The organism is Kitasatospora sp. NPDC096204 (assembly GCF_044763205.1).
GTDB lineage: Bacteria > Actinomycetota > Actinomycetes > Streptomycetales > Streptomycetaceae > Kitasatospora.
Genome location: NZ_JBIWFT010000008.1, coordinates 165,305 through 220,580, shown reverse-complemented (window position 1 = coordinate 220,580; position 55,276 = coordinate 165,305). Strand labels below are relative to the sequence as shown.

The window sequence follows — 55,276 nt, the reverse complement described above, 5'->3', positions numbered from 1 at the left end:
CCTCCCGGCCGGCTCCGGCTTCGAGTTCCAGGAACACGTCGTCGGCGGCGCCGTCCCCAAGCACTTCATCCCCTCCGTCGAGAAGGGCGTCCGCGCCCAGCTCGCCAAGGGCGTCACCACCGGCTACCCGCTCGTCGACGTCCGGATCACCCTCACCGACGGCAAGGCCCACTCCGTCGACTCCTCCGACGCGTCCTTCCAGAACGCCGCCGCCCTCGCCCTGCGCGACGCCGCCGAGCACGCCGTCATCCGCCTGCTCGAACCCGTCGCCGCCGTCAGCGTCCTGCTGCCCGACGACTACCTCGGCGCCGTCCTCGGCGACCTCTCCGCCCGCCGCGGCCGCGTCCTCGGCACCGAGACCGGCGGCACCGGACTCACCCTGCTGCGCGCCGAGGTCCCCGAACTCGAACTCGTCCGCTACCCGATCGACCTGCGCTCGCTCACCCACGGCACCGCCGAGTTCTCCCGCGCCTACCTGCGCCACGAACCCATGCCCGCCGCCCTGGCCGAGCGCTACACCGACTGACGGCCGCCCCGCGGTCCGACGGACCTACGGCCGGGCGGGCTTGCGGACCGGCAGCGCGCACGCCGCCGTACCCCCCGGCATCCGGTGCCGGTTGCGCGCCACCCAGCGGTACGCCAGGCCCGCCAGCGGCCGCACCGGCGCCGCCGTCAACACGGCGCCCAGATACGCCCACGCCCCGCCGGAGCGCATCAGCAGCCGCGCAACCGCCTGCGCGCCCCCGTACACCCGGCCGGTCGGCGTCACCCAGAGCACCTCGCGCTCCGCCCGCTCGGCCGACACCTCGCCCCGGCCGCCCGCGAGCCCGTCCAGCCCCGCCAGGTCCGCGAACTGGAACGGCACCGCCTCCCAGCCCCCCGAGGCCAGCGTCTGCCGCAGGTACCGCTCCGCCCAGCGCACGCAGGACGAACAGAACGAACAGTCCCCGTCGAAGACCAGCACCGGATCCTTCACGGCCGTTCCCCTTCCCTTGCTCCACCGTCCATCCTGCCCCACCGCCACCAGGGGCACCCCGGCGGGTATCGACCCGCCCGAAGCTGGGCATCATGCCCCTCAGGCCTCCGGTGACGGCACTTCAGACGATCATCCGCGCGGGGGTGCCACGGCACGGTAACCTGCCGCTGACAAGGGGAGGAGGGGACGCCACCGTGACCACACTCGACATGACCCCGGGTGCGCAGATACCCCGGACCGACGCCGGCCCGCAGACAGCCATCACCCAGGGACTCTCCTCGACCGCCTACCGCGACGGCGAGATCGGCGCCTTCGTCGGCGCCGTCACCGACGCCAAGGAGAAGAAGGGCCGCTTCGCGCTCTTCCGCCCCAACCTCGGCGAGGCCTTCAGCAAGGCGCTGATCTCCCGCGCCCTGGGCGGCGGCCGCAAACCCCTCGTCCCGGCCTTCGGAGTCGACACCCGCCAGGTCGTCGAACACTGCCTGGCCGCCGAGGAACTGCGCAACACCCGCGACCGGCAGCTCAGCACCGTCTCCGTCGTCACCGGTGTGCTCTTCCTCCCCGGCACCCTGATCTGGCTCGGCGCCTTCCAGCTCCGCGCCTGGCTCAAGCGGGACAACCCGAAGAACGCGGCCGTCTACGGCGGCATCGTGCTCGCCGCGACCGCCGCCCTCGCCGTCCTGCTCCTGCTGCGCCCGCCGGCCGCCGGCTACCTCGGCATCTACCTGCGCGTCACCATGCTCGCGCCGGTCATCGGCTGGTACCTCGCCCGCCGGATCGTCGAGCGCTCCGCCAAGGACCTGCGCTCCCGCTGGCAGGCGCTGGTCGAGGGCAGCGTGGTGGCCGCCTCCGTCGCCAAGGCCGTCCCCCGCGACGACCTCGACAAGAAGGCCACCGACCTGCGCGACAAGCTCGGCCGCCTGGACGCCGAGCAGGAGACCAACATCCACCACTACGCCGGGCCCAAGGGCATCCTCGGTGCCGGCCGCCGCTGGGGCGAGTGGCGCCTCGCCGACACCCTCCACCCCGCCGACGGCCACGCCGACTTCCGCGCCTTCCACCCCTGGGACCTGATCCGCCGGATCTCCTCCCACCTCAAGGGCCTGGGCGTCAGCCACGTCGCCAACAGCGGGATGCCCAACGTCGCCATCAAGCAGTGGGTGGTCTTCGACATCGGCGAGGGCGCCGACGAGATCAGCCGCCCCGGCAACGCCGACATGGACGGCGACCGGATGCGCGACTTCGCCGTGCAGAGCGTCGCCGACAAGCAGACCTTCTCCGGCGGCCCCCGGCACTACCTCGCCACCCAGTTCATCACCCACGACGGCAAGCTGGTCCTCACCTTCACCGTCACCGTCACCCTGCTCGCCAACGTCCTCAACATCACGGTGTCCGGCTACGCGCTCGGCCCGGTCAAGGGCGTCTTCTTCGACAAGCCCAAGGACAAGGAGAAGTCGGTCGCCAAGACCGTGAAGTTCTGGGAGGAGCGCACCGTCAAGCTCCCCCTGATCGACAACGACGAGGTCGTCCGCCAGGCCGTCCGCGCCCCCTTCTACCGGATGCCCGGCCTGCTCGGCTGGCTCGGCGGCGGGCTCGGGCTGCCCGAGCCCTTCGGGCTGCGGCACATCTGGGCCGGCCGGGCCTGGGAGAACCGCTCCATGGTCGACAACGCCCAGAACGCCTCCGTCCCGGTGCTCGCCGCCGTCCACGCGGCCACGCTGGAGTTCCTGGAGGAGCACGACCTGGACGCCGACCGCTTCTTCAAGAACCGCACCTCGATCATCAAGTCCGAGGCGCAGAGCCCCCGCCCGTACGACGTGGACACCTTCAACGCCGGCTGACCCCCGGGAGCACACGAGAGGGCCCCACCGAGCATCCCGGTGGGGCCCTCTCGCACGCGCTGCCCGGGCTCAGCCCTGCGGCCAGACCTCGGCCAGCATCTTCCGGGTGTCCGCCAGCAGCTGCGGCAGCACCTTGGTGTGGCCGACCACCGGCATGAAGTTGGTGTCCCCGCCCCAGCGCGGCACCACGTGCTGGTGCAGGTGCGCCGCGATCCCGGCCCCGGCCGCCGCGCCCTGGTTCATCCCGATGTTGAACCCGTGCGCCCCGGAGGCCGCCCGCAGCGCCGTCATCGCCTTCTTGGTGAAGTCCGCCAGCTCGGCCGTCTCGGCCTCGTCCAGGTCGGTGTAGTCGGCCACGTGGCGGTACGGGACCACCATCAGGTGCCCGCCGTTGTACGGGTACAGGTTCAGCACCGCGAACACGGCGCTCCCCCGGGCGATGATCAGACCGTCCTCGTCGCTCAGGGACGGGATCGAGCAGAACGGACAACCGTCGTCCGGAGCCGGGCCGGTGGGCTTGTTCTCACCCTGGATGTAGGCCATCCGATGGGGGGTCCACAGGCGGCGGAAGCCGTCCGGCTCACCGACGCCCCGCTGCAGTTCCGGCTCAGTCGTCATGCTGATCAGCATATTCGCCCGACGGTGCTTGCAAAGCCGCGCGGGGCAGACTCTTCGAGAGCCTGCCCCGCGCGATACCCGCCAGGGCGGGGCCTACCTCACACCTGGATGCGACGCTCCACCGCGTCCACGATCTCAGCGATCGCCTCGTCGACCGGGACGCCGTTCTTCTGCTCGCCGTTGCGGTAGCGGAAGGACACCGCGCCCGCCTCGACGTCGTCGTTGCCGGCGATCAGCATGAACGGCACCTTGCTGCGCTGGGCGTTGCGGATCTTCTTCTGCATCCGGTCGTCCGAGGTGTCCACCTCGACCCGGATCCCGTGCTTCTTGAGCTTCGCCGCGACCTCCAGCAGGTACGGCACGTGCTCGTCGGTGATCGGGATGCCGGTGACGGTGACCGGGGCCAGCCACGGCGGCATGGCGCCGGCGTAGTGCTCCAGCAGCACTGCGAAGAACCGCTCGATGCTGCCGAACAGCGCGCGGTGGATCATGACCGGACGCTGACGCGAGCCGTCCGCAGCGGTGTACTCGAGATCGAAACGCTCGGGCAGGTTGAAGTCGAGCTGAATCGTCGACATCTGCCAGGTCCGACCGATGGCGTCGCGCGCCTGCACCGAGATCTTCGGGCCGTAGAAGGCCGCGCCGCCCGGGTCCGGCACCAGCGGCAGGCCCTGCTTCTCAGCCACGCTCGCCAGGACGCGGGTGGCCTCCTCCCAGGTCTCGTCGCTGCCGACGAACTTCTCCGGGTCCTTGGTCGACAGCTCCAGGTAGAAGTCGGTCAGACCGTAGTCGCGAAGCAGGTTGAGCACGAAGGTCAGCGTGGAGTCGAGCTCCTCCGCCATCTGCTCGCGGGTGCAGTAGATGTGCGCGTCGTCCTGCGTGAAGCCGCGGGCACGGGTCAGGCCGTGCACCACGCCGGACTTCTCGTAGCGGTACACCGTCCCGAACTCGAAGAGGCGCAGCGGCAGTTCACGGTACGAGCGGCCGCGCGCGTCGAAGATCAGGTTGTGCATCGGGCAGTTCATCGGCTTGAGGTAGTAGTCCACGCCCTCGTCGAGCTGCATGGGCGGGTACATACCGTCCGCGTACCAGTCGAGGTGGCCGCTCTTCTCGAAGAGCTTCCCCTTGGTGGCGTGCGGGGTGTAGACGAACTCGTAGCCCTCTTCCTCGTGCCGCTTGCGCGAGTAGTCCTCCATCGCGCGGCGGATGATGCCGCCCTTGGGGTGGAAGACGGCGAGGCCGGAGCCGATCTCCTCGGGGATGGAGAAGAGGTCGAGCTCGTTGCCGAGCTTGCGGTGGTCGCGCTTCTCGGCCTCGACGAGGAAGTCGAGGTGGGCCTTGAGCTCGTCCTTGGTCGGCCAGGCGGTGCCGTAGATGCGCTGGAGCTGCTTGTTCTTCTCGCTGCCGCGCCAGTAGGCGGAGGCGTTGCGCATCAGCTTGAACGCCGGGATGTGCCGGGTGCTGGGCAGGTGCGGGCCGCGGCAGAGGTCGCCCCAGCACTGCTCGCCGCTCTTGGCGTCCAGGTTGTCGTAGATGGTGAGCTCGCCGGCGCCGACCTCGACGTCGGCGCCCTCACCGGCGGTGGCAGCAGAGCCCTTGAGGCCGATCAGCTCGAGCTTGTACGGCTCGGCGGCCAGCTCCTCGCGGGCGGACTCGTCGGTGACCACGCGGCGGGAGAACTTCTGCCCGCGCTTGATGATCTCCTGCATCTTCTTCTCGATGGCCTTGAGGTCATCGGGATGGAAGGGCTTCTCGACGTCGAAGTCGTAGTAGAAACCGTCCTTGACCGGCGGGCCGATGCCCAGCTTGGCCTCGGGGTAGAGCTGCTGCACGGCCTGGGCCATGACGTGCGCGGTGGAGTGGCGCAGGATGTCGAGGCCGTCCTTGCTGTCGATCGCGACCGGCTCGACCTCCTCGCCGTCCTGGAGGACGTACGCGAGGTCCTTGAGCCGGCCGCCGACGCGGGCGGCGATGATCGAGCGGTCGTCGGCGAAGAGCTCGGCGGCCGTGGTGCCCGTCGTCACCACGCGCTCTTCCCGATCGGGTTCGCGGCTGATGATTACCCGGACGTCCGTCACCGGTCTCTCCTGACGTGCTGGATTTCAGAGGACGCAACACTGCGCTGCGCGTGACGATGGTACCGAGAGCGCCGCCCCTGCCGTCCACCTACGCCCCTTCTCCCCCTCCCTCCGCCGTCTCCCCGAGCGCTTTCAGCAGCCGCTCGCGGTCCCCTTCCTCCCAGCCGCGGAGTTCCAGCCCGTGCGGGCGGGTCAGCCGGCGGAAGCCGCCGTGCCGGTCCAGCCGGCCGGAGACCCTCAGGGGCAGGCCCGCGAGGTGGGCCTCGGCGGCGAGCCGGTAGTCGGGGTCGGGCAGGCGGAGCTTGAGCTCGCGGACGTCGGCGCCGGCCAGCACCCGCAGCCGTACCGAGCCGGGGCCCGTGGGGTCGGCGCGCTTGAGCCGGGTGACGACGCCGAGCACGGTGACGGCGACGGCGGGTTCGATCCGTTCCAGCAGGTCGGCGGCCTCCGTCAGGGCGGGCAGGTCGCCGGGTGAGAAGTCGAGGTCGATCCGGCGGTCCCCGAAACCGCCCGGCGCTCCGGCGGCGGGTGACCAGGAGACGCTGAGCCGGGCGGCCGTCGCGTCGCGCACCAGCTCCTCGACGGACTGGACGAGCTCCCGGCTGACCCCGGACCGGACGGCGTTCCCGAAGGCCTCGGGCCCGCCGCTGACCCGGCGGTAGTCGACGGCGTCGCGCAGCGCCTCCAGGGCGCGGACCAGGGTGGTGACGGCGGCGCGGCCCTCGGGGGCGGGGGTGTGGGCGGTGAGGGCGGCGCCCTGTTCGACCAGCAGGACGCGGTCCAGGAAGTCCCCGGCGGGGCCGTCCAGCCGGGCGCCGAAGTAGCCGGCCCTGGTGCGGGCGGCCTTGGCGCCGGCGGCGAGCATGCCGCGGGCCGCCCGCCGGAGCCGCTCGGCCTCGCCCCAGGCGGTGGTCCCGTCGGGGCCGGGCGGTTCGCGGTGCCAGCGCAGTTCGTCGCCGGGGACGGCGAGGGCGAGCAGGATCGAGCGGGCGGAGGGGGTGCGGGAGCGGGAGAGCGCGGTGACGGCGTCGGTGAGGAGTTCGACGGCGTCGTCGAAGCCGTCCCCGGCCGGGACGAGCAGGCTGGTTCCTGGCTCGCCGTCGGGCGGGGTCCAGCGTCCGTAGCGGGCGGCCGGTCCGCCGCGGCGGACCCAGCCGTGCCGGGCGAGCAGGGTGGCCAGCACCTTCGGGTCGACGGTGGCCGGGTCGGGCAGGGGCCTGGCCGGCTCGCCCGGTCCGTACGGCGGTGTCATGGGTCCGCTTCCTCCCTGCCGGGGCCGGGCCGTCACGGGCTGCCGCCCGCGCCGACCCGGGCCATGATGTCGCAGAGCGCGCGGTCGTCGAAGACCCGCTCGGTGGGCAACCGGACGTTGGTGCGCCGCTTCCCGGTGACGGGGTGGCCGGCCAGGTTGACCCAGTAGCAGCAGTGCCGCAGCTCCAGGGCGTCCGGGCGGGCCCGCAGCCAGTGGTCGACCCGGCGCGGCAGCAGCATCACGACCAGGATCCGCGGCACCGCGACCCGGGGCCGGGCGAGCTTGCGCAGGTGGTCGTTGTCCAGGGTGAAGCTGAAGAACGGCCCGGCCGGGTCGGGTGCGACCTGCTGGGTGGCCTTGAGCTGGATCTTGACGGTGACCTCGTCGTCCACCTCGTGCTCGCGGGAGCCGTGGCTGACGTGCCAGTCGATGCCGTTGTCAGGGAAGGGCTGGGAGAGCGAGCAGCCGGCCGCGGCGGCCACCGCGTGCAGGTAGCCGACCTGCAGGGTCTCCATGCAGGCGGTGACGGCGAGGTTCCCCCGCAGTACCGCCGTCGTCGTCGCCGTCTCCTCGGGCTGCGGCTGGGTCAGTGCCATCACCCCGTGGCCTCCCCCGGTTCCGGGCCCGTCCCGATCCGGACGGGCAGTCGATTCGAACGGGACGGTCATGGGCAGGATCCCCGGCCGGGCTTGGGCCAAACGGGTTGAAGGGGCGTCAGGACCGGGTATCAACCGGGCGCAACGCTCGTCTGAGGGGCAGTCATGCAGCAGCACTGGTACACCGGCCCGCTCGCCTCCTTCGACACCGAGACGACCGGCGTGGACGTGGAGAACGACCGCATCGTCTCGGCCGCCCTGGTCGTCCAGCTCGCGCCCGGCGCACCGGCGCGGACCACGACCTGGCTCGCCGATCCGGGGGTTCCGATCCCGGACGGCGCCCGCGCGGTGCACGGGATCACCGACGAGCAGGTGCGCGCCCACGGCCGGCCGGCCGGCACGGTGGTGGCGGAGGTCACCCGCGCGCTGGCGGCCGAGGCGCGGGCCGGGCGCCCGGTGGTGGTGATGAACGCGCCCTACGACCTGACGCTGCTGGACCGGGAGCTGCGCCGCCATCACGGGGTGACGCTGGCCGGCGGGCCGGCGGCGGGCCTGGTGGTGCTGGATCCCCGGGTGCTGGACAAGCACGTGGACCGCTACCGCAAGGGCCGCCGGACACTGACCGACCTCTGCGCCCACTACGGCGTGGAGCTGGCCGGGGCGCACGACGCGGCGGCGGACGCGACGGCGGCGCTGGCGCTGACCCGGCGGATAGGCGCCCGCTACCCGGCGGCGCTGGGCGCGCTGTCGGCGGCGGAGCTGCACCTGCGGCAGGCGATCTGGCACGCGGCGCAGGCGCGCGGGCTGCAGCACTGGTTCGACCGCTCGGGGACGCCGGAGCGGGTGGACCTGTCCTGGCCGCTGCGGCCGGCCCGGTGCGGCTGTGGGCGCCGGCTGGAGCCGGAGCACGGCTGCGAGGCGGCGGCGTAGCGGGCGGCCCCGGGATCCCGGGGCCCGAACGCGCCGCAGGCCCTGACCGGTTTCCTGGTCAGGGCCTGCGTGCTGTCCGGTGGGCGATACTGGGATCGAACCAGTGACCCCTTCGGTGTGAACGAAGTGCTCTCCCGCTGAGCTAATCGCCCGGGCAACGAGAAGAACTGTAGCACCATTCGGGGCCGGTCGTACAACTCGCCCTTCCGGGTAGCACCGACACCGCCGCAGAACTCGCGCTCCGCACGGAAGCTGACTGTGCCTCAGCCGATTACCGACGGCTCTTCAGGCGGATTCCGGAAATACACGTGAGGCCCAGCCGATAATCGGCTGGGCCTCACGTATCACAATGCATTCCGGTGGGCGATACTGGGATCGAACCAGTGACCCCTTCGGTGTGAACGAAGTGCTCTCCCGCTGAGCTAATCGCCCGGGTGCAGGGAAAACATTACCGCATCCCGGAGGGTGCTCAGACCACCCTCCGGGCCCGGGCCCCCGCGTCCGGGCAGGTCAGCTCTCGTCGAGCCGCCAGGGGACGGCCAGGCCGTAGCGGGCGAAGTACCAGCCGCCCACCCCGACGAGGGCGGCCAGTCCGATCGCGGTGAGTGTCAGGTTGCGGCGGCGCACCCGGGGGTCCATGGCCCGCTGGGCGGCCTCGGCGACCTTGCGGCGGGTCCAGCGAAGGGCCAGCTGGGCCCAGCCGAACTCGGTGGCCCAGATCCCCATGCCGAGGAAGATCACCAGCCAGCCGGGGCCGGGCAGCGGCAGCATGACCAGCCCGAGCACCACCACCGCGAGGCCGGCCAGGAAGATCGCCACCTGCCAGATCCGGTGCAGTGCCGGCGAGCGGCGGACGAAGGCCGGAGCCCTCGAACCGACCGCCCGTCCACCGTCCACGGCTGCGTCAACAGTCTCGGCCGCTTCACCCGTTCCCGTGTTCCCGCCGGTCTTGTCGTTTCGCACAGTCATGCCAGGAAACTAACCAAGAAGCGCCCGGGTATTGCCCGGCCCGGCCGCTGCGGAGCGATTCCGCAATGCGCCGTAAGGGGTACGACTCGCGCCCGAATCGGGACAGAGGGGTTTACATCGGTCTTGGAGGTGGGATGGTCCGTTCGCCGACGTGCGATTCCCCGAGCGCACACTGAGCGAAAGGCCATGGCGCTTATGAACACCACGGTCAGCTGCGAGCTGCACCTGCGCCTCATCGTGTCCAGCGAGTCCTCACTGCCCGTCCCAGCGGGCCTGCGCTATGACACTGCCGACCCCTACGCCGTGCACGCCACGTTCCACACGGGCGCCGACGAGACCGTGGAGTGGGTGTTCGCCCGAGATCTCCTCGCGGAGGGGCTGCACCGACCCACCGGTACCGGCGACGTCCGGGTGTGGCCGTCGCGCAGCCACGGGCAAGGGGTGGTCTGCATCGCCCTGAGCTCTCCGGAAGGAGAAGCCCTGCTGGAGGCCCCGGCCCGGGCGCTTGAGTCGTTCCTCAAGCGGACGGACGCCGCGGTGCCCCCCGGCACCGAACACCGTCACTTCGACCTCGACCGGGAGCTGTCCCACATCCTCGCCGAAAGCTGACTCCGTCCGGAGGCGGTCACGCCCCGCTGTCGGCGGGGCCGCAGCCCCTGCCGTCATCGCAGCCGTCCTACTCGGGGGCACGGCAGCGGACTCAGCCGCGCACGACGCGGCCTCGGGGCCGGTGAAACGGTTCTGCTCCTACCGGAGCGGTCCCCAGCACCGCAGACGCCCGGCGCCGAGGCCGGTCATCCTCACGGGTGGCCGGCCTCGGCGCCGGGCGTCGACGTGTTCCGGCGACCGCGCCCACCGGGGTCCACACACCCCGACCCGGGGCTCGCCGCCCCGGACCACGCCCGGTTTCGTACGCCTTGACGTACTGCGTACACGCATTCGAAAGAAGGCGCCGCCCCACCGGCACGGGGCCCGGTATGGTCTGGGGTAACCGCGGACGCGGGGTATCGGAGTCCCCCTGCGCGAGGAGCCCCAACGTGCTGATCACCCATGACACCGAGTGCGCGCTGAGCATCCTCGTGGAGCTGCTCAACACCGCGCCCGAGGTGTGCGGCGCCGAGCGGCTGCCGGACGTCGCCGCGCTGGACGCCTTCGTGGTCCGCCAGGAGATCAGCGAGATCGACTCACTGACCGAGGACGACCTGCGGCGGGTGCACGAGCTGCGGACCCGGCTGCGCGAGGTGTTCGCGACGGAGTCCACCGCGGAGGCCGCCGAGCTGGTCAACTCGATCGTCGCGGCCGCCGGCACGACGCCCCGGCTGACCGACCACGACGGCCACGACTGGCACATCCACTACTTCGCGCCGCACGCCGCGCTCGGCGACCACCTGGCGGCCGAGCTGGGCATGGCGCTGGCCTTCATCCTGGTGGCGGGCGAGCGGGAGCGGCTGCGCCGCTGCGAGGCGCCGGACTGCGCGCGGGTCTTCGTGGACCTCTCCCGGAACCGCTCGCGGCGCTACTGCGACAGCCGCACCTGCGGCAACCGGCTGCACGTCGCCGCCTACCGGGCGCGCCAGCGGTCGGCGGAGGCCGTCCCCTCCGCCTGACCCGCCGGCCCCGCCGCTCAGATCCCGCGCTTGCGGAGGATCTCCTCGATGTCGGCGAAGTCGCCGAGGCCGTCGTCCCGCTTGCCGGCGGCCGGCTTCTTCGGGGCCCCGGGCGGCGTCGGCGCCACCGCCTGGCGCTCGGGCGCCGGGCGGGCCGCAGCCGGGCGCTCCGGGGTGCCCTCCACCGCCGCCGCACCGCCCCGGCGGCCCACCCAGCGGGTGACGACCAGCAGGAGCGCGGAGACGCCGAGCAGCGCGATGCCCGTCCACACCCGGGGGTCGAAGACCAGCTTGGCCGCCCAGTCGGCGAACTCCCCGGCGATCGTGCTCGCCAGCGGGAACAGGCCGGTCAGGTAGAGCCCGGCGGGCAGCAGGGCCACCGCGAACCAGCGGGTCGCCGACAGGAAGCGCCGCCGGTAGGCCCGCAGTCCCGCGAAGGCCACCCCGCCCGCGGTGAGGACGAGACTGATCGCCGCGCTCAGCACGGAAGCGCTCCTTCGTGTCCGGTCGTCCTGGTCATCGGTGCCTTCCTCTCGGTCCGCCTCCGGGCGCACCTCCGGCCGGAGCGGGCGCCCACTAGTGGAACACTGGGGCAATGATCGATGGTTCCCTCCCCCGCCTCGAGTTCTGGTGCGACCTCCAGTGCCCGGACTGCCACACCGCGCTGGACGACGTACGGGCGCTGCGCGCGCAGTACGGCGACGCGCTGCCCGTGGAGGTGCGGCACTTCCCGCTGGAGAAGCACAAGCACGCCTACGCCGCCGCGGAGGCGGCCGAGGAGGCGTTCGCGCAGGGGCTGGGCTGGCCGTTCGTGGAGGCGCTGCTGGCCCGCACCGCGGAGCTGGACGCGCGCGGGCAGCAGGTGCTGCTGGACGTGGCCCGGGAGGTCGGGGCGGACGTCGAGGAGGTGGACACGGCGCTGGTCGACGGCCGGCACATGCTGACCGTCGACGCCGACCAGGCCGAGGGCAAGGCGATCGGGGTCACCGGCACGCCGACGTACGTGATCGGCGGGAAGCGCCTCGACGGCGGCAAGAGCCAGGACGGGCTGCGCGGGCGGATCGTGGCCGTCATCGAGGCGGCGAAGGAGTCCTGACGGCACGTCAGGTCACAGCGGCTTGCCGTAGAGGCGCTCGGTGACCTCGTATCCGAGCGAGTCGTAGAGCCGGACGGCGACCTCGTTGCGGGTGAAGACGTTGAGGCCGAGGTCGTGCACCCCGGCGGCCAGGCACTCGCGTTCGGCGAGCAGCATCAGTGTGCGTCCGTGTCCCCGGCCCCGGTGGTCCGGGGACACCTCGACGCCCATCACCCAGGCGAGCGGTTCGCCGTCCGGCAGGTCGCGCAGCCGCAACTGCACCCAGACCGAGCCGTACGGGCCCCCGCCGTCGGCGCCGTACAGCCTGCGCAGGACGACGCCCGGGGTGTCGACGCCCTGCGGGACGGGGTTCGGCGGGTCGTCGCCGCCGGTCCTGGCGCGGGCCTGCTCCTCGGTGAGACCGGACCCGACGAGCGACCGGCGGTAGCCCTCCGCGGAGCGGGCGAGCCAGTCGTCGAGGTCGGCCGGGTCGAAGGGGCGCGCGCTCACCCCGGCGGGCAGCGCGGGGGCGGCGGCCAGCCGCTTGGACATGCTCAGGGCCCGCTCGGTGTAGCCGAGGGCGACGGCGAGCCCGCGCGCCGTCGTGGCCGCCTCGGGGACGCCGACGTCGACCCGGGTGCAGCCCCAGTTGCGCAGCACCTCCTCGGCGGCCAGGGCGCCGAACGTGCCCCGGCCCCGGCCGCGCCCCTCAATGATCTCCAACTCGGATATCCGGCCCCAGAGTTGACTTCCCTGCGGATCGGCGGTGGTGCGCAGCGCGCCGACCGGGTGGCCGTTGGAGAGGATCAGCCAGCGTCTGGTGCGGCCGCCGGCCGCGGTGGGTGTCTCCGGGCCCTCGGGGCGCAGCGTGGTGGTCATGTGGTGGACCTTCCCCCTGCACGGAGGGTTATCCACCCGGTCGGCGCGCGCTCCGCGGGTCGGGGGTCACGGGTCGAGGTCGTCGCCGCTGCGCTCTGTGAAGACGGCCATGGCCTTGGCGGTGACGGGGCCGGTGCCGGGCAGTTCGCGGTCGTCGACGCGGGTGACGGCCTGGACGTCGCGGGTGGTGGAGGTCAGGAAGACCTCCTCGGCGTCCCGGAGAGCGCTGAGCGGGAGGTCGGCCTCCTCGGCGCCGCACCAGTCGATGACGAGCTGCCGGGTGATGCCGGCCAGGCAGCCGGAGGCGAGGGTGGGGGTGAGCAGGCGGCCGTCGAGGACCACGAAGACGTTGGAGCCGGTGCCCTCGCAGAGCAGGCCGGCGGTGTTGGCGAACAGGGCCTCGGAGGCGCCGGCGCGGTGGGCGGCGGCCAGGGCGACGACGTTCTCGGCGTACGAGGTGGTCTTGAGGCCGGCGACGGCGCTGTGCTCGTTGCGGCGCCAGGGGACGACGGTGACGGCGGTCTCGTCGGGGCGGCGGGTGATCGGGCTGAGGGCGACGACCAGGGTGGGGCCGGTGGTGCCGCGCTCGGAGCTGAGCGGGCCGTTGCCGCCGGTGTAGGTGATGCGCAGCCGGCCGAGCGGTGCGGGGTTGGCGGCGAGGACCCGGGTGCAGGCCTCGCGGACCAGGTCGTGGTCGGGGTCGGCCAGGCCGAGGCCGCGGGCGGAGCGGGTGAGCCGGTCCAGGTGGCGGGTGACCGCGAAGACCCGGCCGTCGACCGTCTTCATGGTCTCGAAGACGCCGTCGCCGGTGGTGAGGCCGTGGTCGAGGACGGAGACGGCCGCGTCGGCGGAGTCGACGAGCGTGCCGTTGACCCAGCTCGTGGTGCGGTTGTGCATCGGGCTGCTCCTAGGCGGTGGGGGCTCAGGCCCCGGTCGGCTCGGATCCGCGGCCGGACTCGGCTCCGGGTTCGGCCGCGGGCTCGGCTCCGGGTTCGTTGCCCGACGCTATCGCGACCAGGCGGGCGGCCTTCAGCTCGGTTTCGGCCCATTCGCGCTCGGGGTCGGAGCCCCAGGTGATGCCGGCGCCGGTGCCGAAGCGCAGGACGGGTGCGCCCGGGTCCGTCCGGTCGATCCAGAAGGTGCGGATGCCGACGGCGAGTTCGGCCTCGCCGCGGTCCGCGTCGACCCAGCCGACGGCGCCGCAGTAGGGGCCGCGCGGGGCGGTCTCCAGGGCTTCGATGATCCGCAGGGCGCTGGACTTGGGGGCTCCGGTGACGGAGCCGGGCGGGAAGGTGGCGGCGAGGAGCTCGGGCCAGCCGGCGCCTTCGCGCAGGGCGCCCTCGACGGTGGAGACCAGGTGGACCAGGCCGGGGTGCTTCTCGACGGCGCAGAGGTCGGGGACGGTGACGCTGCCGGTCTCGCAGACCCGGCCGAGGTCGTTGCGGACCAGGTCGACGATCATCACGTTCTCGGCGTGGTCCTTGTCGAGGAGGTCGTCCTCGGTGCGGCCGGTGCCCTTGATCGGGCCGGAGGAGACGGTGCGGCCGGTGCGGCGCAGGTAGAGCTCGGGCGAGGCGGTGGCGATCTCGACGCCGTGACCGGGCAGGCGGATGGTGCCGGCGTAGGGGGCGGGGTTGCCGTGGGCGAGGAGGCCGGTGAGGGCGTCGACGTCGCTGCGGTCCGGGTCGGGCAGCGGTGCGGACAGCACCCGGCAGAGGTTGGCCTGGTAGACCTCGCCGGCGGCTATGTGCTCGCGGATGCGGCGCACGCCCGCGGTGTAGGCGGCGCGGTCGAGGGAGCTGTGCCAGCTGCCCGCCTGCGGTCCGCGCCAGCCCGCGCCGGAGGGCGGGGCGGGGGCGGGGCGGACCTCGTCGAAGCGGGCGCAGGTGAGCCGGCCCTCGAAGTCGTGGACCACGGCCCAGTGGCCGGCGGAGTCGAGGGCGGCCGGGTCCGAGGTGACGTCGCGCAGTCCGGTGGCCAGGCGGCCTCCGAAGCGGGCGAGCGGGGTGCGGGGGTCGGGGTGGCCGGACACGGTTCTCCTGCGCGGTGGTGCTGGGCGGCGGTGCCTGAAGTGTAGGTCGGGGGCGCGGGCCCGGACCGGCTCGCGCCCCCGCTCACGAGCACCCGCGTGCGTCAGCCGGGTGTGCGCCGGGTGACCTGCGGGTGATCGTCCGGGAGCGCCGCAGGTGGCGGCCGGTGGGCCGCCGGGAGGGCTGACGCGACGGCACTCGCCGACCATCCCCTCGGCATGCTGCGGGAACGGATTTTTAGCTGGCCCGGGAATCCGCTAGAGTTCAACACGTCGCCAGGGAGCGCAGCCGAAGAAAAGCGGTGAAGGCCCTGGGAGACAGGCGGACGTGGCTCAGTTGGTAGAGCATCACCTTGCCAAGGTGAGGGTCGCGAGTTCGAATCTCGTCGTCCGCTCGGTGGAGAACAGTGTAAGATCGTTCTTCATGTGTTGCCTGGTGGAGTGGCCGAGAGGCGAGGCAACGGCCTGCAAAGCCGTGTACACGGGTTCAAATCCCGTCTCCACCTCCAAGAGGTTCCCCCGGTCCGACCGGGAGGCCTCCCCGCGCGATTAGCTCAGCGGGAGAGCACTACCTTGACACGGTAGGGGTCACTGGTTCAATCCCAGTATCGCGCACGTCGGACCCATCGGGGTCTGCTGCAGGACCGCCGCACCAGGCGCGATTAGCTCAGCGGGAGAGCACTACCTTGACACGGTAGGGGTCACTGGTTCAATCCCAGTATCGCGCACAGTAACGGGCCCTTCAGGGTCTGCTGCAACACCGCCACATCAGGCGCGATTAGCTCAGCGGGAGAGCACTACCTTGACACGGTAGGGGTCACTGGTTCAATCCCAGTATCGCGCACGTCGGGCCCATCGGGGTCTGCTGCAACACCGCCGCACCAGGCGCGATTAGCTCAGCGGGAGAGCACTACCTTGACACGGTAGGGGTCACTGGTTCAATCCCAGTATCGCGCACAGTAACGGCCGGGGCCGCGATCCGTGAGGGTCGCGGCCCCGGCCGTTTGTCGTCCTGTTCTGCTGCTCTGCCGTGCCCTGCCGTGTGCCGGCGGGCGTCATGGATAAAGAGAAGAGCCGCGTGCGGACGCCCTCACCGACGTCCGCACGCGGCATCTCCGCCTGCCGGGGCGCTCTGCGCGCCACTCCTCGCCCGTCCGCGTGTCATCGCGGCCGCGGCCTCCCCGGCGGCACCGCTCCCCGTCCCCAGGGGAATCGGTGCCCGTCTTCGACCGGCCTCGGGGCCGGTGTCCTTCTTCCTGCTCAGCGGGCGATCAGATCGGCGACGGCCTGGGCCTGGCTCGCCATCTGCTCCCACCCGCCGAAGAGCAGCACCAGGAGCACGGCGCACGGCAGGGCCATGGCCAGCGCCACGGCGGGGTGCCGCGTGGGCTGCTCGGCGGACCGGGACTGGACGAAGGCCGGCCGGCGGCGGTGGGGGGTTCCCGTGAGCTGCGGTGGCATGTCCTTGCTCCTGATCCGGTCGAGTTGGCGCGGTGGACGGCTTACCTCGGGGGACGAGCTCCCCGTCCACCGCTGAGTACAACGCTATTGGTCGGGGGGTCCTCCGGGCGTCATGCCGTCGTACTGTTCCTCGGACGTCCGGGAGGATGACGATCAGACTCGGGGCCTACTACCGCAGGGGGACGGAAGGCTCATCCGACCCCCGAGGGAACCCTGAGGGGGAACCCCGAGAGGCGCTTCGACACCCCTGCGACCTGCAGGTCAGCGCAAGATCGGACAATCGCACGGTGCCTTCAGGTGTTGCGTATCAGCACACCGCAGCGGGCAGTCCGTAAGCTGTGCCAGACAGGAACTGACGATGGCCCAACCGACGGGGCCTCACCCACCGGCTGACGGGGAACGAAACATGGCGATGATGCGGCTGAGGCGTGAGGACCCCCGCATCGTCGGGCCGTACCGCCTGCACCGGCGACTGGGCGCCGGCGGCATGGGCGTGGTCTACCTCGGGTCCGACCGCCGCGGGCAGCGCGTCGCCCTCAAGCTGATCCGCGCCGAGCTCGCCGAGGACCAGGAGTTCCGCACCCGCTTCGCCCGCGAGATCGCCGCCGCCTCCCGGATCCGGGGCGGCTGCACCGCGCGCGTGGTCGGCTCGGACATCGAGACCGAACGCCCCTGGCTGGCCACCGCGTACGTGCCGGGGCCCTCGCTCTACAAGCGGGTCGGCGACGAAGGCCCGCTGAACTGGCCCGAGGCCGCCCGGATCGGGGCCGCACTGGCCGACGGACTGGTCAAGGTGCACGAGGCCGGCGTGGTCCACCGGGACCTCAAGCCGTCCAACATCCTGCTCTCGCCCCGGGGCCCGCGGATCATCGACTTCGGCATCGCCTGGTCGCGCGGCGCCAGCACGCTCACCCACGTCGGCACCGCGGTCGGCTCCCCCGGCTTCCTCGCACCCGAGCAGGTGCGCGGGGCCGCCGTCACGCCCGCCACCGACGTGTTCGCCTTCGGCGCCACCCTCGCGTACGCCCTCACCGGGGACACCCCGTTCGGCTCCGGGGCGTCCTCCGAAGTGATGCTGTACCGGGTCGTCCACGAGGAGCCCGACCTCTCGGCCGTACCGCCGCAACTGGCGCCGCTGATCCGCGCCTGCCTGGCCAAGGAGCCCGCCGAGCGGCCCGGGGCCGCCGCGCTGCACGAACGGCTCAGCGAGCTGGCGGCGCGCGGGGCGGCGGGCGGCAGCACCCGCGCGCCGCGGCCCGGACGGGGCGCGGCCGCACAGGCTCCGGCTCCGGCTCCGGCTCCGGCCCGGCAGGAGAACGGCCGTCAGGGAGTACCGGCCCCCGGGCGCTCTCCCGAGCCGCCCGCCGCGGCACGGGCCAGGGCGGCGGCGGGCCGCCCCGGCGCACAGGCGGCCGGAGCCGCCGGGCGCCGCCCGCCACAGGGATCGGCCGCACCCGCCCCCCGGCCCGAGCCGACACCGGTGACCCGCCCGCTGCGGGAGCGTCCGGACCGTCCGCAGACCCCGCCGCCGGCCCGCCCCGGCCCCGGGCCCGGCCCCCGCGACCGGGCGCGCCTCCGGGACCGCCAGCACACCCCCGCCCCCGGCGCACGGCCCGGCACCGCCCGGCAGCGGCTGCTCCGGCAGCGGCTGGTCGTCTTCGTCACGGTGACCATCGGGGTGGCGCTGGCCATCGCCGCGGCGCAGGGGTGCGAGAACCGGGACAACCGGAGCGTGCGGCCGCCGACCGGGGTGGTGGCGACCACGGGCTCCGGCGGCGAGCAGGCGGTGCCGGGGACCTCGGCGGACGTCGCACCGCAGGCCGCGACCGCGCCGCTCCCGGCGGCGGCGCGCGCAGGTGCCGACACCGGTCTGACGCCCCCGCAGGCACCGGTTCCGGCGGTCGACTGGCCCAACCGCAGCTACCCCGACGGAGCCGGCGGGCCGGCCGTCGCGCTGCAGAACGGGCACTCCGTCGGGGCCGGGCCGCAGGTCGCGCTGAGCGCGGTGCTACCGGCCCGGTACAAGGGCCTGCCGGCCGCGGTGGTCGTCCTGCGGCGGGCGGAGGGCTCCACCTCGGTCGACCTCGTCCAGCTCTACACCTTCACCGGGGACACCCCCGTCGCCGTCACCTCCCGCACCTCGGTGGCGGACCCGCAGGCGGCGGCCACCTGGCGGCTCGACGGCAGCACGGTCGTCCGCGAGGAGCGCGCGGCCGCCACCGGCACCGTCACCTCCACCCGCTACGCCGTCCGCCCCGACGGCACCCTCGACGAATCCTGGCCCGGCGCCACCACCCCTCCTCCCGCGGCCGCCCCGGCCCCACCCACCTCCCCCATCGGCTGACACCCGCGCCACGAGAAGCCGCGCCAGCCGACGTCCGGCGGAGCGACGAGGCGCGGAGGGCAGAGCGCGCCGGAAGTCGACCAGGCCGACTTCTGGAGCGGGCCGCCCCGAGCACCACCACGGCCAGGCGCCCCAGTACGTGGCCCCGGCAAGACCGCGCGCCCGAGAAGTCGGCCCGCTCGACTTCTCACGTAGCGGGGGCTCCTACCGGGGGCGCGAGCACTACGCGGCGGGAGAGCCCTGTGGAGGCGGGCGCCGGGCGGTATGGGGAGAACGCATGCACGGAAAGTCGGGCCCGCCGACTTCCGGCGCGGGGCCGTGCCGAGGGGCGCAGCGGCGGGCACCGGGTACGTGGCCCGCGCGAGAAGTCGGCCGGCTCGACTTCTGGTGCAGCGGAAGGCTCCTGCCCGGGGGCGTGAGCAGCACGCGGCGGGTGGGAAGAGGAAGACGCGCGCATGAGAAGTCGGGCGGGCCGACTTCTCATGCGGGGGCGGGGTCAGGGGGTGGGGGTGGTGACGGCGTAGAAGGCCACGGCTGCGGCGGCGCCGACGTTGAGGGAGTCGATGCCGTGGGCCATGGGGATGCGGACGGGATGGTCAGCTGCGGCGATGGCGCGGGGGGTGAGGCCGTCGCCCTCGGCGCCGAGCATGAGGGCGGCCTTGGGGAGGCCGTGCGGGGTGAGGGTGTGGAGGTCGACGGCGGTGTCGGCGGGGGTGAGGGCGAGCAGGGTGAAGCCGGCCTCGCGGACGGTGTCGAGGGCGGCGGGCCAGGGGTCCAGGCGGGCGTACGGGACCGCGAAGACGGCGCCCATGGAGACCTTGACGGCGCGCCGGTAGAGCGGGTCGGCGCAGTCGGGCGAGAGCAGGACGGCGTCCATGCCGAGGGCGGCGGCGCTGCGGAAGATGGCTCCGAGGTTGGTGTGGTCGACCAGGCCCTCCAGCACGGCGACCCGGCGGGCCCCGGCAAGTACCTCGGCGGCGTCGGGGAGGGGCTTGCGCTCCATCGAGGCGAGGGCGCCCCGGTGCACGTGGTAGCCGGTGACGGCTTCGGCGAGGGCGGGCTCGACCACGTGGACGGGGGCGTCGGCCTCGGCGATGACGTCGCCCATCACCTCCAGCCACTTGGGGGTGAGCAGCATCGACCGCATCCGGTAGCCGGCGGCGAGGGCGCGGCGGATGACCTTCTCCCCCTCGGCGATGAAGAGGCCCTCGGCGGGTTCACGGCGGCGGCGCAGCTCGACGTCGGTGAGGCCGGTGTAGTCGGCGAGGCGGGGGTCGGCGGGGTCGGTGATGGTGCGGGGTTCGGACACCCTGCGATCTTGCCAAGCCCGGGCGGGGAAGGCCAAACGGCCGAGGGAGCGGGGTGGTCCCCGGCTGGCCGTAGTGCAAATATGACCGTATGGCCCGAAATCCGGGCCGATCCTGGGCTCCGTCGGCCTCTGGTGCCACTGACTCCGCCGGCTCCCCCGGTGGGCGCCCACACGGTCGGCCACAGCTGGCACGCGCGAAGCCGCGGTGGCCGGTGTGGCGCCGGTCGGTGGCGGGACAGGTGTTCGCGCTCCAGGTCATGGTCGTGCTGCTGCTGGTGGCGGCGGCCGTGGTGGCGCTGGTGGTGCAGTCGCGCAACGACGCCGATCACGAGGCGCGCAACCGTTCGGTGGCGGTGGCCCAGACCTTCGCCAACTCCCCGGGCATCGTCGACGCGTTGCGCTCCCCGAACCCGACGGCCCTCCTGCAACCGAGCGCGGAGGCCGCGCGGGTCGCCTCGGGGGTGGACTTCATCGTTGTGCTGAACGAGCAGGGCATCCGCTACACCCACCCGAACCCGGCCCGGATCGGCCAGAAGTTCATCGGCGTCTACGAGCCCGCGCTGCACGGGCAGGTGGTGACCCAGCACCTCACGGGCACCATCGGCCAGCTGGTGCAGGCGGTGGTCCCGGTGTACGCGCCGGACGGCTCGGTGGTCGGGGCGGTCTCGGCGGGCGTCACGCTGAGGAACGTCAGCACCGCCAGCGAGCGGCAGCTGCCGGTGGTGCTGGGCGCGGCGGCGGCCGCGGTGGGGCTGGCCACGCTCGGAACGGCGCTGATCAGCCGGCGGCTGCGGCGCCAGACGCACGGGCTGGGCCCGGTCGAGATGACCCGGATGTACGAGCACCACGCGGCGGTGCTGCACGCCGTGCGCGAGGGCGTGATGATCGTCGGCGGGGACGGTCGGCTGCTGCTCTGCAACGACGAGGCGCGCCGGCTGCTGGACCTGCCGCCGGACGCCGAGGGCCGCCCGGTGGGCGGGCTGGGCCTGGAGCAGGCGCCGCTGGAGCTGCTGACCGCCGGACGCCCGGTGACCGACCAGGTGGTGCTGTCCGGGGAGCGGCTGCTGGCGGTGAACGTCCGGCTGATCGACCAGCCCGGCGGCCCGCCCGGCTGCGTCGCCACGCTGCGCGACTCCACCGAGCTGGCGGCACTGTCCGGCCGGGCCGAGCGCGCCCAGCGGCGGCTGCGGCTGCTGTACGACGCCGGGGTCACGGTGGGCAGCACGCTGGACGTGACGCGGACGGCGGAGGAGCTGGCGCAGGTCACGGTGCCGCGGTTCGCGGACTTCGTCACGGTGGACCTGGCGGACCAGGTGCTGACCGGCGAGGAGCCGCCGCCGGGCCCCTCGCTGGGGCGGATGCGCCGGGTCTCGGTGGCGGCGGTGGACGAGGACGCGCCGTTCTACCCGGTCGGCACGGTGCTGGACGTGGTGCCCTCGACCCCGCTGGCGGTGGCGCTGCACAGCGGGGAGCCGGCCGTCGAGCCGCATCTGACGGACGCCGGCCGGTGGCGGGAGCAGGACCCGGAGGGGTCGGCGCAGGCGCTGGCGTACGGGGTGCACTCGCTGGTGCGGGTGCCGCTGCGGGCGCGCGGGGTGCTGCTGGGGGTGGCCCGGTTCTGGCGGGCGCAGCGGACGGAGCCGTTCGAGGCGGAGGACCTGGCGCTGGCCGAGGAGCTGGTGGCGCACGCGGCGGTGTGCATCGACAACGCCCGCCGCTACACCCGGGAGCACACCATGGCGGTGACGCTCCAGCACAGCCTGCTGCCGCGCACCCTGCCGGAGCAGTCGGCGCTGGAGGTGGCGCACCGCTACCTGCCGGCCCAGGCCGGGGTGGGCGGCGACTGGTTCGACGTGATCCCGCTGCCGGGCGCGCGGGTGGCGCTGGTGGTCGGGGACGTGGTGGGGCACGGGCTGCACGCGGCGGCGACGATGGGCCGGCTGCGCACGGCGATCCACAACTTCTCGACCCTGGACCTGCCGCCGGACGAGCTGTTGGGGCACCTGGACGAGCTGGTGAACCGGATCGACCAGGACGAGGCGGCGGGCGGCGAGCGTGCGGAACTGGCCGGGGCGACCTGCCTGTACGCGATCTACGATCCGGTGTCGCGGCGCTGCACACTGGCCAGTGCCGGGCACCCGCCGCCGGCCGTGGTGGACCCGCAGGGCCGGGTGGTGTTCCCGGAGCTGCCGACCGGGCCGCCGCTGGGCCTGGCGGTGCTGCCGTTCGAGACCGCCGAGCTGGAGCTGGCCGAGGGCAGTCGGCTGGTGCTGTACACGGACGGGCTGGTGGAGGACCGGGAGCGGGACATCGACGAGGGGCTGGAGCTGCTGCGGGCGGCGCTGTCCGGGAGGCCGCGCTCCCCGGACCAGACCTGCGCGGACGTGCTGGCGGCGCTGCTGCCGGCGCACCAGCAGGACGACATCGCGCTGCTGGTGGCCCGGACCAGGGTGCTGGCGCCGGACCACGTGGCGCAGTGGGAGGTGCCCTCCGACCCGGCCGCGGTGGGCGGGGTCCGGGCCGCGGTGGCCGAGCGGCTGACGGCGTGGGGGCTGGAGGAGGCGGCGTTCGTCACCGAGCTGATCCTGAGCGAGCTGGTGACCAACGCGATCCGGTACGGCTCCGGGCCGATCCGGGTGCGGCTGCTGCGGGACCGTTCGCTGATCTGCGAGGTGTCGGACGGCAGCAGCACCTCGCCGCACCTGCGGTACGCGGCGACCGAGGACGAGGGCGGGCGCGGGCTGTTCCTGGTCGCGCAGTTCGCGGACCGCTGGGGGACGCGCTACACGGCGACCGGGAAGGTCATCTGGACGGAGCAGCCGCTGGAGTAGGAAGTCGGCCGGGCCGACTTCCCGCTCCGGGGAGGACCGCTCCCGTACGGCCCTACGGCTGGAAGGCCGCGGCCAGCACGTTGACGACGTCGCCGACGACGATGACCGCCGGGGGCTTGACGCCCTCGGCCTCGACCACCGCGGCGACGGTGCCCAGGGTGGCGTCCACCCGGCGCTGGGCGGCGGTGGTGCCCTCCTGGACGACGGCGACCGGGGTGTCCGCCGGACGGCCGTACTCGACCAGCCGGGCGGCGATCGCACCGATCTTGTCCACGGCCATCAGCAGCACCAGGGTGCCGCTCATCTTCGCGGCGGCCTCCCAGTTGGTGAGCGAGCGCTCGTCGTCCGGGCCGACGTGGCCGGAGATCACGGTGAACTCGTGGGTCATGCCGCGGTGGGTGACCGGGACGCCGGCCGCCGCGGGGACGCTGATCGAGCTGGAGATCCCGGGCACCACGGTGACCGGCAGCCCGGCCTCCACGCAGGCCAGCAGCTCCTCGCCGCCGCGGCCGAAGACGTACGGGTCGCCGCCCTTGAGCCGGACCACGAACTTGCCCGTCTTGGCGTGCTCGACCAGGGTGCGGTTGATCGCCTCCTGGGCCATGAACCGGCCGTACGGGATCTTGGAGGCGTCGATCACCTCGACGTGCTCGGGCAGTTCGGCGAGCAGTTCGCGCGGGGCGAGGCGGTCGGCGACGACCACGTCGGCGTCGGCGAGCAGCCGGCGGCCGCGCACGGTGATCAGGTCCGGGTCGCCGGGGCCGCCGCCGACCAGGGCCACGCCGGCGCCGTGCGAGCGGTACTGGCGGGCGGCCAGCGAGCCGTCCCGCAGGCCGTCCACGATGGCGTCGCGCAGGGCGGCGGAGTGGCGCGGGTCGCCGGTGAGGACGGCGACGGTGGCGCCCGCGTCGCGGCCGCTGGCCGGGGTCCAGGCGGTGGCCGCGGCGGCGTCGTCGCTGCGGGAGCAGAACACCCGCTCGCGCTCGGCCTCGGCGCTGACCGCCGCGTTGACGGCCGGGTCGTCGGTGGCGACCAGGGCGTACCAGGTGTCGGCCAGGTCGCCGTCCCGGTACGGGCGGGCGTGCCAGGTGAGCTCGCCGGCGTCGGCCATGGCCTGGACGGCCGGGGTGGTGGCGGGCGATATCAGGTGGAGGTCGGCGCCGGTGGCGATCAGGGCGGGCAGCCGCCGCTGGGCGACCTGGCCTCCCCCGACCACGACGACGCGGCGGCCGGCCAGCAGCAGGCCCACCGGGTAGGGGGTGCGGCCCTCGGTGCTCGGGTGCGGGGTGGGCGCGGTCATCGGCGGTGCTCCTGATCGGGGATGAGGGTGTGGGGACGGTACGGCACGTCACCGCTCCGCGGTCCGGCGCGCCCTCGGGCCGGTCCGCGGAGCGGTGACGGGGTGCCTCAGGCCTTCTCGGTGACCCCGGCGGAGTCGAAGGTGGCTACATCGTGCATCGCCCGGGCGGCGCTCTGCACCAGCGGCAGGGCCAGCAGGGCACCGGTGCCCTCGCCGAGCCGCAGGTCCAGGTCGATCAGCGGGCGCAGGCCGAGCTTCGCCAGCGCGGCCTGGTGGCCCGGCTCGGCGGAGCGGTGGCCGGCGATGCACGCGGCCAGCACCTCGGGGGCGATGGCCTTGGCGGCCAGCGCGGCCGAACCGGCGATGACGCCGTCCAGGATCACCGGGGTGCGCAGCGAGGCGGCGCCCAGCAGGAAGCCGGCCAGGGCGGCGTGCTCCAGGCCGCCGACGGCGGCGAGGACGCCGACCGGGTCACTCGGGTCGGGCTGGTGCAGGGCCAGCGCGGCGCGGACGACCTCGATCTTGCGGGCGTGGGTCTCGTCGTCGATGCCGGTGCCGCGGCCGGTGACCTCGGCCGGGTCGAGGCCGGTGAACACCGAGATCAGGGCGGCCGAGGCGGTGGTGTTGGCGATCCCCATGTCGCCGGTGATCAGCGCCTTGTTGCCCGCCGCGACCAGGTCGCGGGCGGTCTCGATGCCGACCTCGATGGCCTTGAGGGCCTCCTCGCGGGTCATCGCCGGGCCCTGGGTCATGTCGGCGGTGCCGGGGCGGACCTTGCGCGGCAGCAGACCGGTGGCGCGGCCCTGCTGGACGGCCTCCGGCAGTTCGGCGGCGACGCCGACGTCGACCACGCAGACCTCGGTGCCGATCTGCTTGGCGAAGGAGTTGATCACCGCTCCCCCGGCCAGGAAGTTGGCGACCATCTGGGCGGTCACCTCCTGCGGCCAGGGGCTGACGCCCTGGGCGTGCACGCCGTGGTCGGCCGCGAAGACCGCCACGCAGGCGGGCTCCGGGATCGGCGGCGGGCACTTGCGGGACAGCCCGCACAGCTGGGCGGAGATGATCTCCAGCATGCCGAGCGAACCGGCTGGCTTGGTCATCCGCTTCTGCCGGTCCCAGGCCTCGCCGAGCGCCTTGGCGTCCAGCGGGCGGATGCCGCGCAGGGTCTCGGCGAGCAGGCTCTGCGGCTCCTCGCCGGGCAGCGCGCGGTTGCCGTACTGCTCCTCGTGGACGACCCAGGACAGCGGGCGCTTCTTGGCCCAGCCCTGCTGCTCCAGCTCGGGCTCGTCCGGGAACTCGTCGACGAAGCCGACGCACAGGTAGGCGACGACCTCCAGGTGCTCGGGCAGGCCGAGCTCGCGGACCAGCTCCTCGTCGTCGAAGAAGCTCACCCAGCCGACGCCCAGGCCCTCGGCGCGGGCGGCCAGCCAGAGGTTCTCGACGGCCAGGGCGGCCGAGTACGGGGCCATCTGCGGCTGGGTGTGCCGGCCCAGGGTGTGCCGGCCGCCACGGGTACGGTCGGCGGTCACCACGATGTTGACCGGGGTGTCGAGGATGGCCTCGATCTTGATTTCCTTGAACTGCTTGGCCCGGCCCTTGGGCAGCGAGTCCGCGTACGCCTCGCGCTGGCGCTCGGCCAGGGCGTGCATCCGCCTGCGGGTCTTCGCCGAGCGGATCACCACGAAGTCCCAGGGCTGCGAGTAGCCGACGCTGGGCGCGGTGTGGGCGGCCTCCAGGACGCGGATCAGCACCTCGTGCGGGATCGGGTCCGGGCGGAAGCCGTTGCGCACGTCGCGGCGCTCGCGGATCACCTGGTGGACGGCCTCGCGGCCGGCCTCGTCGTAGCCGGGGGCGGCCGGGCCGCGCGGCTCGGCGGGCTCCTCGGGCTGCTGCTCGGACTGCTCCTGCGCCTCCTCGGCGGCGGGCTGCTCCGCGACGGCTTCGGCGGCCTGGGGGGCCTCGGCGGCGTCGGTGGTCTCAGCGGCCTCGGCGGCCTCGGCGGCGGGCTGCTCGGCCTGCGGCTGCTCGACGGGCTCCGCCGTCGCCTCGGCGGCCTGCTCGCCGACGGGCTCGGCCTCGGCGGGCTGCTCCTGGACGGGCTCCGCGACGGCGGCGGGCTCGGCCTCGGCCGGGGCCTGGGCGGGCTCGGCGGCCTGCTCCGCGGGGGTCTCGGCCTGGGGAGCGGCGGCCTGCTGCTCGGCGACGCCCTCGGCGGGTGCGGCCTCCTCGGCGGGCGCGGCGGCCTCGGCGGCGGGCTCCTCAGCGGCCTCGGCGGGCTGCGCCGGCTCCGCCTCGGGGGCGGCCTCGGCCGGTGCCTCGGCGGCCGGCTCGGCAGCGGTGGCAGCGGTGGCAGTGGTGGCGTCGGCCTCCACGGGCGCCTCCACGGCCTGCTCCGCGACCGGCTCGGCCGGGACCTCGGCCTGCTGCTGCGGCTGCTCGGCCTCGGTGACGGCGGCCTCGGCGACGGGCTCGGCGACGGGCTCGGTGACGGCCTGGCCGGAGGACATCTCGCCGGTGCCCGCGGCGGTCTGCGCGACCGGCTCGGCGGCGGCCTCCGGCGCGGCCTCGGCGGCGGGGGCCTGCTCGGCGGCCTCGACGACCTCGGCGGCTTCCACCGCCGGGGCGGGCTCGGTACCCGCCACGACCTCGTCGGTCTGGACGCTCTGGGCGCTCTGGCCCTCGACGGCCTCCGCGGCCTGCGGGGCCTCGGCAACCACTATGGGCGCGGACTCCTGCGGAGCCGCCTCCTGGACGACCGGAGCCTGCTGGACCGCCTCGACCTTGGGCAGGCCGTGCGGGGTGGGCGCGGCGAGGAAGGCGGAGATCCGGCGCGGCTGACCGGCCGGGGCCGCGGCCTCGGGCTGCTCGGCGGGCACGGCGGCGCCCTCGGCGGCAGCGCCCTCGACGGCGACGGTCTCGACGGCGACGGTCTCGGCGACGGGCACCTCAGCCGCACCGGCCGCCGGCTGGGCCTGCTCGGCCACGACGGCCTGCGGCGCGACCGCGACCGCGACCGCGACGGCCTCCGCGGCGGCCTCGACGACGGTCTCGGCGGCCTGGGCCGCCGTCACGTCCTGCGCGGGCTGGGCCGGGGCGGCCTGGACGGCCTCCGGCAGCTCGACGACCTCGATCACCTCGATCGCCCCGACCGTCTCGACGGCCAGCACGGTCTCGACCGGCGGCGCGGCCAGCGGCACCTGCTGGGCGCCGTGGGCCTGCTGGAGGTCCGGCGTCTGCGGCGCCTGCTGCCCGTCGACGACGGGGATCCCCTGGGCCGCCGGAGCGGCCGGCGCCACCGGGACGGCCTGCGGCGCGGCGGCCTCGGCCATCGGCGGTCGGCCGACCACCGGGATGCCGTGCGCGGGCGTGCCGCCCTGCGAGGGGCCGCGGTCGGCCAGCGAGCGGACCGGCACCTGGCCGGTCATCAGCGACGGGTCCGGGATCGGCGGACCGGCGTGCAGCGGCCGGCGCGGCTGCTGAGCCTGCGTCATCGGCTGCTGCGGCTGGACCTGGACGGGCTGCTGCTGGACGGCGTGCTCGGCACCGAGCACCGGCGGGTCCACCGGCGGCCAGGACGGCTCGACCGGGGTGCCGTCCTGCTGCGGCGCGAGCGGCATCTGATCGGCCGGGACGGCCGCGGCCGGCTCGCCCCAGGAGCCCTGCGGGCCCGGCATCAGCAGCACGTCGTCATCGTCGTCCAGGCCGTCGGGCTGGTCGAGGAAGTGGAAGGCCGGGCGCGGGGCGCCCTGGTCGACGGCCCAGCCCTCGCCGGGGTGGCCGGGCTGGGGAACGCCGTAGCCGTGCTGGCCCTGCGGCGGGATGACACCCGTGCCCGGGGGCATCGCACCGGGGACGCCGCCGACCGGGGCCGCCGGGTTGGGGATCACTCCGCCGTCCGTCGCGACGCCGTGGAGGGGTGCAACGCCCGCGACGCCCTCCGGTCCGCCGAGCTGGTGCTCGGGCAGTCCCTCGCCCGGGACGTGGCCGCCATCGGTCATTGTCAAAGCTCCTTCCAGGCCGCTGCCGCGCCCTCGGCGACACGATCACCGATCGCAGCGCCCATCCGCACGGGCCGAACCAGCACCGGCCCGCCCCTAACCACACGCGGCCGCCGCGCCGTGGCGCTGCGGCCCAAGTCCATCCGGCGCGCTGCGGCACCCCGGCCCGGCGCACCGCCCGTACGGGGCGGCACATCGTCTGAAACAACGACAACCCGGAGCAACCGGCACGACCGCACCGGACCCTACGGCATTCTCCAGGTCCGGCACGAGGCCCGTCGAATTGCCCACACTCCGAGCGGAATCGGATTGCACCACGTCAAAAAGGTGACAAACCGACCGAATCGGGTGGGTCGCCGACCGATGCAGCCGCCCAGGACGTCACACTACCGGCACCGCGCGGTCACCTCTCGAATCGGTGTCCGGATGCGACCTGGATCACCGTCGACGGCACCGGACGGCACCGGCGCGCGCCCACGGCCTTCACACGATCTGCTCACCCCAGAGCACCAGCGCGCCGGTCGTGCCCGCGCCCAGTGCCAGCCCGTCGCCCTCGTCCACCGGCCGCAGCGGGGTCGCCTGGAGCAGCGCGCCGTCCGCCCGGTAGCCCGCCCCGGCGATCGCCCGGCGGACCTCCTCCGCCTCGGCGAGGGTCCGGGGCAGTGCGACGAACCGCTCGGGCCGGCGGGCCAGCACCGCGCGCACCACGTCCAGGCCGCCGGTCTCCACCACCGCGGCGTCCGGCTCAGGCAGGCCGCCCAGCACCTCGGGCCCGCTCCCGTACACCGCCTCCACCTCGACGCCGTAGCGGCGGGCGTTGACGGTCAGCCGGGCGCAGGCCGAGCGGGAGCCCTCGACCGCGACCACCGCGGCGCCGAACCGGGCCGCCTCCACGGCGAGGGCGCCGCTGCCGGCGCCGACCGACCAGACCAGGTCCCCTGGACGTGCACCCAGACGGGCCAGCACCAGGGCGCGCACATGAGCGGGGAGTGCCTCGGGCGCGCCCGGCTCGCCTTCCGTGCGCCCGGCGCCCGTGTAGGCGTCACCGGGCAGCGCCCAGCCGCGTTCCACGCCGGGGTAGCCGACCGGGCGCCCGGCGAGCCAGCCGGCCGCCTCGTCCACCGCGGCGGCCTGGGCGCCGCCGCCGATCACCAGCACCACGTTGGGGTCGCGCCACACGTGGTCGGCGATCCGGTCGGAGGTGAGGACGGTGACGTCCTCGTCGGGGGTGCCGAGGGCCTCGCAGACCACGAAGGTCCGGTGCACCCCGCGCAGCATCAGGGCGAGTTCGGCGGGCCCGGCGCCCGGCGCGGTGAGCACCGCGACCTTGGGGTGGGCCCGGCAGATGTTGGCGGCGCGGCGCAGCCGTCCGCCGTGCGCGCTGACCACCTGGGCGTCCTCCCAGGGCATGCCGGCCCGGGCGAACGCGGCGGCCACCGAGGAGACGGCGGGCAGCACCTCCAGTTCGAGGCCGTACTCGGGGCGGCGCAGGGTGCGCACCACCCCGAAGAAGCCCGGGTCGCCCTCGGCGACCACGACGGCGGCGCCACGGTGCTCGGCGATCCTGCGGGCGGCCTGCCGGACGTTGCCGAGGATGATCCGCTCGGCGGACTCCGGCACCGGGAGCGCGTTCAGTTGGTAGGGGGCGCCCGCCACCAGGGTCGCCGCGGCCAGGGCCGCGCCGGCGGCCTCGGTCAGCGGTGTGCCGTCCCACCCGATGACCGTGATCCGGTCAGCCATCTGCGGCCGTTCTCCCTCGCCTCGGTGCGCCACTCGATCCGCTGTCGTGCGGTGCCGGTCCAGAGGCTACCGGGTGTGGTACCTCGGAGCCCGACATCTCGCACACATGTCCGCGCCGGGTGAACGGGGGCGAGGCGATCAGTCGCGCAGCACGTAACGGTGGTCGCCGTGCCAGCCGGCGCGGTGCGCTTCGGGCGACTCCAGGTCCTCCGGGAGCAGGCTCCACAGGATGAGGTCGCTGCGGCTCTCTCCCCCGGCCTGGCGGCCGGGAGGTGCCCCCACCTCGCCGGACTCCCCGCGGACTATCCAGGCGCTGCGCAGCACGCCCTCGCTGATCCCGCCGACCTTCTGGGCGACCTGCTGGGCGGCGGTGTTCCCGGCGGCGGTGCGCAGCTCCAGGCGCAGGAAGCCGCGGTCCTCGAACAGCCACTGGGCGACGCCGAGGACGGCCTCCGGGGCGTAGCCCTCGCCGCGCGCCCAGACGGCGGTGACATAGGAGATCTCGGTGCTGCGCAGCCGCCAGTCGGTGTTGCGCAGTTCGACCAGGCCGACCAGGCGCTGGGTCAGATGCTCGGTGACGGCGAAGACGATGCCGCGTCCGGTGGCCCGGTGGGCGGGGGCGAGGGTGCGGGCGAGCTCGGCCGCGTACTCCTCGGTGAAGGGGTGGGGCAGGTCCGTCCAGGCGCGGACGAGGTCGTCGGCCATCATCGCGGCCAGGCCGGGGGCGTCGTCCTCCGCCAGGGGCCGAAGCAGCAGCCGTTCGGTGCTGATGGCGGTCTCGGGGAAGCTCGCTGCCATGCCGTCTCTCCTCGCCGGGTCGTGAACACAACACCGTACGCCTCCGTCGTGCCCCGGATGCCACGCGGTGCGCCGCCCGCACGACGGTACGTCAGAACGCGGCCGGCCGGAGTGCCCCTGCCGCATACTGCCCGACCGGGCCCCCGCCGTGGTGCGGCGGGGGCCCGGTCGGGATCGGGGCGTCAGGCGGGGTTCGGCTCAGGAGGCCGGGATGACCGAGCCCTGGAAGGTGTCGGCGATGTACTTCTTGACCTCGTCGGAGTGCAGCAGCTCTTCCAGCTTCTTCACCCGCGGGTCGTTCTCCTTGCCCTTCTTGACGACCAGGATGTTGGCGTACGGGTTGTTCTCGGCCTTCTCCAGCACCAGGGCGTCGGTGGTCGGCTTCAGGCCGGCCTGGATCGCGAAGTTGCTGTTGATGACGGCGGCGTCCAGGTCGGAGTAGGAGCGGGGCAGCTGGGCGGCCTCCAGCTCCTTCCACTTGAGGTTCTTCGGGTTGCCCGTGACGTCGGCCGGGGTGGCGGCGGTGCCGGCGCCGTCCTTGAGGGTGATGAGCTTGTTGTCGGCGAGCAGCTTGAGCGCGCGGCCCTCGTTGGTGGCGTCGTTCGGCAGGCCCACGGTGGCGCCGTCCGGCAGGTCGGCGAGCGACTTGACCTTCTTGGAGTAGGCGCCGAGCGGCTCCAGGTGCACGTTCTCGACCGAGACGAGGTCGGTGCCGTTCTTCTTGTTGAAGTCCTCCAGGTACGGCAGGTGCTGGAAGTAGTTGGCGTCGGCCGAACCGTCCTGCACCGCCGTGTTGGGGGTCACGTAGTCGGTGACCTCCTTGATGTCGAGCTTGAGGCCCGCCTTCTCCGCGAGGTTGTCCTTGACGAACTTCAGGATCTGCCCGTGCGGGGTGGGGGTCGCCGCGACCTTGAGCGGCGCGTTCGGGTCCGAGGAGGAGGACCCGGAGCTGCCGCAGGCGGCGAGCGAGAGGGCGACGCCGGCGGTGGCGAGGATGCTGGTGAACTTCAGGGCGTTGCGCACGAAAAGTGCCTTTCTGCGTGGAACGGGGAGCCGCGTCCGGGTCGGACGGGGGGAAGGTCTAGGGGGCGACGAGGTCCTCGTCGGCGGGGGCGGCGGGGCGGTTGCGCAGCAGTCGGGTGCGTCCGCCGCCGTGGCCGCGGTTGCCCAGCCGGCGCACGGCGTAGTCGCCGGCCAGCTGGATCACGGTGACGATGACCGCGATCTCCGCCACGATGATCCACATGAAGGTGGTCTCGAACCGCAGGTAGCCGTACCGGTAGGCCAGGTCGCCGAGGCCGCCGCCGCCGACGGTGCCGGCCATCGCGGAGTAGCCGATCAGCGCGATGACCGTGGTGGTGACGGAGGCGACGATGCCGGGGAGGGCCTCGGGGACCAGCACCTTGCGGACCAGGGTCCAGGTGCCGCCGCCCATCGCGTGGACGGCCTCGACCAGGCCGCGGTCGACCTCACGGACGGAGGTCTCGACCAGCCGGGCGAAGAACGGGATCGCGCCGACGGTCAGCGGCACGGTGGCCGCCTGCCAGCCGAGCGAGTTGCCGGTCACCCAGCGGGTGAAGGAGATCAGCGCGATCATCAGGATGATGAACGGCATCGAGCGCGTGAGGTTCACGACCGCGCCGAGCACCTTGTTCACCGGCTGGTTCTGGAGCACCCCGCCCTTGGAGGTGAGCACCAGCAGGATGCCGAGGGGCAGTCCGAGGAGGACGGTGCAGACGGTCGACACGCCGACCATCTGGAAGGTCTCCACGGTGGCGGGCCACATCAGCTCCCGCATCTGGTCCCAGGTCATGCCACCGCTCCGTTCGTCACACCGACGCCGTCCGAGTCGAGGACGGCCACCTGCAGGCCCTGCTCGCGCAGGTAGCCGATCGGCACCACGTTGTCCTGGTGGCTGCCGGGCAGCTCGACCCGCATCCGGCCGACCGTCCGGCCGGCGATGGTCTCCACCGCGGCGCCGAGGATGTTGATGTCGATCTGGTAGGTGCGGGCGAGCTGGGAGACGAACGGCTGGGCCGAGCTGTCGCCCTGGAAGGTGATCTCCACCACGGTGGAGGCGGGGCGGCCGATGCCGAACTCGCCGAGCGGGAACAGCTCGCGGGCCAGCTCCGAACCGGGCTGGGCCAGCAGGTCGGTGAGTTCGCCGGACTCGACCACCCGGCCGCCGCGCATCAGGGCGGCGGAGTCGCAGACGGACTTGATGACGTCCATCTCGTGGGTGATCAGCAGGACGGTGAGGCCCAGCTGCTGGTTGAGGTCGCGCAGCAGCTTGAGGATCGAACGGGTGGTCTCCGGGTCGAGCGCCGAGGTGGCCTCGTCGGAGAGCAGCACCTTGGGGTCGCCGGCCAGTGCCCGGGCGATGCCGACGCGCTGCTTCTGGCCGCCGGAGAGCTGGTGGGGGTAGCTGCGGGCCTTGTCGCCGAGGCCGACCAGGTCGAGCAGTTCGGCGGCCTTGCGGCGGCGCTCGGTGCGGTCCAGTCCGACGATCTCCAGCGGGAGTTCGACGTTCTGCTGCACGGTCCGCGAGGAGAGCAGGTTGAAGTGCTGGAAGACCATGCCGATCCGGCGGCGGGCCTCGCGCAGCTCCTTGCCGGCCCGGTTCTCGCCGCCGGACAGCGCGGTGAGCTCGAGCCCGTCCACGGTGACCGTGCCGGAGGTCGGGCGCTCCAGCATGTTCACGCAGCGGATGAGGGTGGACTTGCCGGCACCGCTGGTGCCGACGACTCCGTAGACCTCGCCCGGGCGGACGTGCAGGTCGACGCCGGCGAGGGCGCTCACCTCGCGGCCTCGGGAACGGTAGACCTTCGTCAGGTCCGTGGTGGTGATCACAGCGGCTTTCCGTGGGTCGGGGGCGGGCGGCGTGGATCGACCGTCCGACCGGTGTGCGGTCGACGGCGTCACGGCGCTGCGCCGGAGGGATCCGGACTCGACTCCCTCGATCGTGGCCGTGGCCGGGCCGGGCCGCGCGACGGCGCTGCCCTGACGGGTCACCCGGCCCGCGGGTGGGCGGGCACGGCCAAGGGAGGGGTCCGGGAGGAACGGCGCGCTCGCACGGGCGGGAGCGGCGCCGGGGTCTCGCTTCGGGGCGCGAGGGGGAGGCACCCTCAACGGGTGCCGGGGGCGGTGGCCCTCAGCAGTGACACATTCGACGACACATGGCACGCTCACCTGCCGGCAGGGTGCCGGTGGGGGTCCAGTTCGTCGTCGCAGTCATGTGAGCCAGTAAAACAGATGGGTCGAATTCCGCCCAATCTTTTGGCCGAGCTGTCCGCAATGCGGACATGCGACGCCGCTACCTGCGGAAACACGACTCGGCGCCGCCACCGGTGGTCCGGATGGTGGCGGCGCCGGGAGGCGTACGCGGGGCGACGGGCTCAGGCCGTCGCGGCGAGCGCGGTCGCGGTCGCGGTCGCGGCGGGCTTCTCCAGATGGACGAAGCTCAGCCGGCTGTTGACCTGCTCGACCTCGGTCTGCCGGTACCCCTGTCGAGCGTACAGCCGCAGGTTGCCGAGGCTGCGGTGGCCGGTGAACAGCCGGTAGGCGCTCACCGGGCCATCCTGGGCCATGCGGCGCTCCAGCGCGTCCAGCAGGCGACCGCCGAGGCCGTGGCGCTGCATCCGCGGGTGGACGACCAGGCACCCTATCCGGGCGACACCGTCGGCGCCGACCCGGCCGCGGACGGTGCCGACCACCTCGTCGCCCAGCCGGGCCACCAGGACGTGCTGCTCGGACAGCTCGGCGCGCAGGCTCTCCAGGCTCTGCGTCAGGGGCTCGATCGCCCAGTCGCCGTACAGCTCGGCCTCGGGCTGGTAGCCGAGGTACTGGAGCTTGAGGATCTGCTCCGCGTCCTCGGCCTCAGCAGCCGAGATGATCACGCTCATGCCCATGTGGAGGGGCCTCCCCAGTCGTCGTGCCCGGCGCGCAGAGGGTGACGCGCTCACGCTCAGTATCCGAGCGATCGCGCCACCGTCAAGAGCTGCGTTCGCCAGCGCTCTACCCGGGTGTCAGCTCCGCTCAACCTTCGCGGGGGCGGACGTGAGAAGGGTCACCAGCCGGGCCGCGCGCGGCGCGCCGGGCCGTACGGTCCCGCGCTCAGGGGTACCGCTCCGCGTGGAGCAGCATCCGCAGGCAGGCCAGGCAGCGGGAACGGGTGGGGCCGATCGACCCGCGCGGCATGTCGAGCCGCTCGGAGAGCTCACGGTAGGTGGGCGGCGGGTCCTCGGCGAGCGCGGCGATCAGCTGCGGGCAGCGGCCGGGCAGGGCGGCGACGGTCTCGCGGACCACGCGGCGCCGGTGTTCGGCGAGGTAGACGTCCTCGGCGGAGGGGACGGGTGGAAGGGCGGTGCACACACCGTGCATGACGGTCCCGGACGGGGCCGGTTACGCCCGGGCCGAGGCGCGGACGCGGGAGGGGCGCGCCGGTCGGACCGCCGCGCCCCTCCCCCGTCGCGCCGGGGATCAGCCCCGGGTCGGGGCTCAGCCCCGCGACCACTCCTGCTGCCGCGCCAGGTCCGCCTTCACCTCGGCGAGCTGGACCGCGACCGCCGAGGGGGCGGTTCCGCCGCGCCCGTTGCGGGCGGCGATGGCTCCGTGGACGTTGAGCACCGAGCGCACCTCGGGCGTCAGGTGCCCGGAGATCGCGGCGAACTGCCCGTCCGTCAGGTCGGACAGCTCGATGCCCTCGGCCTCGCAGACCTTGACGCAGGCGCCGGCCACCTCGTGCGCGACCCGGAACGGCACGCCCTGCTTGACCAGCCACTCGGCGATGTCGGTGGCGAGCGAGAAGCCGGCCGGGGCCAGCTCCTCCAGCCGCTCCCGGTGCACGGTGAGGGTGGCCATCATCCCGGTGAACGCGGGCAGCAGCACCTCCAGCGTGTCGCAGGAGTCGAAGACCGGCTCCTTGTCCTCCTGGAGATCCCGGTTGTAGGCGAGCGGCAGCGCCTTGAGGGTGGCCAGCAGGCCGGTCAGGTTGCCGATCAGCCGGCCGGACTTGCCGCGGGCGAGCTCGGCGATGTCCGGGTTCTTCTTCTGCGGCATGATCGAGGAGCCGGTGGAGAAGGCGTCGTGCAGCGTGATGAAGCCGAACTCCTTGGTGTTCCAGATGATCACCTCCTCCGCGATCCGGGAGAGGTTGACGCCGATCATCGCGGTCACGAAGGCGAACTCGGCGACGAAGTCGCGCGAGGCGGTGCCGTCGATGGAGTTGCCGACCGAGCCGCCCTCGAAGCCGAGGTCGGCGGCGACGGCCTGCGGGTCGAGGCCGAGCGAGGAGCCGGCCAGCGCGCCGGAGCCGTACGGCGAGACGGCGGTGCGGGCGTCCCACTGGCGCAGCCGCTCGGCGTCCCGGCCGAGGGCCTGCACGTGCGCGAGGACGTGGTGGGCGAAGAGCACCGGCTGGGCGTGCTGGAGGTGGGTACGGCCCGGCATCGCGGTGTCGGGGTGCGCCTCGGCGAGGCCGACCAGGGCCTGCTGGAGGTCGAGCAGCAGGCCGCCGATGGTCTTCGCGTGGTCCCGCAGGTACATCCGGAACAGGGTGGCGATCTGGTCGTTGCGCGAGCGTCCGGCCCGCAGCTTGCCGCCGAGGTCGGGGCCGAGGCGCTCCAGCAGGCCGCGCTCCAGGGCGGTGTGCACGTCCTCGTCGGCGACGGTGCCGGTGAAGGTGCCCGCCTCGACGTCGGCGAGCAGCCGGTCCAGGCCGGCCAGCATGCCGGCCAGTTCCTCGTCGGAGAGCAGGCCCGCCTTGTGCAGGACCCGGGCGTGGGCCTTGGAGCCGGCGATGTCGTACGGCGCGAGGCGCCAGTCGAAGTGGACCGAGGCCGAAAGCCTGGCCAGCGCCTCGGACGGGCCGTCGGCGAAGCGCGCGCCCCAGAGGCGGACGTCGGAGGACTGCTCGGCGGTCATCGCGTGGCTCCTTCATGGATGTGCAGTGGATGGCATAAGTATGCACGACACCGTATGAAAAACAAACCCCGGCCGGACGGTCTCCGTCGGGCCGGGGTTCTTCGGGTCGGAACGCTACTGCGCCTTCGCCTGGGCGAGTTGCATGAGGTGGTCGGCGAGCGCCTGGCCGCCGGCCGGGTCCCGGCTGATCAGCAGCACGGTGTCGTCGCCGGCGATGGTGCCGATGATCTCGAACACCTCGGCCTGGTCGATCGCCGAGGCCAGGAACTGGGCGGCGCCCGGCGGGGTGCGCAGCACCACCAGGTTGCCGGAGGCCGTCGCGGAGACCATGAGCTCGCCGGCCAGCCGGGCCATCCGGCCCTCGCTGGCCGACTCCCCCATCGGCGCGCGCGGCGTGCGGTCGCCGCCCTCCGCCGGGACGGCGTAGATCAGCGCGCCGTCCCGGTTGCGGATCTTGACCGCGCCCAGCTCGTCCAGGTCCCGGGAGAGGGTGGCCTGGGTGACCACGAGTCCGTCGTCGGCGAGCAGCTTGGCGAGCTGGCTCTGCGAACGCACGGGCTGGCGGGTGAGCAGGTCCACGATCCGCCGGTGGCGCGCGGTGCGGGTCTGCGGGACCTGCGGCGTCGGGCCGGTGGCGGACGGGCCGGAGTGGGAAGCGGTCATGTGAATATTCTCCCGGACGACGGTCAACTCGCATCGGCCGGGGCGCCCTCGCGCACCGTCCGGAGGATGCCCGGCAGCGCGGCCAGGAAGGCGTCCGCCTCCTGCTCGGTCAGCACCAGCGGCGGGGCCAGCCGGACGGCGTCCGGGACGGCCGCGTTGACCAGGAAGCCCGCCTCCTGGGCGACGGCCTGGACCTTGGCCGAGACCGGCTCGGTGAGCACGATGCCGAGCAGCAGGCCCGCCCCGCGCACGTGCGAGACCAGCGGGTCGCCGAGCGCCTCGACGCCGTCGCGCAGCCGCTCGCCGAGCTTGCGGACGTGCTCCAGCAGGCCCTCGGACTCGATGGTGTCCAGCACCGCGAGCCCGGCCGCGGCGGCCACCGGGTTTCCGCCGAAAGTGGTGCCGTGCTGACCCGGGGTGAGCAGCTCGGCGGCCGGCCCGAAGGCGAGCACCGCGCCCATCGGCAGGCCGCCGCCGAGCGCCTTGGCCAGGGTGACGACGTCCGGCTCCACGCCCTCGTACGCCTGGTGGGCGAACCAGTGGCCGGTGCGGCCGACGCCGGTCTGGATCTCGTCCAGGACCAGCAGGGTGCCGGTGGCCCGGGTGATCTCGCGGGCGGCCTTCAGGTAGCCGTCCGGCAGCGGGATCGCGCCGTTCTCGCCCTGGACCGGCTCCAGGAAGACGGCCGCGGTCTCGGTGGTGACGGCCGCGCGCAGCGCCTCGACGTCGCCGAACGGGACGTGGGTGACGTCGCCGGGCAGCGGGCGGAACGGGTCCTGCTTGGCGGGCTGGCCGGTGAGCGCGAGGGCGCCCATGGTGCGGCCGTGGAAGGCGCCCTGGAGGGCGACCAGGTGGGTGCGGCCGGTCCGCCGGCTGATCTTGAAGGCGGCCTCGTTGGCCTCGGCACCGGAGTTGCAGAAGAACACCCGGCCGCCGGGGCGGCCGTCCAGCTCCAGCAGCCGCTCGGCGAGGGCGATGGTGGGCTCGGCCATGAAGAGGTTGGAGACGTGGCCGAGGGTGGCGATCTGCCTGCTCACCGCCTCGACGACGGCCGGGTGGGCGGTGCCCAGGGCGTTGACGGCGATGCCGCCGAGCAGGTCGGTGTACTCCTTGCCGTCGGCGTCCCAGAGCTTGCTGCCCTCGCCGCGCACCAGCGGGATGCGGGGGGTGCCGTAGTTGTCGGTGAAGGAGTGCTGCCACCGCTCGGTGAACTGCTCGTTGTGGGTCGCTCCGGTGCCGCCGGTCGTGCCGGTCATGCCAGTCCCCCGATCACGGTCGTCTCGTCGTCCGGCACGACCATCGTGCCGATTCCCTCGTCGGTGAAGATCTCCAGCAGCAGGCTGTGCTGGACCCGGCCGTCCAGCACGCGGGCGGTGCCCACGCCGGAACGGACGGCCCGCAGGCAGCCCTCCATCTTGGGGAGCATGCCGCTGGCCAGGTCGGGCAGCAGCTCCTCCAGCTCGGTCGCGGTGAGCTGGCTGATCACGTCGTCGGAGTTCGGCCAGTCCTTGTAGAGGCCCTCGACGTCGGTGAGGACGACGAGCATCTCGGCGCCGAGCGCGACCGCGAGCGCGGAGGCGGCGGTGTCCGCGTTGATGTTGTAGACGTGGCCGTCGGCGCCGCGGGCGATCGAGGAGATGACCGGGATCCGGCCGTCGGCGATCATCGCCTTCACCGCGCCGGCCTCGATGTTGACGATGTCGCCGACCAGGCCGATGTCGACCTGCTCGCCGTCCACCACCGCGTAGCGCTTGACCGCCGTCATGGTGTGGGCGTCCTCGCCGGTCATGCCGACGGCGAACGGGCCGTGCTCGTTGAGCAGGCCGACCAGCTCGCGCTGCACCTGGCCGGCCAGCACCATCCGGACCACGTCCATGGTCTCCGGGGTGGTGACCCGCAGACCGTTGGTGAAGCTCGACTCCAGGCCCAGCCGGTCGAGTTGGGCGCTGATCTGGGGGCCGCCGCCGTGCACCACGACGGGGTGCAGACCGGCGTAGCGGAGGAAGACGACGTCCTGGGCGAAGGCGGCCTTGAGGCCTTCGTCCACCATGGCGTTGCCGCCGAACTTGATCACGACGGTCTTGCCGTGGAAGCGCTCCAGCCACGGGAGCGCCTCGATCAGCGTCATGGCCTTGGGCAACGCGGTGTTGTTGCGGGCCTGTTCGCCCTTGGGTGCGATCTGCACGGGTTTCCCTCGTCAATGGGGGTCCCCCGGCCGGAGGCTGGGGGAGGATGTCGCGGATCGGGTGTCGCGACTCGGGGTGTCGCGGACGAAGTGACGCCGGTCAGGTCGAGTAGGCGCTGTTCTCGTGGACGTAGTCGGCCGTCAGGTCGTTGGTCCACAGCGTGGCGCCCGCCGGGCCGGCGTTGAGGTTCGCGGTGATGACGACCTCGCGGCCCTTCATGTCCACCAGGTCGCGGTCCTCGCCCACGCCGCCGGCCCTGCACACCCAGACGCCGTTGATGGCGACGTCCAGCTCGTTCGGGTCGAAGGCGGCGGAGGTGGTGCCGATCGCGGCCAGCACCCGGCCCCAGTTGGGGTCCTCGCCGTGGATGGCGCACTTGAGCAGGTTGTTGCGGCTGATCGTCCGGGCGACCTCGACCGCCTCGTCCTCGGTGGCGGCACCGGTGACGTCGATCCGGATCTCCTTGCTCGCGCCCTCGGCGTCGCCGATCAGCTGGCGGGCCAGGTCGGCGCTGACCGTGCGGACGGCCTCGGCGAACTCGGCCTGCTCCGGGGTGACGCCGGAGGCGGCGGAGGCGAGCAGCAGCACGGTGTCGTTGGTCGACATGCAGCCGTCGGAGTCGATCCGGTCGAAGGTGGTGCGGGTAGCACCGCGCAGCGCGATGTCCAGGGCGGCGCTGTCCAGGTCGGCGTCGGTGGTGAGGACGACCAGCATGGTGGCGAGGCTCGGGGCGAGCATGCCCGCGCCCTTCGCCATGCCGCCGACCGTCCAGCCGGCCGGGCTGGTGTACTGGGCGGTCTTGTGCACCGTGTCGGTGGTCTTGATGGCGATCGCGGCGGCCTCGCCGCCGTCCTCGCCGAGCTCGCCGGCGGCGAGCGCGACCCCGGGGAGCAGGATGTCCATCGGCAGCCGTACGCCGATCAGGCCGGTGGAGGCGACGGCGACCTCGCCCGCGTTCAGGCCCAGCTCCGCGGCGACCTTCTCCGCGGTGGCGTGGGTGTCCTGGAAGCCGAGCGGGCCGGTGCAGGCGTTGGCGCCACCGGAGTTGAGGACGACGGCGGAGACCAGGCCGCCCTTGAGGACCTGCTCGGACCAGAGCACCGGCGCCGCCTTGACCCGGTTGGCGGTGAAGACGCCGGCCGCGGCGAGCGAAGGACCGTCGTTGACCACCAGGGCGAGGTCGGGGGTGCCGGAGGCCTTGATGCCCGCGGTCACGCCGGCGGCCCGGAAGCCCTTGGCGGCGGTCACTCCGACGTTCGTGCTCTTGCTCACGGTGCGACTCCGTTCACGGGAAGGCCGAGCTCCTCGGGCAGACCGAGGGCGATGTTCATGCTCTGCACCGCGCCGCCGGCGGTGCCCTTGACCAGGTTGTCGATCGCGCTGATCGCGATGATCCGCCCGGCGGCGGCGTCCAGGGCGACCTGGACCAGGGCGGTGTTGGCGCCGTAGACGCTGCTGGTCTGCGGCCACTGCCCCTCGGGCAGCAGGTGGACGAAGGGCTCGTCCGCGAACGCCTCGGCGTACGCGGCGCGCAGGCTCTGCGCCGTCACCCCGGGCCTGGCCTTGGCCGAGCAGGTGGCGAGGATGCCGCGCGGCATCGGGACGAGGGTGGGGGTGAAGGAGACGGTGACCGGCTCGCCCGCCAGCGGGGAGAGGTTCTGGGCCATCTCCGGGGTGTGCCGGTGGACGCCGCCGACGCCGTACGGGCTGACGCTGCCCATCACCTCGCTGCCCAGCAGGTGCGGCTTGGCGGCCTTGCCGGCACCGGAGGTGCCGGAGGCGGCGACCACCACGGCCTCCGGTTCGGCGAGCTGCGCGGCGTACGCGGGGAACAGCGCGAGGGAGACGGCCGTCGGGTAGCAGCCGGGTACGGCGATCCGGTTGCTGCCCTTCAACGCGGCGCGGTGGCCGGGGAGTTCGGGCAGGCCGTAGGGCCAGGTGCCGGCGTGCGCGGAGCCGTAGAACTGCTCCCAGTCGGTGGCGGCCTTGAGCCGGAAGTCGGCCCCGCAGTCGATCACCAGGACGTTCGGGCCGAGTTCCTCGGCGACGGCCGCGGACTGACCGTGCGGCAGGGCCAGGAACACCACGTCGTGGTCGGCCAGCACCTCGGGGGTGGTGGCCTCGAGGACGCGGTCGGCGAGCGGGAGGAGGTGCGGCTGGAGCGTGCCCAGCCTGGTGCCCGCGTTCGAGCCGCCGGTCAGCGCCCCGATCTCCACCTCCGGGTGGCCGAGCAGCAGGCGCAGCACCTCGCCGCCCGCATAACCGCTCGCGCCGGCGACGGCGACTCGCAATGCCATGGCGTTCCTCCTTCGTCTTGGCATGAATATACGCGTGGTGGAAAATTCATGCAAGGAGTTCGCGCCGGATCCCCGCCGGGGCGGGGTGGCGGGATCAGCGCTTGACGGCTCGCAGCACCACGAACTTGGGGTTCCCGGCGACGAGTCGGCAGTTGCCGAAGAGGCGGCGCAGCTTGACGTGGTAGCCGAGGTGGCGGTTGCCGACCACCCAGAGTTCCCCGCCGGGCCGCAGCGCCCGCTTGGCGCCGGTGAACATCCGCCAGGCGGTGGCGTCGGTGGTGGCCTGGTGGGAGTGGAACGGCGGGTTGTTGAGCACCAGGTCCACCGAGCCGGCCGCCACCGCGTCCGCGGCCAGGGCGTCGGCGGTCAGGAACTCGGCCGGGGCGTCCGGGCCCAGGTTGGTGCGGAAGGTCTCCTCGGCGGAGGCCACCGCCTGGTGCGACTCGTCCACGAACACCAGCTCCGCGCCGGGCCCGGCCAGCGCGGCGGCCGTACCGACCACGCCGTTGCCGCAGCCGAGGTCCACCACGCGGGCACCCGGGGCGGGGACGGGCAGGTGGGCGAGGAGGAAGCGGGTGCCGATGTCCAGCCGGTCGGCGCAGAAGGTGCCCGCGTGGTTGACGACGGTACGACCGGAGACGGGCCCGATGTCCGGAGGCAGCGCGTAGCGGTGCGGCCACGGGTTGGGGCCGGCGTCGAGCGCCCGGTCGGGGGTGCAGAAGATCAGCCGGGCCTTGCGGGCGGCCAGCGAGGTGCGGGTCGGGCCGAGGATCCGCTCGAAGAGCCGGAGCGTGGAGGTGTGGATCTCGGTGACCATGCCGGCACCGATCACCACCGTGTCCTCGTGGAGGGCGGGGGCGAGCCGGTGCAGCTGGTCCTCCAGCAGGGCCAGGCTCTTGGGGACGCGCACCAGCAGCACGTCGATCCGCTCCGGCGGGGTGTCCCGGGTGGTGAGCAGCCGGGACTCGTCGACGGCGGCGCCGGCCCGGGCCAGGTTGGCCAGGGTGGCCCGCCGGCCGAGGTGGGAGTCGGTGATCTGGAACGGTCGGCAGTCGGCGAGCGCGGTGGTCAGCGCGCCCCAGCGGTCGCCGAGAACGGCGACCGTGCGGTCGGCCAGCCCGGTCGCGGCGCCGGCCGCGCTGTCCGCCTCGCCCGCGAGGTGGCGCAGCAGGTACTCGTCGGCGGCGTCCCAGGCCCGCAGCCGCTCGCGCGGATCCTCGGGGAAGCGGGTGAGTTCGAAGGTGCCCCACGGGGTGGCGAATGCGGTGTCCGGCGGGGTCGCGGCGGGCGTGGTCTGGGGATTCATCGTGTTCTCAGGCTATCCGACGGCTCCCGGCGGCGATTACGGACGGATACTGGAAGGGCCCGACCGAGAGGGGTGAGGGCGATGGAGTGGAAACTCGAAGTCGTGGTGGTCCCGGTGTCCGACGTGGACCGCTCGAAGCTCTTCTACGAGGAGCAGGCCGGGTTCACCGTCAACCACGACACCCTGCTGCGGGACGGGGTCCGGGTGGTCCAGCTGACGCCCCCCGGCTCGCCCTGCTCGATCGTGGTGGGCAAGGGGGTGATCGACTCGCCGCCCGGATCGGTCAAGGGCCTCCAGCTGGTGGTACCGGACATCGAGCGGGCGCACGCCGAGCTGCAGGCGCGGGGCGTGCAGGTCAGCCCGGTCCAGCACTTCGTGGCGGGGGGCCGGGTGGACGGGCACGGCGAGGCCTGGAACAACTTCGTGTTCTTCAACGACCCGGACGGGAACGGCTGGGCGGTGCAGGAGGCGCCGCGCGCCGCGTAGGGCGGACCGGCCCCGGGCGGCCTTGGGTAGGCTCCGAGGATGGCTGAACACGAGGGAAGCGTGCGGGTGGACAGCTGGATCTGGTCGGTCCGGCTGGTCAAGACGCGGGCGCTGGCGGCGGCTGCCTGCCGCGCCGGGCACGTCAAGGTGAACGGCGAGCGGGCCAAGCCGGCGCAGGCGCTGAAGCCCGGGGACGAGGTGCGGGTCCGCGAGGAGGGGTACGAGCGGGTCGTGGTGGTGCGGCAGTTGATCCGCAAGCGGGTCGGCGCCGCGGTCGCGGCGGAGTGCCTGGTCGACAACAGCCCGCCGCGGCCGCCGCGCGAGTTCGTCGCGGCGGCCGGAACCCGGGACCGCGGGGCCGGGCGGCCGACCAAGCGGGAACGCCGCGAGCTGGACCAGCTGCGCGGGCACTGAGCGGGCGCCGAGCGGCCCCGGGTGCGGGGGCCCGGACGCGAAAAGCCGCGGAGCCGTTACGCGGCCGCGGTCGCGAGCACCTTGGCGAGGAAGCCGTCGAGGTTGGCCACCGTACGGCCGATCTGCAGCTCCAGCGGCAGCGACTCGTCGGGCCGGGTGACCAGGGTGGACTTCTTCAGCCCGCGCACGTAGAGCGAGCAGGCGAGGTCGGCGCAGATGTAGGTGCCGACCGTGTTGCCCTCGCGCCCGGCCGCCCCGGCCCGGCGGGCGGCGAGCAGCGCCACCCCGGACCCGGCGTGCGCGGTGATGCACAGCGAGCACACGTTGGTCTTGGTCAGGCTGCGCCGGATCACCGACGAGCGCAGCGTCACGCCGACCAGCTCGCCCCCGTACGGCGCCACCAGGTACGCCCGGTCGGGCGCGCCCTGGTCCCGCCAGCCGAGGAAGTCCAGGTGCTCCCAGGGCAGTTCGGCCAGGCCCCGGGGCAGGTTGAGCCGACGGGCCTCGCCCTTGGAGCAGTTGACGAAGGACGCACGGATCTCGTTCTCACCCAGGGATTCCATGCCGCGGAAGCTAACACCCGCCGACCGGCCGTGTCGCGCCCATTTTCACCCGGTCCGCACCGGGTGGGCGGCCTGGACGGCGAGCCGGCGCGGGGCCTCCTCGCCGATCCGGGTGAGCAGGTCGTCCAGGGCGAGGAAGACCTCCCAGCGCTCCCGCCCGCCGGCGGCGGCGAGGCGCTCGACCACCAGGTCCTCCAGGTCCCGGACCCGCTTGTCCTTCCAGGCCTTGTCGGCCAGGCTGACCAGCAGTGACTCGACGGTGACTCCGGGGCCGTCCCAGCTCGCGTGGGTGCGGGCGAAGCGGGCGAGGTGCTCGGGGACGCCATGGGCGAGCAGCAGGGCGTGTCCGGCGGGCTCGTGCCGGGAGCCGGGGGCGGAGAGCTCCTCGGGGTGGACGGTCTTGCCGATGTCGTGGGTGGCGGCGCCGTAGAGGACGGCCTCGCGGTCGAAGACCAGGCCCTCGCGGGCGCAGAACCCGGTGATCTCCTCGGCCACCTGGTGCACCAGGGCGAGGTGGGCGACCAGGCGGGGCGGGGCGTCGAGGGCACGCAGCAGGTCGGCGACGTCCGGGGGCAGCGGCGGCAGGGCGGTGGCGGTCACGCCGCAGGGTAGCCGGGACGGTGAGGGACTGTCAGTGGGGGTCCGTAGGCTTCGACGGTCCGGTCCCGGTGCAGGAGGGGGGCGCCGGGACCGGACCTGAGCGGCCGACCTGATCGGCCGACCGAGAGAGCTACGGGAGGCCGCCTGCGGTCACTTCTTGAAGGCGACACCGGCGTACGCCGACACGTCCTGCCAGCCCTCGGGGAGCTCGGTGGTGGGGACGTGGCCCGCGGTGGGGCGCCAGAGCGGGAGCTGGACGAGCCCGGGGCCGGCGAACTCGAAGTCGCCGAAGAAGGACTCGACGCCGGCGCGGGGGCGCAGCACGAGCGGGGCGCTGGCGCTGCGGTAGATGCGGGTGCCCTCGGAGGCGCTCTCGCGGGAGGCGAAGTCCGGGCTGCCGTGGGAGAGGATCAGCGCGCTGCCGGGGGCGAGCGCGTCGCGCAGGGTGCGGACGACCTGCCGGGCGCCCTCCTCGTCCCGGATGAAGTGCAGCACGGCGACGAGCATCAGCGCGACCGGCTGGGAGAGGTCGACGGCGCCGGCCAGCGCGGGGTGGCCGAGGATCGCGGCCGGGTCCCGCAGGTCGGCCTCGATCACCGAGGTGTGCCCGGCGGGGTGGCTCGCCAGCAGGGCGCGGGCGTGGGTGGCGACGATCGGGTCGTTGTCCACGTACACCACCCGGGCGTCCGGGGCGACCCGCTGGGCGACCTCGCTGGTGGAGCCGACGGCCGGGATGCCGGTGCCGATGTCGACGAACTGGCGCACGCCCCGGCTCGCCACGAACTCCACGGCGCGGCCGAGGAACTGCCGGTTGGTGCGGGCCAGCAGCGGCAGCGCGGGGTAGGCGGCTATCGCGGCCTGGGCGGCCTTGCGGTCGGCCTCGAAGTTGTCCTTGCCGCCGAGGTAGTAGTCGTACATCCGGGCGGTGTGCGGGACGCCGGTGTCCAGCTCGCTCGGCGGCTGCCAGTCGTCGGTTCTGGCCCAGTCCCACTCGGTGTCCGTACCCCGGCCGATCGCCGCGCCGTCCTCGTACATCCTGTCCGCCCCCAATGCGCACTACCGGAAGAGTTTGGCCACCGCCCGTCGACACGCGGCGCGCGGTGATCGTATCCATAGATACGGCGCGGAAACAGCGGGAGTTCAGGTTTACGCAATTGCCGGTGACGGAGTGTGTGCACGTCAAGGCCGGTCCCGCCGACCGGACGGACCGGATCGCCCGCCGGAGCCGTCCTCTCTATGCTGGCTGCCGATGACTGCCGACCGCCGCACCGTACTGCGCTCCACCGTCCGCCTCGCCGCCCTCGCCGCCGCGGGCGGCCTGCTCAGCGCCTGCGGCACCGGGAACCTCCGCCGGGCCGACCCGGGGGCGCTGGCCGCGCACCCCGGCACCGTGGACCCGCAGCACACCACCGACCCGGCCTGGAGCGGCGGCGAGGGCCCGGCCTCCGCCACGCCCACCGCCCCGGCGGAGCCCCGGCCCGACGGCGAGCCGACCGCCGCCGTGGCCGCCGCCCAGCCCTCCACCCCGCCGGCCCCGCCAGTGCTGCCGCCGCTCGCGCCGGGCACCCCGGTCGAGGTCGCGTACGGGCCGCGCACCGGTCGGAACGTGGCGCTCACCGTCCACGGCAGCGGCGACCCGAAGCTGGCCACCGCGCTGCTGGAGATCGCCGAGCAGCGCGGCGCCAGGCTGACCGTGATGGTCGTCGGCAGCTGGCTCGACCAGCAGCCGCAGATGGCCCGGCGGATCCTGGACGGCGGCCACGAGCTGGGCAACCACACCCAGAACCACCTCGACATCTCGGCCATGACACCGGACCAGGCCCGTGCCGAGATCGCCCAGTGCGCGGAGCGCCTGCAGAAGCTCACCGGCTCGATCGGCCGCTGGTTCCGCCCCTCCGCCGCCCAGTACGCCACCCGGATAGTGCGCGAGCAGGCCAAGGCGGTCGGGTACGAGCACGTGCTGTCCTTCGACGTGGACCCGCGCGACTACAACGACCCCTCGGCCGCCGAGCTGCAGCGCCGGGTGCTGAACTCGGTGCGCGGCGGCTCGGTGGTGGCACTGCACATGGGGCACCAGTGCACGGTGGACGCGCTGCCCGCGATCCTGGACGGCCTGGCCAAGGCGGGGCTCAAGCCGGTGACCGCCAGCCAGCTCTGCGCCTGACCCCCCGCCCGGGCCCGGCGACCGGGCGTCCGAACCCGAACGCTCCGGCCCGGACACCCGGTCAGACCATCGGGTCGTCGTCCTTGTACGGGCGCAGCCGCAGCGTACGGGCGTCCGCGGCGCGGATCGCGTCGGCCCGGTTGACCAGCTCCTCCAGGTCGTCCCGGCCGGCGTGGATGAACCGCCCGTGCAGCCCGTCGAAGCGGCCGCGGGCGGCGTCCACGGTGACGGCCACCATGTACGGGATGGAGCCCCAGGCCGTGGTGTCCCGGAACATCGGCATCCCGGCGGTCATGTCGGTGGCCACCGCGCCCGGGCTGATGTCGAGGACCACGATGCCGTTGCGGGCGAGCGAGTCCGCCATGTTGTCGGAGAGCTGGAGCAGCGCGCCCTTGGAGGTGGCGTACGCGGTGTAGTCGCCGTCCGGGCGCAGCGCGAAGCCCGAGTTGAGGTTGACCACCCGGCCGCGCCGACGGGCGACCATGCCGGGCAGCACACAGCGCAGCAGGTTGTAGGGGCCTCGCAGGTTGGTCTCGATCACCTGCCACCACTGGTTGGCGTCGGTCTCCCAGAGCGGCACCTCGGCGCGGTCGACCAGACCGGCGTTGTTGACCAGCAGGTCGGTCGGCCCGAGGTCGCGCTCGATCACCCGGACCGCCTCGCGCACCGAGCCGGGGCGGGTGACGTCGGCGGTCACGGCGACGCCCCGGGAGCCGCGCTTGGCGCACTCCTTGAGGGTGTCGGTCAGGGTCTCGTGGGTGCGGCCGACCAGGCCGACGGACATCCCCTCGGCGGCCAGGCCGATGGCGAGCTCCCGGCCGATGCCCCGGCCGGCGCCGGTGATCAGGGCGACCTGTCCTGCGAGCGATCCCGTCGACACGCTGTGCTCCCTTCGCGCCCCCGGCCCTGTCCGCTTCGGCCCGGCCCCGTCTGCGGCATTCTGTCGGCCGACCGGCGGAGCCGGCCCCGGGCACACGGGTCAGGGGCCGCCGCCTCACCCGTTCGGGGGATGCCCGGAGGTGGCACCCCGCCGGGGAGGGGGTGACCTACTGGCCGGTACGGAGTAGTAACGTCGTCGGGGCGGTGACCGGTGCACCCATTCCGGTACACCGGCCCGTCGTCCAGCAGCTCGCTGGGCCACCCGTAGCTGGGCGACCCCCAGCACCGTCGAAGGGCAACTGAGTGAGTGACATCGCGCGCGTCGGAGTGATCGGCTGCGGCCTGATGGGGTCGGGCATCGCCGAGGTCTTCGCCCGGGCCGGGCTGGACGTCCTGGTGTCGGAGGCCAGCGGTGAGGCGCTGGAGTTCGGTCGCACCCGGCTGACCAACTCCCTGGAGACGGCGGTCAAGCGGGGCAAGCTGACGCCCGAGCAGCGGGACGAGGCGCTGGGCCGGCTGTCCTTCACCGTCGATCTGTCCGACTTCGCCGACCGCGACCTGGTGGTCGAGGCCGTCGCCGAGCGCGAGGACATCAAGGTCGGGATCTTCGAGACCCTGGACCGGGTGGTCGAGCGCCGCGACGCGATCCTCGCCTCCAACACCTCCTCGATCCCGATCGTGAAGCTGGCCGCCGCCACCACCCGTCCGGAGCAGGTGATCGGCCTGCACTTCTTCAACCCGGCGCCGGTGCAGAAGCTGGTCGAGGTCATCCCCACGCTGACCACCTCGGCGACCACCACCGAGCGGGTGGAGGCCTTCGCCTCCCAGGTGCTCGGCAAGGAGCCGATCCGCGCCCGCGACCGGGCCGGCTTCGTGGTCAACGCGCTGCTGGTGCCGTACCTGCTGTCCGCGGTGCGGATGTTCGAGTCGGGCGTGGCCACCGCCTCCGACATCGACAAGGGCATGGAGGCCGGCTGCGCCCACCCGATGGGCCCGCTGCGGCTGTGCGACCTGATCGGCCTGGACACCATCGTCTCGATCGCCGAGTCGATGTACGACGAGTACAAGGAGCCGCTGTACGCCGCTCCCCCGCTGCTCTCCCGGATGGTGGACGCGGGCCTGCTGGGCCGCAAGTCCGGCCGGGGCTTCTACGACTACACCGCGAGCGCCTGACACCCCGGGCGCTCCCGGACAGCGGGGCCCGGCGGCCGTGAACCGGCCGCCGGGCCCTCGTGCTCGGTGTGGCGTCAGCTGTTGATGGCGTAGCTGTCGCCGTAGACCTTCCACTTCAGCGGCGGGTTGAGGTCGAAGTTCTTGGCGTTGAGGAAGACCAGCTGCTCGGTGTCCACCCGGCTGGTGTCGGAGTGCGCCTCCTCCTTCTTCATGACCACCTTGCGGGCGTCCAGGAAGGCCTTGAGGTAGGTGGCCTCGTCGCCGCCCTGGGCGGGGGTCTTGGCCTTCTTCATCGCGGCGGCGCGGATGCCGCCGAAGCTGTCCGAGCTGTTGCCCGGGCCGTGCATGACGATGGCGTCGTAGTAGGCGAACTGGCCGAGCGCGCGCAGGCCGTCGCTCTTGGCCTGGTTGACGGCGGGGTTGAAGTACACCCGGTCGCGCTCGTCGTTCTGGGCCTGCTGGAAGACGGTGTCCTTGGCGGCGGTGGCCCAGTCCTTCTCGAACGCGGAGCCGAGGCCGGCGTGCGAGTCGGTGCCGTTGACCTTCTTCAGGGCCGGCAGGTACTTGGCCAGGACGTTGCCGGGCTTGAGGTCGGTGTAGTGCTGGACCAGCTCCAGCATGTCACCGGTGCCGGAACAGAAGCCGATGATGCCGGCGGTGTAGCCGCGGCCGTCCTTGATGTCCTCGATGTACTTGTACTGGGCCTTCCAGTCCAGCGACGAGTTCTCCGCGCTGGACACCAGCTGCATGGCGATGTCCTTCTTGTGCGGGTCGTCCAGCCCGACCCCCGCGAGCTGGACGGCGGCGGCCGGCGACGGGGCGGCCTGGGCCGCCGAGGTGGCCGCGACGGTGAGCGGCGCGGCCACCAGGGCGGCGGCGAGGGCGATGCGGAGGGCACGACGGGGCTGAGGGCGCATGGGACGCTCCGATTCCTCGATGGGTTAGGAAACTTTCCTAACGAGAAGAAGGAAAACCCCTCGGGCCGCACTCCCGCAAGCGTTTTGACGGAACCTCTTCAAGAAAACTCCGGAACCGCGGCGCGGAGCCGTCGGCCGGACGCCGGGTCAGAACGCCCTGCGCCGCACCCACCAGACCGCCGCCGCGCAGGCGGCGACGCCCAGGGCGACCATCCAGCCGAACTCGATGAACTCGAACGGCCAGAAGCGGTCCGCCGGCTGGTACACCTGGTGGGCGGTGTAGCCGCCGTCCCGGACCAGCGCCTGGAGCTGGGCGAAGTCGCCGTGGCCGTAGAACTCGTCGACGGGGATCCGGTTCCCGGCCGGGTCGGAGTACCAGACCTCGCCCAGCCACCGCTCGTCCAGCGGCATCGTCCGCATGGTGTGCAGCGCCTCCTCCAGCGGAGGCCGGTAGTGGAACCGGAGGGACTCGGCGACGAAGGGCAGCGCGACCGAGACGGCCAGGCCGATGCCTACCGCCGCCACCGTGCGGCGCAGCACCGCGCCGGCCAGCGCGGCCACCCCGAAGGTCAGCACCACCCGGCCGACCACCACCGGCCAGGTCTGCTCGAAGAGGTACGGGCTGAAGCGCCCGCCCATGAGCACCAGCGGGGTGCTCCACCAGCGCAACAGCAGCCCGAACAGGGCGGCGACGACCGCCAGCACCCCGCCGGCCAGCGTCAGCGAGCCGACCGTCCAGCGGGACCGGCCGGCCCCCTGGGTCCACACGAAGCGGACCGTGCCGTGCTCGAACTCCCTCGCCAGCAGGGGGCCGCCGACGAAGGCACCGAAGCCGCCGCCGAGCACGTGGAGCACCATGGCGACGGCCTCCATCGAGGTGCCGTACTCGCGCAGGAACTGCTTGTACCGCTGCAGGCAGGCGTCCGTGGCCGGATCGCAGGCGGCGGCGCCCGAGCGTTCCAGGCCGCTGTGCACGTACCAGCCGTGGACCAGCAGCGCCAGCGAGAGCGCGGCCATCAGCGTCAGCAGGGTCACCAGCGCGGGCCGGTGGCGCAGCCCGGCCGCCCGCAGGACGGCGGAGCGGGGCGGCGCGAGGGACAGGGAGCTCACGGCAGCAGCACCTTCTCGTTCGGCGGGACGGCCCCGCGCGGGCCGGGGAGCGCGGAGGCGGCCGGTTCGCGCAGGTAGGAGATCACCAACTCCTCCAGTCCGACGCGCTGTTGGTGCCAGGAGCCGGAGACCGGGGCGTCCGGGCCGCCGGTCCGCACCAGCAGGTGGGACTGGACGCCGGCCCGGCGGTCGCGGACCACCGGAAGCCGCCGCGCGACCTCGTCGGCCTCGGCGGTCGGGCCGGTCAGCATCCGGTGGCCGGCCAGCAGGTCGTCCACCTCCCCCGACACCTGGACCCGGCCGCCGCCGAGCACCACCAGGTAGTCGCAGCTCTGCTCCAGCTCGTTGACGGCGTGCGAGGAGAACACCACCGACATCCCGTCCTCGGCCACCGCGGTCAGCAGCACGGCCATGAAGTCGTGCCGGGCGAGCGGATCGAGGGACGCCAACGGCTCGTCCAGCAGCAGGAGTTCGGGCCGCTTGGCGAGGGCCAGGGCGAGCGAGACCTGGGCCTGCTGGCCGCCGGAGAGCCGGCCGTACCTGCGGTCCAGCGGGATGCCGAGGCCGTCCAGGTGGGTACGGGCGCGGGCCTCGTCCCAGCGGCGGTTGAGGTGTCGGCCCATCGCCAGCAGGTCGCGCACCGGCAGGCCGGGGTAGAGCGCGGCGTTCTGGGCGACGAAGCCGATCCGGTCCAACGCGCGCGGCGAGCCGGGCCGTTGGTCGCCGAGGACGGTCAGCGCGCCCTCGCTCGGCAGGGCCAGTCCGGCGGCCAGGCCGAGCAGCGTGGTCTTGCCGGCGCCGTTCGGGCCGACCAGGGCCACCACGTGCCCGGCGGGGACGGCGAGCCGGCAGTCCCGCAGCGCCCAGGAGCGGCGGTAGCGCTTGCCGAGCCCGGCGCAGTCGATCACCGTGTCCACGGCCATCAGGCCACCACCCCGTCCCGGCCCTCGCGCAGGTCGCGCAGCGCGTCCTCGAACACCGCGACCATCCCCTCCTCGTCCAGCCCGGCGGTCCGCGCCGAGCGCATCCAGTCCAGCAGCCCCCGGCGCAGCGCGGTCCGCTCGCGCAGCGGCACCACCCCGGGGGGCAGGCCCCGTACGAAGGTGCCCTGGCCCCGGCGGCCGGCCGCGAGGCCGCGGTGCTCCAGCTCGCGGTACGCCTTGAGCACCGTGTTCGGGTTGATCGCGAGGCCGGCCACCACCTCGCGCACCCGGGGCAGTCGGTCCCCCTCGGTCAACCAGCCCATCCGCAGCGCCTGTTCGACCTGCTGCACGAGCTGCAGGTAGGTCGGGACGCCGGAGGCCGGGTCCAGACGGAACTCGATCGGGGAGGGCCGGTCGGCGTCTTTATCTACTTCCATAGGTAAAGAGATAAACGACGGACTGAGGTGCCGTCAACTCCGCGGGGAGGGAGGCGGGAAACGACGGAGGGCCCCGCCCCGGACTCGTGGTCCGGGACAGGGCCCTCCTCGGGCGCTGCCGCGCCGGTGCCGTGTCAGGCGCCGCGCAGCACCGCGCCGGTGCGGGCGACGGCCTCGGCGACGGCCGCCTCACGGGCGGCGGTGGCCTCGTCGGCGGTCAGGGTGCGGTCGACCGCGCGGAAGCGCAGCGCGTACGCCAGCGACTTCTTGCCCTCGCCGACCTGCTCGCCGGTGAACACGTCGAACAGCCGGATGGCCTCCAGCAGTTCGCCCGCGCCGGCGCGCAGCGCGGCCTCGACCTCGGCCGCCGGAACGGCGGTGTCGACGATCAGCGCGACGTCCTGGGTCGCCACCGGGAAACCGGAGACGGTCGGGCCGCTGACCCGCTCGGCGCCGTCGGCGGTGAGCAGGTCGATGTCGATCTCCATCGCGGCGGTGCGGGCCGGCAGCCCGAGCGCCTTGACGACCCGCGGGTGCAGCTCACCGGCGTGGCCGACCACCCGGTCGGTGCCCGCCACCAGCAGCTCGGCGCAGCGGCCCGGGTGCCACGGCGCCAGCTGGCCCTGGCGGACGGCCAGCTCGATGCCGGCCGCACGGGCCACCGTGCGGGCCGCCTCCACGGCGTCCGCCCAGGAGGCCTGGGCGCCCTTGCCCCACCAGCCCGAGGGCAGCCGCTCGCCCGCGAGGGCGACGGCGATGCGGCGCGGCTGGTCCGGCAGCGCGGCGTCCAGCGCGGCCAGCTCCTCGTCGCTGGGCCGGTGGTCGACCGCCGGGCGCGGGGCCACGCTCAGCTCGTCCTTGGGCAGGAAGACGGTGCCGGTCTCGAAGATCGCCAGGTCGGTGTTGCCCCGGCCGACGTTGCGGCGCAGCGCGCCGAGCAGGCCCGGCAGCAGCGTGGTGCGCAGCGCCGGCTCCTCGTCGTTCAGCGGGTTGACCAGCTTCACCGTGCGGCGGCGCCGGTCGTCCGCCTCCAGGCCGAGCGCCTCGAAGGCGGTCTCGCCGAGGAACGGGTAGTTGTTGACCTCGACGTAGCCGGCCCCGGCCAGCGCGACGCCGATCCGGCGGTGCACCCGCTGGGCCTCGGTCAGGCCCTTGCCCGGGGGGACGTCGGGCATCCGGGCGGGGACGTTGTCGTAGCCCTCCAGCCGGATGACCTCCTCGGCGAGGTCGTACGGGTCGGTGAGGTCGGGGCGCCAGGTCGGCGGGGTGACCTCCAGGACGTCGGCGCCGGAGACCGAGCAGCCGACCTCCTGCAGGCGCCGGGTGACGGTCTCGCGGCCGTACCCGGTGCCGGCCACCCGGTCGGGCAGGTCGGCGGCGATGGTGATGGTGCGCACCGGGTGCGGGGCGGCGATGTCGGTGACCCCGGCCTCGGCGGTGCCGCCGGCGATCAGGACCAGCAGGTCGACGGCGCGCTGCGCGGCGGCGCGGGCGGCCTCCGGGTCGACGCCGCGCTCGAAGCGCTTGGACGCCTCGGAGGGCAGCTTGTGCCGCTTGGCGCTGCGGGCGATGGCGACCGCGTCGAAGTGCGCCGCCTCGATGATCACCTCGGTGGTGCCCGGGCCCGCGGCCGGGTCGAGGATCTCGGTGGAGGCGCCGCCCATCACACCGGCCAGGCCGATCGGGCCGCTGTTGTCGCAGATCAGCAGGTCCTCGGCGGAGAGCTTGCGCTCGACCCCGTCGAGGGTGGTGAGCAGCTCGCCCTGCTCCGCCCGGCGGACGACGATCGGGCCGGCCACGCGCTGCTTGTCGTAGGCGTGCAGCGGCTGGCCGACCTCCAGCATCACGTAGTTGGTGATGTCGACGGTCAGCGAGATCGGGCGGATGCCCGACTTCTGCAGCCGGCGCTGGAGCCAGATCGGGGACTTGGCGTTCGGGTCGAGGCCGACGACCGTACGGGCCACGAAGCGGTCGCAGCCGGCCTGGTCGTTGACCTTCACCAGGTAGCCGAAGGAGTTCGCCGGCGGCACGTCGAGCAGCGCCGGGTCGGCCAGCGGCAGCCCGTACGCGGCGGCGGCCTCACGGGCCACGCCGCGCATGGACAGGCAGTAGCCGCGGTCCGGGGTGACGGCGATGTCGAGCACCTCGTCGACGAGCTGGAGCAGCTCGATGGCGTCGGTGCCGGCCTCGTACTCCGGCGGGAGCACGATGATGCCGTTGTGGTCGTCGCCCATGCCCAGCTCGCGGGCGGAGCAGATCATGCCGGCCGAGGTCTGGCCGTAGGTCTTGCGGGCGGCGATCGGGAACGGGCCGGGCAGCACGGCGCCCGGGAGCACGACCACGACCTTGTCGCCGACGGCGAAGTTGGTCGCACCGCAGACGATCTCCTGCGGCTCGCCGGTGCCGTTGGCGTCGCCGACGTTCACGAAGCAGTGCCGGATCGGCTTCTTGAAGCCGGACAGCTCCTCGATGGAGAGCACCTCGCCGACCACCAGCGGGCCCTTGAGGTCCGCGCCGAGCTGCTCGACGGTCTCGACCTCGAGGCCGGCCCGGACCAGGCGCTCCGCGACGTCACGACCGGTCTCGCCGGCCGGCAGGTCGACGT

48 protein-coding genes, 8 tRNA genes and 1 pseudogene (2 of these 57 cut by a window edge) are annotated in these 55,276 nt (G+C 73.7%); 18 read left to right on the top strand and 39 right to left on the bottom strand.

Features of this window, described 5'->3' with window-relative positions; genetic code table 11:
• Nucleotides 1-526 carry the 3' portion of an elongation factor G-like protein EF-G2 gene (locus tag ACIQ87_RS11750; RefSeq protein WP_402405092.1) on the top strand. The gene continues 1,523 nt to the left of window position 1, outside the view, so the window shows 526 of its 2,049 coding nt (coding positions 1,524-2,049); the start codon falls outside the window, past its left edge; the stop codon is at nucleotides 524-526.
• Nucleotides 527-550: 24 nt separating this feature from the next.
• On the opposite strand, the gene ACIQ87_RS11745 is transcribed toward ACIQ87_RS11750, so the two are convergent.
• A complete protein-coding gene (locus ACIQ87_RS11745) occupies nucleotides 551-976 on the bottom strand; it encodes a thiol-disulfide oxidoreductase DCC family protein (protein WP_402405090.1) in 426 nt (141 codons plus the stop codon).
• A 194-nt stretch (nucleotides 977-1,170) separates the two neighbouring features.
• Between ACIQ87_RS11745 and ACIQ87_RS11740 the strand changes: the two genes are divergently transcribed.
• Nucleotides 1,171-2,817 carry a hypothetical protein gene (locus ACIQ87_RS11740; protein ID WP_402405087.1) on the top strand — a complete coding sequence of 549 codons (1,647 nt, stop codon included), beginning with the start codon at nucleotides 1,171-1,173 and terminating at the stop codon, nucleotides 2,815-2,817.
• 69 nt (nucleotides 2,818-2,886) lie between these two features.
• Here the strand turns inward: ACIQ87_RS11740 and ACIQ87_RS11735 are convergent, their stop codons facing one another.
• From ACIQ87_RS11735 to ACIQ87_RS11720, 4 genes are all read right to left on the bottom strand, one after another.
• Nucleotides 2,887-3,447 (bottom strand): HIT domain-containing protein, encoded by a 561-nt coding sequence (locus tag ACIQ87_RS11735; protein ID WP_363577366.1) that lies wholly within the window; start codon nucleotides 3,445-3,447, stop codon nucleotides 2,887-2,889.
• Between the two features lie 86 nt (nucleotides 3,448-3,533).
• Nucleotides 3,534-5,513 (bottom strand): threonine--tRNA ligase, encoded by a 1,980-nt coding sequence (gene thrS / locus ACIQ87_RS11730; protein ID WP_402405085.1) that lies wholly within the window; start codon nucleotides 5,511-5,513, stop codon nucleotides 3,534-3,536.
• 88 nt (nucleotides 5,514-5,601) lie between these two features.
• The gene (locus tag ACIQ87_RS11725) at nucleotides 5,602-6,765 is read right to left on the bottom strand and encodes a hypothetical protein (protein WP_402405083.1); all 1,164 of its coding nucleotides are present in this window, start codon (nucleotides 6,763-6,765) and stop codon (nucleotides 5,602-5,604) included.
• 32 nt (nucleotides 6,766-6,797) lie between these two features.
• Nucleotides 6,798-7,361: a DUF4365 domain-containing protein gene (locus ACIQ87_RS11720; RefSeq protein WP_402405080.1), complete on the bottom strand. Its 564-nt coding sequence runs from the start codon at nucleotides 7,359-7,361 to the stop codon at nucleotides 6,798-6,800.
• 165 nt (nucleotides 7,362-7,526) lie between these two features.
• Between ACIQ87_RS11720 and ACIQ87_RS11715 the strand changes: the two genes are divergently transcribed.
• Nucleotides 7,527-8,291 carry an exonuclease domain-containing protein gene (locus tag ACIQ87_RS11715; RefSeq protein ID WP_402405077.1) on the top strand — a complete coding sequence of 255 codons (765 nt, stop codon included), beginning with the start codon at nucleotides 7,527-7,529 and terminating at the stop codon, nucleotides 8,289-8,291.
• An 80-nt stretch (nucleotides 8,292-8,371) separates the two neighbouring features.
• Here the strand turns inward: ACIQ87_RS11715 and ACIQ87_RS11710 are convergent.
• From ACIQ87_RS11710 to ACIQ87_RS11700, 3 genes are all read right to left on the bottom strand, one after another.
• Nucleotides 8,372-8,443 (bottom strand) — tRNA-Val (locus ACIQ87_RS11710).
• A gap of 208 nt (nucleotides 8,444-8,651) precedes the next feature.
• Nucleotides 8,652-8,723: transfer RNA gene (locus ACIQ87_RS11705), tRNA-Val, on the bottom strand.
• A gap of 78 nt (nucleotides 8,724-8,801) precedes the next feature.
• Nucleotides 8,802-9,260: a TIGR02611 family protein gene (locus tag ACIQ87_RS11700; protein WP_402405074.1), complete on the bottom strand. Its 459-nt coding sequence runs from the start codon at nucleotides 9,258-9,260 to the stop codon at nucleotides 8,802-8,804.
• A gap of 195 nt (nucleotides 9,261-9,455) precedes the next feature.
• Between ACIQ87_RS11700 and ACIQ87_RS11695 the strand changes: the two genes are divergently transcribed.
• Together ACIQ87_RS11695 and ACIQ87_RS11690 are read left to right on the top strand one after the other, a co-directional pair.
• Nucleotides 9,456-9,869: an SsgA family sporulation/cell division regulator gene (locus tag ACIQ87_RS11695; protein WP_030056266.1), complete on the top strand. Its 414-nt coding sequence runs from the start codon at nucleotides 9,456-9,458 to the stop codon at nucleotides 9,867-9,869.
• Between the two features lie 428 nt (nucleotides 9,870-10,297).
• The gene (locus tag ACIQ87_RS11690; RefSeq protein ID WP_392914155.1) at nucleotides 10,298-10,867 is read left to right on the top strand and encodes a CGNR zinc finger domain-containing protein; all 570 of its coding nucleotides are present in this window, start codon (nucleotides 10,298-10,300) and stop codon (nucleotides 10,865-10,867) included.
• A gap of 17 nt (nucleotides 10,868-10,884) precedes the next feature.
• On the opposite strand, the gene ACIQ87_RS11685 is transcribed toward ACIQ87_RS11690, so the two are convergent.
• Nucleotides 10,885-11,352 (bottom strand): hypothetical protein, encoded by a 468-nt coding sequence (locus ACIQ87_RS11685; protein WP_402405072.1) that lies wholly within the window; start codon nucleotides 11,350-11,352, stop codon nucleotides 10,885-10,887.
• Between the two features lie 110 nt (nucleotides 11,353-11,462).
• On the opposite strand from ACIQ87_RS11685, the gene ACIQ87_RS11680 reads away from it, so the two are divergent.
• Entirely contained in the window at nucleotides 11,463-11,963 is a 501-nt protein-coding gene (locus tag ACIQ87_RS11680; protein WP_402405069.1) for a DsbA family protein, read from the top strand.
• 12 nt (nucleotides 11,964-11,975) lie between these two features.
• On the opposite strand, the gene ACIQ87_RS11675 is transcribed toward ACIQ87_RS11680, so the two are convergent.
• The 3 genes from ACIQ87_RS11675 to ACIQ87_RS11665 form a co-directional block, all read right to left on the bottom strand.
• Nucleotides 11,976-12,821, bottom strand: a complete 846-nt coding sequence (locus ACIQ87_RS11675) for a GNAT family N-acetyltransferase (RefSeq protein WP_402405067.1) — start codon at nucleotides 12,819-12,821, stop codon at nucleotides 11,976-11,978.
• Nucleotides 12,822-12,887: 66 nt separating this feature from the next.
• The gene (locus tag ACIQ87_RS11670; RefSeq protein WP_402405064.1) at nucleotides 12,888-13,718 is read right to left on the bottom strand and encodes an aminotransferase class IV; all 831 of its coding nucleotides are present in this window, start codon (nucleotides 13,716-13,718) and stop codon (nucleotides 12,888-12,890) included.
• Between the two features lie 25 nt (nucleotides 13,719-13,743).
• The gene (locus ACIQ87_RS11665; protein WP_402405062.1) at nucleotides 13,744-14,853 is read right to left on the bottom strand and encodes a chorismate-binding protein; all 1,110 of its coding nucleotides are present in this window, start codon (nucleotides 14,851-14,853) and stop codon (nucleotides 13,744-13,746) included.
• A gap of 319 nt (nucleotides 14,854-15,172) precedes the next feature.
• Between ACIQ87_RS11665 and ACIQ87_RS11660 the strand changes: the two genes are divergently transcribed.
• From ACIQ87_RS11660 to ACIQ87_RS11635, 6 genes are all read left to right on the top strand, one after another.
• Nucleotides 15,173-15,245 (top strand) — tRNA-Gly (locus tag ACIQ87_RS11660).
• Nucleotides 15,246-15,285: 40 nt separating this feature from the next.
• Nucleotides 15,286-15,359: transfer RNA gene (locus ACIQ87_RS11655), tRNA-Cys, on the top strand.
• A 34-nt stretch (nucleotides 15,360-15,393) separates the two neighbouring features.
• Nucleotides 15,394-15,465, top strand: a tRNA-Val gene (locus ACIQ87_RS11650).
• Nucleotides 15,466-15,506: 41 nt separating this feature from the next.
• A tRNA-Val gene (locus ACIQ87_RS11645) sits at nucleotides 15,507-15,578 on the top strand.
• A gap of 44 nt (nucleotides 15,579-15,622) precedes the next feature.
• Nucleotides 15,623-15,694 (top strand) — tRNA-Val (locus ACIQ87_RS11640).
• A 41-nt stretch (nucleotides 15,695-15,735) separates the two neighbouring features.
• Nucleotides 15,736-15,807, top strand: a tRNA-Val gene (locus ACIQ87_RS11635).
• A 303-nt stretch (nucleotides 15,808-16,110) separates the two neighbouring features.
• Here the strand turns inward: ACIQ87_RS11635 and ACIQ87_RS11630 are convergent.
• On the bottom strand, nucleotides 16,111-16,311 hold the full coding sequence (locus tag ACIQ87_RS11630) for a hypothetical protein (protein ID WP_402405060.1): 201 nt from the start codon (nucleotides 16,309-16,311) through the stop codon (nucleotides 16,111-16,113).
• A 406-nt stretch (nucleotides 16,312-16,717) separates the two neighbouring features.
• Here ACIQ87_RS11630 and ACIQ87_RS11625 point away from each other — a divergent pair.
• Nucleotides 16,718-18,025: pseudogene (locus ACIQ87_RS11625) on the top strand (serine/threonine-protein kinase); the annotation flags it as partial.
• Nucleotides 18,026-19,151: 1,126 nt separating this feature from the next.
• On the opposite strand, the gene ACIQ87_RS11620 reads toward ACIQ87_RS11625, so the two are convergent.
• Nucleotides 19,152-19,964, bottom strand: a complete 813-nt coding sequence (locus tag ACIQ87_RS11620) for a TrmH family RNA methyltransferase (RefSeq protein WP_402405058.1) — start codon at nucleotides 19,962-19,964, stop codon at nucleotides 19,152-19,154.
• Between the two features lie 89 nt (nucleotides 19,965-20,053).
• Here ACIQ87_RS11620 and ACIQ87_RS11615 point away from each other — a divergent pair, with 89 nt between their 5' ends.
• Complete coding sequence (locus ACIQ87_RS11615) at nucleotides 20,054-22,795, top strand: SpoIIE family protein phosphatase (RefSeq protein WP_402405055.1); 2,742 nt, start codon at nucleotides 20,054-20,056, stop codon at nucleotides 22,793-22,795.
• Between the two features lie 52 nt (nucleotides 22,796-22,847).
• Here the strand turns inward: ACIQ87_RS11615 and cobA are convergent, their stop codons facing one another.
• The 16 genes from cobA to ACIQ87_RS11535 all read right to left on the bottom strand — a co-directional run bounded on the left by cobA (nucleotide 22,848) and on the right by ACIQ87_RS11535 (nucleotide 43,005).
• The gene (gene cobA, locus ACIQ87_RS11610) at nucleotides 22,848-24,095 is read right to left on the bottom strand and encodes a uroporphyrinogen-III C-methyltransferase (RefSeq protein WP_402405052.1); all 1,248 of its coding nucleotides are present in this window, start codon (nucleotides 24,093-24,095) and stop codon (nucleotides 22,848-22,850) included.
• A gap of 107 nt (nucleotides 24,096-24,202) precedes the next feature.
• Nucleotides 24,203-28,093: a nicotinate-nucleotide--dimethylbenzimidazole phosphoribosyltransferase gene (gene cobT, locus ACIQ87_RS11605; protein ID WP_402405049.1), complete on the bottom strand. Its 3,891-nt coding sequence runs from the start codon at nucleotides 28,091-28,093 to the stop codon at nucleotides 24,203-24,205.
• Nucleotides 28,094-28,576: 483 nt separating this feature from the next.
• Entirely contained in the window at nucleotides 28,577-29,833 is a 1,257-nt protein-coding gene (cbiE, locus tag ACIQ87_RS11600) for a precorrin-6y C5,15-methyltransferase (decarboxylating) subunit CbiE (RefSeq protein WP_402405045.1), read from the bottom strand.
• 138 nt (nucleotides 29,834-29,971) lie between these two features.
• Nucleotides 29,972-30,631, bottom strand: coding sequence for a GNAT family N-acetyltransferase (locus ACIQ87_RS11595; protein WP_402405042.1), 660 nt, complete (start codon nucleotides 30,629-30,631; stop codon nucleotides 29,972-29,974).
• Between the two features lie 198 nt (nucleotides 30,632-30,829).
• Nucleotides 30,830-31,654: a MetQ/NlpA family ABC transporter substrate-binding protein gene (locus ACIQ87_RS11590; protein WP_392874598.1), complete on the bottom strand. Its 825-nt coding sequence runs from the start codon at nucleotides 31,652-31,654 to the stop codon at nucleotides 30,830-30,832.
• A gap of 58 nt (nucleotides 31,655-31,712) precedes the next feature.
• Nucleotides 31,713-32,444 carry a methionine ABC transporter permease gene (locus ACIQ87_RS11585; protein ID WP_402405038.1) on the bottom strand — a complete coding sequence of 244 codons (732 nt, stop codon included), beginning with the start codon at nucleotides 32,442-32,444 and terminating at the stop codon, nucleotides 31,713-31,715.
• The gene (locus ACIQ87_RS11580) at nucleotides 32,441-33,481 is read right to left on the bottom strand and encodes a methionine ABC transporter ATP-binding protein (protein ID WP_402405035.1); all 1,041 of its coding nucleotides are present in this window, start codon (nucleotides 33,479-33,481) and stop codon (nucleotides 32,441-32,443) included. Before ACIQ87_RS11580 ends, ACIQ87_RS11585 begins: the two co-directional genes overlap by 4 nt.
• Nucleotides 33,482-34,026: 545 nt before the next feature.
• Complete coding sequence (locus ACIQ87_RS11575) at nucleotides 34,027-34,539, bottom strand: GNAT family N-acetyltransferase (RefSeq protein ID WP_402405032.1); 513 nt, start codon at nucleotides 34,537-34,539, stop codon at nucleotides 34,027-34,029.
• Between the two features lie 205 nt (nucleotides 34,540-34,744).
• Nucleotides 34,745-35,002, bottom strand: coding sequence for a hypothetical protein (locus ACIQ87_RS11570; RefSeq protein WP_392874586.1), 258 nt, complete (start codon nucleotides 35,000-35,002; stop codon nucleotides 34,745-34,747).
• Nucleotides 35,003-35,128: 126 nt separating this feature from the next.
• On the bottom strand, nucleotides 35,129-36,553 hold the full coding sequence (argH, locus tag ACIQ87_RS11565) for an argininosuccinate lyase (protein WP_402405029.1): 1,425 nt from the start codon (nucleotides 36,551-36,553) through the stop codon (nucleotides 35,129-35,131).
• 114 nt (nucleotides 36,554-36,667) lie between these two features.
• The gene (locus ACIQ87_RS11560; protein WP_360343103.1) at nucleotides 36,668-37,216 is read right to left on the bottom strand and encodes an arginine repressor; all 549 of its coding nucleotides are present in this window, start codon (nucleotides 37,214-37,216) and stop codon (nucleotides 36,668-36,670) included.
• A gap of 23 nt (nucleotides 37,217-37,239) precedes the next feature.
• Nucleotides 37,240-38,472: an acetylornithine transaminase gene (locus ACIQ87_RS11555; RefSeq protein ID WP_402405026.1), complete on the bottom strand. Its 1,233-nt coding sequence runs from the start codon at nucleotides 38,470-38,472 to the stop codon at nucleotides 37,240-37,242.
• Nucleotides 38,469-39,344: an acetylglutamate kinase gene (argB, locus tag ACIQ87_RS11550; RefSeq protein ID WP_402405149.1), complete on the bottom strand. Its 876-nt coding sequence runs from the start codon at nucleotides 39,342-39,344 to the stop codon at nucleotides 38,469-38,471. The genes ACIQ87_RS11555 and argB overlap by 4 nt, the downstream gene beginning before the upstream one ends.
• 157 nt (nucleotides 39,345-39,501) lie before the next feature.
• Nucleotides 39,502-40,674 carry a bifunctional glutamate N-acetyltransferase/amino-acid acetyltransferase ArgJ gene (argJ, locus tag ACIQ87_RS11545; RefSeq protein ID WP_402405023.1) on the bottom strand — a complete coding sequence of 391 codons (1,173 nt, stop codon included), beginning with the start codon at nucleotides 40,672-40,674 and terminating at the stop codon, nucleotides 39,502-39,504.
• Nucleotides 40,671-41,699, bottom strand: coding sequence for an N-acetyl-gamma-glutamyl-phosphate reductase (argC, locus tag ACIQ87_RS11540; protein ID WP_392874573.1), 1,029 nt, complete (start codon nucleotides 41,697-41,699; stop codon nucleotides 40,671-40,673). The genes argJ and argC overlap by 4 nt, the downstream gene beginning before the upstream one ends.
• A 94-nt stretch (nucleotides 41,700-41,793) precedes the next feature.
• Complete coding sequence (locus ACIQ87_RS11535; RefSeq protein ID WP_402405020.1) at nucleotides 41,794-43,005, bottom strand: methyltransferase; 1,212 nt, start codon at nucleotides 43,003-43,005, stop codon at nucleotides 41,794-41,796.
• A gap of 81 nt (nucleotides 43,006-43,086) precedes the next feature.
• Here ACIQ87_RS11535 and ACIQ87_RS11530 point away from each other — a divergent pair, with 81 nt between their 5' ends.
• The gene (locus ACIQ87_RS11530; protein ID WP_402405017.1) at nucleotides 43,087-43,491 is read left to right on the top strand and encodes a VOC family protein; all 405 of its coding nucleotides are present in this window, start codon (nucleotides 43,087-43,089) and stop codon (nucleotides 43,489-43,491) included.
• Between the two features lie 39 nt (nucleotides 43,492-43,530).
• Nucleotides 43,531-43,905 (top strand): RNA-binding S4 domain-containing protein, encoded by a 375-nt coding sequence (locus tag ACIQ87_RS11525; RefSeq protein ID WP_402405014.1) that lies wholly within the window; start codon nucleotides 43,531-43,533, stop codon nucleotides 43,903-43,905.
• A 56-nt stretch (nucleotides 43,906-43,961) separates the two neighbouring features.
• Here the strand turns inward: ACIQ87_RS11525 and ACIQ87_RS11520 are convergent, their stop codons facing one another.
• The 3 genes from ACIQ87_RS11520 to ACIQ87_RS11510 form a co-directional block, all read right to left on the bottom strand.
• Nucleotides 43,962-44,468: an FBP domain-containing protein gene (locus ACIQ87_RS11520; RefSeq protein WP_402405011.1), complete on the bottom strand. Its 507-nt coding sequence runs from the start codon at nucleotides 44,466-44,468 to the stop codon at nucleotides 43,962-43,964.
• Between the two features lie 45 nt (nucleotides 44,469-44,513).
• Entirely contained in the window at nucleotides 44,514-45,068 is a 555-nt protein-coding gene (locus ACIQ87_RS11515; RefSeq protein ID WP_402405009.1) for an HD domain-containing protein, read from the bottom strand.
• 150 nt (nucleotides 45,069-45,218) lie between these two features.
• Nucleotides 45,219-46,103 carry an SAM-dependent methyltransferase gene (locus ACIQ87_RS11510; RefSeq protein WP_402405007.1) on the bottom strand — a complete coding sequence of 295 codons (885 nt, stop codon included), beginning with the start codon at nucleotides 46,101-46,103 and terminating at the stop codon, nucleotides 45,219-45,221.
• A 214-nt stretch (nucleotides 46,104-46,317) separates the two neighbouring features.
• On the opposite strand from ACIQ87_RS11510, the gene ACIQ87_RS11505 reads away from it, so the two are divergent.
• Nucleotides 46,318-47,232, top strand: a complete 915-nt coding sequence (locus tag ACIQ87_RS11505; RefSeq protein WP_402405004.1) for a polysaccharide deacetylase family protein — start codon at nucleotides 46,318-46,320, stop codon at nucleotides 47,230-47,232.
• Nucleotides 47,233-47,293: 61 nt separating this feature from the next.
• Here ACIQ87_RS11505 and ACIQ87_RS11500 read toward each other — a convergent pair whose 3' ends face one another.
• On the bottom strand, nucleotides 47,294-48,112 hold the full coding sequence (locus tag ACIQ87_RS11500; RefSeq protein ID WP_402405001.1) for an SDR family NAD(P)-dependent oxidoreductase: 819 nt from the start codon (nucleotides 48,110-48,112) through the stop codon (nucleotides 47,294-47,296).
• Between the two features lie 302 nt (nucleotides 48,113-48,414).
• On the opposite strand from ACIQ87_RS11500, the gene ACIQ87_RS11495 reads away from it, so the two are divergent.
• Entirely contained in the window at nucleotides 48,415-49,284 is an 870-nt protein-coding gene (locus ACIQ87_RS11495) for a 3-hydroxybutyryl-CoA dehydrogenase (protein ID WP_402404998.1), read from the top strand.
• Between the two features lie 74 nt (nucleotides 49,285-49,358).
• Here the strand turns inward: ACIQ87_RS11495 and ACIQ87_RS11490 are convergent, their stop codons facing one another.
• The 5 genes from ACIQ87_RS11490 to pheT all read right to left on the bottom strand — a co-directional run.
• Nucleotides 49,359-50,201, bottom strand: coding sequence for a chitosanase (locus ACIQ87_RS11490; RefSeq protein WP_402404996.1), 843 nt, complete (start codon nucleotides 50,199-50,201; stop codon nucleotides 49,359-49,361).
• Between the two features lie 147 nt (nucleotides 50,202-50,348).
• The gene (locus ACIQ87_RS11485; RefSeq protein WP_402404993.1) at nucleotides 50,349-51,311 is read right to left on the bottom strand and encodes a hypothetical protein; all 963 of its coding nucleotides are present in this window, start codon (nucleotides 51,309-51,311) and stop codon (nucleotides 50,349-50,351) included.
• Nucleotides 51,308-52,234 (bottom strand): ATP-binding cassette domain-containing protein, encoded by a 927-nt coding sequence (locus tag ACIQ87_RS11480; RefSeq protein ID WP_402404991.1) that lies wholly within the window; start codon nucleotides 52,232-52,234, stop codon nucleotides 51,308-51,310. The genes ACIQ87_RS11485 and ACIQ87_RS11480 overlap by 4 nt, the downstream gene beginning before the upstream one ends.
• On the bottom strand, nucleotides 52,234-52,671 hold the full coding sequence (locus ACIQ87_RS11475; RefSeq protein WP_402404988.1) for a GntR family transcriptional regulator: 438 nt from the start codon (nucleotides 52,669-52,671) through the stop codon (nucleotides 52,234-52,236). Before ACIQ87_RS11475 ends, ACIQ87_RS11480 begins: the two co-directional genes overlap by 1 nt.
• Nucleotides 52,672-52,805: 134 nt before the next feature.
• Nucleotides 52,806-55,276, bottom strand: the 3' portion of a protein-coding gene (pheT, locus tag ACIQ87_RS11470) for a phenylalanine--tRNA ligase subunit beta (protein WP_402404985.1). It continues 31 nt past the right edge of the window; the window shows 2,471 of its 2,502 coding nt (coding positions 32-2,502); the start codon falls outside the window, past its right edge — the gene reads right to left on this strand; it ends in the stop codon at nucleotides 52,806-52,808.

Excerpts from the sequence above, each read along its gene's own strand:
- ACIQ87_RS11725 (WP_402405083.1), bottom strand. The coding sequence starts at position 6,765 with ATGACACCGCCGTACGGACCGGGCGAGCCGGCCAGGCCCCTGCCCGAC.
- ACIQ87_RS11680 (WP_402405069.1), top strand. The coding sequence starts at position 11,463 with ATGATCGATGGTTCCCTCCCCCGCCTCGAGTTCTGGTGCGACCTCCAG.
- ACIQ87_RS11715 (WP_402405077.1), top strand. The coding sequence starts at position 7,527 with ATGCAGCAGCACTGGTACACCGGCCCGCTCGCCTCCTTCGACACCGAG.
- cbiE (WP_402405045.1), bottom strand. The coding sequence starts at position 29,833 with ATGGCTGACCGGATCACGGTCATCGGGTGGGACGGCACACCGCTGACC.
- ACIQ87_RS11700 (WP_402405074.1), bottom strand. The coding sequence starts at position 9,260 with ATGACTGTGCGAAACGACAAGACCGGCGGGAACACGGGAACGGGTGAA.
- ACIQ87_RS11560 (WP_360343103.1), bottom strand. The coding sequence starts at position 37,216 with ATGACCGCTTCCCACTCCGGCCCGTCCGCCACCGGCCCGACGCCGCAG.
- ACIQ87_RS11585 (WP_402405038.1), bottom strand. The coding sequence starts at position 32,444 with ATGACCTGGGACCAGATGCGGGAGCTGATGTGGCCCGCCACCGTGGAG.
- argH (WP_402405029.1), bottom strand. The coding sequence starts at position 36,553 with ATGACCGCCGAGCAGTCCTCCGACGTCCGCCTCTGGGGCGCGCGCTTC.
- ACIQ87_RS11510 (WP_402405007.1), bottom strand. The coding sequence starts at position 46,103 with ATGTACGAGGACGGCGCGGCGATCGGCCGGGGTACGGACACCGAGTGG.
- ACIQ87_RS11555 (WP_402405026.1), bottom strand. The coding sequence starts at position 38,472 with ATGACCGGCACGACCGGCGGCACCGGAGCGACCCACAACGAGCAGTTC.
- ACIQ87_RS11480 (WP_402404991.1), bottom strand. The coding sequence starts at position 52,234 with ATGGCCGTGGACACGGTGATCGACTGCGCCGGGCTCGGCAAGCGCTAC.
- argB (WP_402405149.1), bottom strand. The coding sequence starts at position 39,344 with ATGACGCTGATCGAGGCGCTCCCGTGGCTGGAGCGCTTCCACGGCAAG.
- ACIQ87_RS11675 (WP_402405067.1), bottom strand. The coding sequence starts at position 12,821 with ATGACCACCACGCTGCGCCCCGAGGGCCCGGAGACACCCACCGCGGCC.
- ACIQ87_RS11505 (WP_402405004.1), top strand. The coding sequence starts at position 46,318 with ATGACTGCCGACCGCCGCACCGTACTGCGCTCCACCGTCCGCCTCGCC.
- ACIQ87_RS11615 (WP_402405055.1), top strand. The coding sequence starts at position 20,054 with ATGGCCCGAAATCCGGGCCGATCCTGGGCTCCGTCGGCCTCTGGTGCC.
- ACIQ87_RS11530 (WP_402405017.1), top strand. The coding sequence starts at position 43,087 with ATGGAGTGGAAACTCGAAGTCGTGGTGGTCCCGGTGTCCGACGTGGAC.
- ACIQ87_RS11670 (WP_402405064.1), bottom strand. The coding sequence starts at position 13,718 with ATGCACAACCGCACCACGAGCTGGGTCAACGGCACGCTCGTCGACTCC.
- cobT (WP_402405049.1), bottom strand. The coding sequence starts at position 28,093 with ATGACCGATGGCGGCCACGTCCCGGGCGAGGGACTGCCCGAGCACCAG.
- argC (WP_392874573.1), bottom strand. The coding sequence starts at position 41,699 with ATGGCATTGCGAGTCGCCGTCGCCGGCGCGAGCGGTTATGCGGGCGGC.
- ACIQ87_RS11490 (WP_402404996.1), bottom strand. The coding sequence starts at position 50,201 with ATGCGCCCTCAGCCCCGTCGTGCCCTCCGCATCGCCCTCGCCGCCGCC.
- ACIQ87_RS11595 (WP_402405042.1), bottom strand. The coding sequence starts at position 30,631 with ATGGCAGCGAGCTTCCCCGAGACCGCCATCAGCACCGAACGGCTGCTG.
- ACIQ87_RS11520 (WP_402405011.1), bottom strand. The coding sequence starts at position 44,468 with ATGGAATCCCTGGGTGAGAACGAGATCCGTGCGTCCTTCGTCAACTGC.
- cobA (WP_402405052.1), bottom strand. The coding sequence starts at position 24,095 with ATGACCGCGCCCACCCCGCACCCGAGCACCGAGGGCCGCACCCCCTAC.
- ACIQ87_RS11575 (WP_402405032.1), bottom strand. The coding sequence starts at position 34,539 with ATGGGCATGAGCGTGATCATCTCGGCTGCTGAGGCCGAGGACGCGGAG.
- ACIQ87_RS11475 (WP_402404988.1), bottom strand. The coding sequence starts at position 52,671 with ATGGAAGTAGATAAAGACGCCGACCGGCCCTCCCCGATCGAGTTCCGT.
- ACIQ87_RS11720 (WP_402405080.1), bottom strand. The coding sequence starts at position 7,361 with ATGGCACTGACCCAGCCGCAGCCCGAGGAGACGGCGACGACGACGGCG.
- ACIQ87_RS11525 (WP_402405014.1), top strand. The coding sequence starts at position 43,531 with ATGGCTGAACACGAGGGAAGCGTGCGGGTGGACAGCTGGATCTGGTCG.
- ACIQ87_RS11695 (WP_030056266.1), top strand. The coding sequence starts at position 9,456 with ATGAACACCACGGTCAGCTGCGAGCTGCACCTGCGCCTCATCGTGTCC.
- ACIQ87_RS11535 (WP_402405020.1), bottom strand. The coding sequence starts at position 43,005 with ATGAATCCCCAGACCACGCCCGCCGCGACCCCGCCGGACACCGCATTC.
- ACIQ87_RS11735 (WP_363577366.1), bottom strand. The coding sequence starts at position 3,447 with ATGCTGATCAGCATGACGACTGAGCCGGAACTGCAGCGGGGCGTCGGT.
- ACIQ87_RS11630 (WP_402405060.1), bottom strand. The coding sequence starts at position 16,311 with ATGCCACCGCAGCTCACGGGAACCCCCCACCGCCGCCGGCCGGCCTTC.